Annotated in this window: 27 protein-coding genes (1 of these 27 only partly in view); 15 read left to right on the forward strand and 12 right to left on the reverse strand. The window is 45.2% G+C overall.

Annotation, left to right across the window (positions count from 1 at the left end; translation table 11 throughout):
* The 3 genes from B050_RS0105085 to nirB all read right to left on the reverse strand — a co-directional run.
* A protein-coding gene (locus B050_RS0105085) for a DUF4153 domain-containing protein (protein ID WP_018472809.1) crosses the window boundary here: on the reverse strand, window positions 1–1,285 show its 5' portion. Its footprint begins 611 nt before the window's first position; only the first 1,285 of its 1,896 coding nucleotides appear in the window; the start codon lies at window positions 1,283–1,285; the stop codon falls past the left edge of the window.
* A 422-nt stretch (window positions 1,286–1,707) separates the two neighbouring features.
* On the reverse strand, window positions 1,708–2,082 hold the full coding sequence (gene nirD / locus B050_RS0105090) for a nitrite reductase small subunit NirD (RefSeq protein WP_018472810.1): 375 nt from the start codon (window positions 2,080–2,082) through the stop codon (window positions 1,708–1,710).
* 83 nt (window positions 2,083–2,165) lie between these two features.
* On the reverse strand, window positions 2,166–4,658 hold the full coding sequence (gene nirB, locus B050_RS0105095; protein WP_026235649.1) for a nitrite reductase large subunit NirB: 2,493 nt from the start codon (window positions 4,656–4,658) through the stop codon (window positions 2,166–2,168).
* Window positions 4,659–4,818: 160 nt separating this feature from the next.
* Between nirB and cobA the strand changes: the two genes are divergently transcribed.
* The 7 genes from cobA (at window position 4,819) to B050_RS0105130 (ending at window position 14,327) form a co-directional block, all read left to right on the forward strand.
* Window positions 4,819–5,568, forward strand: coding sequence for a uroporphyrinogen-III C-methyltransferase (gene cobA, locus B050_RS0105100; RefSeq protein ID WP_018472812.1), 750 nt, complete (start codon window positions 4,819–4,821; stop codon window positions 5,566–5,568).
* 81 nt (window positions 5,569–5,649) lie between these two features.
* Entirely contained in the window at window positions 5,650–6,240 is a 591-nt protein-coding gene (locus tag B050_RS0105105) for a DUF4202 domain-containing protein (RefSeq protein ID WP_018472813.1), read from the forward strand.
* Window positions 6,241–6,672: 432 nt separating this feature from the next.
* On the forward strand, window positions 6,673–10,263 hold the full coding sequence (locus tag B050_RS0105110) for a DUF1592 domain-containing protein (protein WP_018472814.1): 3,591 nt from the start codon (window positions 6,673–6,675) through the stop codon (window positions 10,261–10,263).
* 102 nt (window positions 10,264–10,365) lie between these two features.
* Window positions 10,366–11,718: a DUF1552 domain-containing protein gene (locus tag B050_RS0105115; protein WP_018472815.1), complete on the forward strand. Its 1,353-nt coding sequence runs from the start codon at window positions 10,366–10,368 to the stop codon at window positions 11,716–11,718.
* 305 nt (window positions 11,719–12,023) lie between these two features.
* A complete protein-coding gene (locus B050_RS0105120) occupies window positions 12,024–12,692 on the forward strand; it encodes a GIN domain-containing protein (RefSeq protein ID WP_018472816.1) in 669 nt (222 codons plus the stop codon).
* A gap of 259 nt (window positions 12,693–12,951) precedes the next feature.
* Entirely contained in the window at window positions 12,952–13,611 is a 660-nt protein-coding gene (locus B050_RS0105125; RefSeq protein WP_026235651.1) for an ROK family protein, read from the forward strand.
* Window positions 13,612–13,670: 59 nt separating this feature from the next.
* Window positions 13,671–14,327, forward strand: coding sequence for a DUF2306 domain-containing protein (locus B050_RS0105130; protein WP_018472818.1), 657 nt, complete (start codon window positions 13,671–13,673; stop codon window positions 14,325–14,327).
* 32 nt (window positions 14,328–14,359) lie between these two features.
* Here B050_RS0105130 and B050_RS0105135 read toward each other — a convergent pair whose 3' ends face one another.
* The 4 genes from B050_RS0105135 to B050_RS0105150 all read right to left on the reverse strand — a co-directional run bounded on the left by B050_RS0105135 (window position 14,360) and on the right by B050_RS0105150 (window position 21,180).
* Complete coding sequence (locus B050_RS0105135) at window positions 14,360–14,770, reverse strand: DUF7009 family protein (RefSeq protein ID WP_018472819.1); 411 nt, start codon at window positions 14,768–14,770, stop codon at window positions 14,360–14,362.
* A gap of 1 nt (window position 14,771) precedes the next feature.
* The gene (locus tag B050_RS0105140) at window positions 14,772–16,199 is read right to left on the reverse strand and encodes a rubredoxin (RefSeq protein WP_018472820.1); all 1,428 of its coding nucleotides are present in this window, start codon (window positions 16,197–16,199) and stop codon (window positions 14,772–14,774) included.
* A gap of 87 nt (window positions 16,200–16,286) precedes the next feature.
* Complete coding sequence (locus tag B050_RS0105145; RefSeq protein WP_018472821.1) at window positions 16,287–19,808, reverse strand: nitrate reductase; 3,522 nt, start codon at window positions 19,806–19,808, stop codon at window positions 16,287–16,289.
* A 16-nt stretch (window positions 19,809–19,824) separates the two neighbouring features.
* Entirely contained in the window at window positions 19,825–21,180 is a 1,356-nt protein-coding gene (locus B050_RS0105150; RefSeq protein ID WP_026235652.1) for an MFS transporter, read from the reverse strand.
* 826 nt (window positions 21,181–22,006) lie between these two features.
* On the opposite strand from B050_RS0105150, the gene B050_RS0105155 reads away from it, so the two are divergent.
* Window positions 22,007–22,693, forward strand: a complete 687-nt coding sequence (locus B050_RS0105155; RefSeq protein ID WP_018472824.1) for a DUF2461 domain-containing protein — start codon at window positions 22,007–22,009, stop codon at window positions 22,691–22,693.
* On the opposite strand, the gene B050_RS0105160 is transcribed toward B050_RS0105155, so the two are convergent.
* From B050_RS0105160 to B050_RS0105180, 5 genes are all read right to left on the reverse strand, one after another.
* Window positions 22,690–23,514 (reverse strand): Cof-type HAD-IIB family hydrolase, encoded by an 825-nt coding sequence (locus B050_RS0105160; RefSeq protein WP_018472825.1) that lies wholly within the window; start codon window positions 23,512–23,514, stop codon window positions 22,690–22,692. The genes B050_RS0105155 and B050_RS0105160 overlap by 4 nt on opposite strands.
* Window positions 23,515–23,524: 10 nt before the next feature.
* Complete coding sequence (locus tag B050_RS0105165; protein ID WP_018472826.1) at window positions 23,525–23,794, reverse strand: hypothetical protein; 270 nt, start codon at window positions 23,792–23,794, stop codon at window positions 23,525–23,527.
* A 25-nt stretch (window positions 23,795–23,819) separates the two neighbouring features.
* The gene (locus tag B050_RS0105170) at window positions 23,820–24,242 is read right to left on the reverse strand and encodes a hypothetical protein (RefSeq protein ID WP_018472827.1); all 423 of its coding nucleotides are present in this window, start codon (window positions 24,240–24,242) and stop codon (window positions 23,820–23,822) included.
* A gap of 87 nt (window positions 24,243–24,329) precedes the next feature.
* Window positions 24,330–25,352, reverse strand: coding sequence for a PorP/SprF family type IX secretion system membrane protein (locus B050_RS0105175; RefSeq protein WP_018472828.1), 1,023 nt, complete (start codon window positions 25,350–25,352; stop codon window positions 24,330–24,332).
* Window positions 25,349–30,289 (reverse strand): T9SS C-terminal target domain-containing protein, encoded by a 4,941-nt coding sequence (locus B050_RS0105180; RefSeq protein WP_018472829.1) that lies wholly within the window; start codon window positions 30,287–30,289, stop codon window positions 25,349–25,351. The genes B050_RS0105175 and B050_RS0105180 overlap by 4 nt, the downstream gene beginning before the upstream one ends.
* Before the next feature lie 240 nt (window positions 30,290–30,529).
* On the opposite strand from B050_RS0105180, the gene B050_RS0105185 reads away from it, so the two are divergent.
* The 7 genes from B050_RS0105185 (at window position 30,530) to B050_RS0105220 (ending at window position 44,523) form a co-directional block, all read left to right on the forward strand.
* Window positions 30,530–32,701 (forward strand): FUSC family membrane protein, encoded by a 2,172-nt coding sequence (locus B050_RS0105185; protein WP_018472830.1) that lies wholly within the window; start codon window positions 30,530–30,532, stop codon window positions 32,699–32,701.
* A gap of 72 nt (window positions 32,702–32,773) precedes the next feature.
* Complete coding sequence (locus B050_RS0105190; protein ID WP_018472831.1) at window positions 32,774–33,850, forward strand: Gfo/Idh/MocA family protein; 1,077 nt, start codon at window positions 32,774–32,776, stop codon at window positions 33,848–33,850.
* A gap of 317 nt (window positions 33,851–34,167) precedes the next feature.
* Window positions 34,168–35,181, forward strand: a complete 1,014-nt coding sequence (locus tag B050_RS22830; RefSeq protein ID WP_169336244.1) for a FecR family protein — start codon at window positions 34,168–34,170, stop codon at window positions 35,179–35,181.
* Window positions 35,182–35,432: 251 nt separating this feature from the next.
* Window positions 35,433–39,146, forward strand: a complete 3,714-nt coding sequence (locus B050_RS0105200) for a SusC/RagA family TonB-linked outer membrane protein (RefSeq protein ID WP_018472833.1) — start codon at window positions 35,433–35,435, stop codon at window positions 39,144–39,146.
* Between the two features lie 27 nt (window positions 39,147–39,173).
* On the forward strand, window positions 39,174–40,844 hold the full coding sequence (locus tag B050_RS0105205) for a SusD/RagB family nutrient-binding outer membrane lipoprotein (RefSeq protein WP_085931184.1): 1,671 nt from the start codon (window positions 39,174–39,176) through the stop codon (window positions 40,842–40,844).
* 298 nt (window positions 40,845–41,142) lie between these two features.
* Window positions 41,143–41,721, forward strand: coding sequence for an RNA polymerase sigma-70 factor (locus B050_RS22060; RefSeq protein WP_018472835.1), 579 nt, complete (start codon window positions 41,143–41,145; stop codon window positions 41,719–41,721).
* Window positions 41,722–42,105: 384 nt separating this feature from the next.
* Complete coding sequence (locus B050_RS0105220; protein WP_026235654.1) at window positions 42,106–44,523, forward strand: outer membrane beta-barrel family protein; 2,418 nt, start codon at window positions 42,106–42,108, stop codon at window positions 44,521–44,523.
* The last annotated feature ends 625 nt before the right edge of the window (window positions 44,524–45,148 follow it).

Consider the following 45,148-nt stretch of genomic DNA (forward strand, 5'->3'; position numbering starts at 1 on the left):
CAGGTTTATTTTCGGTGGTGATTATTTCAGGGCTTTTTTTAGTGTCCACAGCTACTAATTCAGGTAGTTGAGTCTTATCCCAGATCGTTTCTTTGATTACTTTATCTCCAAGTAGTAAGTGGGTTGCTCTCAGTTGGGATTTTAAGCGCCTAAATTGACTGCGCTCACTCACGGCATAGATTCCCCATGGCCCAAAGGAGGTGATCAGCAACATGAAGGCAAGTGATATGGGGATGAATTTTATATTTTTGAAACCTAATACAAAATAAAAACTAACAAAGGTCAGCCAGGCGCCCAGGAGTACGATAAGGTACCTGTTGATGGTGATGCCGTAATCATTTATTCGTATGCCTATGGCAAAATAAAGCACCAGAATCAAGGGGATCAATAGCCCATAATAAACCATTGAGGATATTTCTATCCAGCGTTGCCCATTTGATTTGCGATTGGGATAGAGCAATAAAAAAGTGAAAATACCCAATATGGATATGCAAATGACCAGATAGGTGACGATGCCTTTTGGCCAGTCCCAGGACATGGTGACCTTGATCGTATAGCTATAGAGTATGAGTAAATAAACAGTCAGGAGTGGTAATAGAATATACTGACTGAAGATTTTCAGCCCTTTAGGATAGAATATTTCATTATCCATTGCTTCTAGATCCCTTGGAGTTTTGCTCAGGAATATCCACGTATTCACTAGACCAATGGACCAGATGAAGATTTGCACATAGGTGCTTGAATCGAACTTATACTCGAATAATGAAGTGATGGCTGCCAGGGCCAGGGAGCTGCCAATGGCAATTACCATTGAAAAGAGCAGTGAGGCCAGAATGTTTAAGAAGAGAACCTTATTATAATTCCAAAATGCCAGGGTATGTGAATCTCTCAAATAGGGTAAAAAGGAGACCACAAGGTGTACACAGACGCTGAAAACTGCAAATCGGTAATAGGGAGTGAAGGGATTATGGCTGGAGGTGCCATCAGGGAGAGAAATATAAATCAGCATCAAAACTACCAGACCCACCACTTGGGCTATGGTTCTATAAGGTCCCTTAATACCTTTTTTTTCGATAAGAATTTTAATGGAAAAAAACGCAGATATCCCCAATACTGCCACAAGCATGAGGTTCATTAATGGAAAGGGATTATCCACTGTATCCCAAAACTCATTCAAATAGGTGGCCACTGTTGCCGCTATACATGCGGAAATTATCACCAAAGGAAATCGCTTAAGTGAATAGGTGGCGCTTTGGGTTAAATAGTCAATGGACGGGAGTTTCATACAGCAATCCTCAAGTTAAGAGAATTGCAATTTAAAACAAATATATTGAAGTGATGGGGGATTGTCGATTTTAACAATATAATACCAATATCAGAGGGATTACTGGTGAAAATTCAGGTATAGCTTAGTCGCTTAATGCCTACTAAACCGGCCCTAAAGAGTGCTGTGGAGCGCTATAGTTAGCTTAAAAATGGATAAAGCCAGAGCTTATGCTATGAGATAAAAGAGGCAGAACCCCTCAGCCAACGAGTCATCCTATTAATAGGATGACCACTTTGGAGCTGGCGGAAATTAATTATGATCCATAAAAAAGGCAGGATTGACATAAAATCCTGCCTTAGTAAATGAAAAATAGGTCTTCTACTAATTATGCTGTCTGAATGATGAATCAGGGGTTCATTAAGTGGCGTTTTTCGGGAGATTTATTCAAAACCTACGTAAACAAAACCCTCTTCAATCTTAATGGGGTAGGTGGCGATATCGCAGGTATCTCCATTGATGTTTTTTCCGGTTTTGAGGGAAAAAGTCTTTTTATGAAAAGGGCAAGCCACCTTAGGCTCTCCCTCAGAAGAGCCGATCATTCCCCTGGAAAGTATCATTTGCATTTTATGCGGGCAGAGGTTTTGGCAGGCATACCATTCGTTGCGTCGAGAAAAGTTGAATATCGCAATCTGAAGATCATTATACTTGATGCAGGCACCGCCATTTTCTGGAATGGCGCTCACCTCCGCGGCTTTATACCAAGTGCTAACTTTCGATGTGTCCGCAGTTTTATATTTTTCGAGTTCTGAGATCATACTAAATAAATGTTATGAGATTGATGCTAAGAAATTTTCTTGAAGGTATTTGCCTATTTTCAGGAAGACCGCTAGTCAGCGGCTTACCAGGCAGCGGGGATCTTTTGACCTCTCATATCTGTCCATTTGAGGCTAGGGTCTTCCACATCTGCATTGACAAAGTGCTTAAATTTTGCGCGTAGAGCAGGATTGTTTACCACGTCTTTCCACTCGCAAGAATAGGTGTCTATCATAAACTGCATTTCCCTTTCGAGTTCTTCACCTATCCCCAAGGAGTCATTGACCACCACATCTCTGACATAGTCCAGTCCCCCTTCCAATTTATTGAGCCAGGTGGCGGTTCGGGTCAGTGGTTCTGCGGTACGGATATAGAACATCAGGAATCTATCGATGAACTTAAGGCAAGTTTCGGTATCCACATCATTGATGAGCAGCAGGGCATGTTGCGGTTTTGAGCCACCATTGCCACAGATATAGAGGTTCCAGCCTTTCTCGGTGGCGATGATACCAAAATCCTTACTTTGGGCCTCGGCACATTCGCGGATACAGCCTGATACGGCCCCTTTGAGCTTATGAGGGGAGCGTAGTCCCCGGTATCGCTCTTCCACTTGGATGGCAAAAGACACCGAATCCTGGACGCCGTATCGGCACCAGGTGCTTCCCACGCAGCTTTTGACGGTTCTCAGTGATTTGCCGTAGGCATGCCCGCTTTCAAAGCCCGCATTTATGAGTTCTTCCCATATATCCGGCAGCAAGTCCACTCTAGCGCCAAACATATCGATGCGTTGGCCACCTGTGATTTTGGTGTAGAGCTTATATTTTTTGGCAACTTCGCCAATGACGATGAGTTTCTCGGGAGTGATTTCTCCACCAGGAATCCGAGGTACCACGCTATAAGTACCGCCACGCTGGATATTGGCAAGAAATCGGTCATTGGTATCCTGGATGGTGTCCTGCTCCGTGATCAGCTCATTCCAGGTGCTGGATAGGATAGAGGCCACCGCTGGCTTGCAAGTTTCGCAGCCATCTCCCTGGCCCACCTCATCGAGAAGGGAGTCGAAGGTCTTTATTTTTTTGATCTTTACGATATCGAGTAGCTCTTGTCGGCTGTATTCGAAGTGCTCACATAATACGTTTTTGACCGCTCTGCCCATCGCTTTCAACTGGTACTTCAGTAGGTCATTGACCATAGGCATACAGCCACCACAGCCAGTTCCGGCCTTTGTACAGGCCTTGATCTCGTCCACCTTGCTGACCCCGTCTTCGGTTATGATTTTGCAGATATCACCTTTGGTGACATTCTCACAGGAACAGATCTGAGCCTCATCAGGGAGGTTTTCCACTCCAGCTCCAGCAGCTTCTTTGCCTCCCCGGGCACCAAGGATCAGGTCCTCAGGCTCTGGAGGAAGCGGCATTTTGTTTTGGGTCATCTGCAGGAGCATATTATAAGCAGATGCTTCACCGACGAGTATCCCACCCACCAGGCGTTTGCCGTCAGTGGATATATTTATTCTTTTATAGATTCCAGAGTTTTTGTTTTCATAAACGATGGGAATGGTCGGCTCGATCTGCCCGAAAGGGTCTCCGAAGCTCGCCACATCCACTCCAATTAGCTTAAGCTTGGTGGACATGTCAAAACCCATAAATGGCTTTACCTCATCATTGACGATCTGATTTACCACTTGGGAGGCCATCTCATAGCCTGGGGCTACCAGTCCATATACCATTTCCTTGTAGGAGGCGGCTTCGCCAATGGCATATATATCAGGGTCCTCTGTTTGAAGGAACTCATTGACGATGACTCCCCCTCGGGCGGCGGTGGCCAGGCCACATTCGGCTGCCAGCTCATCCCGTGGCTTGATGCCCGCAGATATGATGAGCATATCTGTTTCCAGCTTGCTGCCATCAGTAAATTCCAGACCAGTTAGCTTACCGTTTCCAGTTATTTTTTGGGTGTTCTTTGATAGAAGTATGTTAATTCCTAAAGCTTCAAGTTTTCCCTGGAGGATAGAGGATCCCGCCTCGTCAAGCTGCCGGGGCATTAGGCGAGGAGCAAATTCCACGACATGGGCGGCCAGGTTCATGTCCAGCACAGCTTTGGCGGCTTCAAGGCCAAGTAGTCCACCGCCAATTACGGCCGCAGATTTAGCCTTTTTGCTATAATCTAAGATGGCATCCAAGTCCTCAAGGGTCCGGTAAACGAAGACCCCTTTCTTATCCACCCCATTGATTGGCGGTACAAATGCCCCCGAGCCAGTGGCGATGATTAGCTTGTCATACGTATAGTCCACCCCAGTATGGGTGATGACTTGCTTGTCTTCCCTATTGATCTGCACGATGAGCTCGTTGGTGTGGAGGTCGATATTATTCTCCTCATACCAGGAGCGTGGAGCCATCATCAGGTCCTTTGCTGTTGATCCGGAAAAATAGGCACTTAAATGGACCCTGTCATAGGCCGGCCATGGTTCCTCTCCAAAAACCGTTATGTCTATATGTTCTTCGGTAGTTTTGGCTCTTAATTTTTCGCAAAATTTATAACCTACCATTCCGTTTCCGATTACTATTATCTTTGTCATAATTGAGTCGTTTGGAGTTGATCTAAGTAATTCGTCTGAGTTAGTGACCTATTTACATCGGCTAAATTAGATATTATTTTTAATAATACGTAAAAATACGTATAAAAATACTTAAATTTGTTTTGTGTTTTAAGTACTGATACGTTAAAAAACTACTGATATGAAACGATTGACCTTAGTAGGAGCAGGACCGGGAGACCCGGAATTAATCACCATTAAGGGCATGAAGGCCCTCCAGACTGCTGATGTAGTCTTATATGATGCACTAGCAAATCCTGCTTTATTAGAATATGTTCCCGAGTCGGCCATCAGGGTTTTTGTGGGTAAGCGAGCAGGGCTTCACCACCGACAGCAGCGGGAGATTAATAAGATGATCGTGAAGTACGCAGAGACCTGCGGACATGTGGTGCGCCTAAAGGGCGGCGATCCATATGTATTTGGCAGAGGTCATGAGGAGTTGGAGTACGCAGCCAGGTATGGGGTAGAGACCAGCTACGTACCCGGGATAAGTAGTGCCATGGCGGTGCCTGGCCTGACGGGAGTGCCTCTCACCAAAAGAGGAGTCAATGAGAGCTTCTGGGTGGTAACGGGTACCCTAAAGGATCATAGCATCGCCAGTGACCTTCATCATGCAGCTCAGTCTTCAGCGACGGTGATGATACTTATGGGCATGAAGAAACTTCCGGAGATCATCGCCCTATTTGCAAAATATAGAGGAGTGGCGGAGCCCATTGGGATTATTCAGGAGGGCAGTACGGAGCGGCAGCGGACGCTGTTTGGCGACCTAGGTAATATAGGGGAGCGGCAGCAAAAGGAAAACCTTGCGGCGCCAGCGATTATCGTTATCGGTCAGGTGGTCCATGAGCGGGAGCGTGTGTTGAACTTATTAAAAGAGGTGGAGCGGGCTTAAATCTTCTGCCAATCGCCAGGGATTTTTTTTACTCTCATCAAAAGCCCTTAAATTGCCAGCCTAAACTCAGCGCTGATAATCATGGAAAGCAAATTTAAACAGACAATGGAGGCCTTCGACAAGGTCAATTCTCAGGACCCTTTTATGGAATTGGTGAATGGCGAGGAGATGCCCAAGGAATTGCTGTATAGCCAAAGGATGACAGAGATGTTATTGGAATTCTATCCTACAGCCTCCGAGACCCTGCAGTTGGCGGCTCGCTGTCAGCATATCAGGCGCTGGGCTATCCCTAGAGATGATTACCCTATGGATAGGAAGGGCTATCTGGAATGGCGCACCGCATTGAAGAAATTTCACGGCAAGCTGGCAGCGGAGATCATGGCTGAAAATGGCTATGGTGAAGAAGCGATCAGTAAAGTGGACGATTTGCTTAATAAGAGAAGGCTCAAAACAGACCCGGAGGTGCAGGCGCTGGAAGATGTGGTTTGTTTAGTGTTTTTGAAATATTACTTCGATCCATTTATTGCGAAGCATAAAGAAGAGGAAACTAAGCTGATCGATATCGTCCAAAAAACATGGAGAAAGATGTCACCAAAAGGTCATGATGCAGCCTTGGCTATGTCACATTCCACTGCTGCCCTGGCGATAGTCCAGAAGGCACTGCAAGACTAAGGCGAAGCGTGGACTATGAGTACTCTTCGCTTTAGGGAAATAGCGAAGAACTGAATTGTATTTTTCAGCTTTTTTACTTTCGTTTGTCATTGTGGGGTGAATGGTAAGTATTTGTAGTGTAAATGTTTATTTTTTAGGGAGATATGTTCTTTTGCCCCTACAATAAGTATTTTTTTTGCTAGTTTCTCATCAAAATTATCCACTTATATAAGGTTGATTGATTTCCTCATCATAATATCCTATACTGTATTATGGATTTGATGATGAGGGAATTCGTATTTATACAAACCTTCATTCGAAAGCCTTAAGCGTAAAAAATGAAAGAGAATTATCAGTAAGCTGATGTCCTGGATTTTAGCTTGAAGGGGATACTGCCGAGAAGCAAGGCTGAAAGAGACAATAACTCAAATAACAATACAATCAAGTAAATTAATGAAGAGGATTAGAAAGGCGATCCAAGAAGGATTGACTATGTCAGGAGGGCTAATAATAAGCCTAATATTGGTGGGCATTGCTGTTTTTCCATTTGGAGAAATGCATTGGACCTTGGCATTTTTTGGGAAATTTCACCCATTATTTGTCCATCTCCCCATTGGGATTTTTATCGCTTTGGTGGTATTGGAAGTGGTGGATTATATATTCCCGGAATCTAACCTCAGTCCAGCCTGTAGTATCTTACTCTGGTTGACGGTATTGACCGCCATACCCACGGTGATCGTGGGGGCATTGCTAGCCGCCAGTGGTGGCTATGGCAGTGAGGTGATGGTATGGCACAAATGGCTGGGGGTATCCACGGCTGTCCTGGCCACCTGGATGCTAGTATTCAGAAGCAAATTGCAGAAAAGTGGTAAGCCTTCTCCAGCGTATCTATCCATGCTGATGGTGACTGTTGTGGCTCTTAGTGCCACCGGCCATTATGGAGGATCCCTTACTCATGGCTCCAAGTACCTCACCGAAGACCTTCCTGATGAAGTACGGGAGTTCCTGGGAGATGATCCCTATGGAATGGAAGGGCTGACTGCCATGGGCAGTTCCGAAATAGAAGAGACCTTAACTCAATATAGTTTTCAGAAAGATATCAATCCGATCACGGCCAGTTATTGTGAAAACTGCCATGGGTCGGAGGAGCAAAAAGGCGGACTTCGCCTGGATGGGATAAACCCTGATATGGTGCAGGGCCATGATGCCGAGACCTGGAGAGCGATGCTCGATATGGTTAATTCTGGCGAAATGCCTCCTAAGGAAGAAAAGCAGCTTTCGGATGAAGAAAGAAGAGTCCTTGTCGATTGGATTACCGCCTCCATCCAGCAGGCGGTAGCGCTGAGAAAAGCGGATCAGGAACCTGTAATCCGAAGATTAACCAAGGATCAATATACCAATTCACTGGTAAGCCTTTTGGGCGTTCATGCGAATTTTGGAGGGGTGCTGCCAGATGATTCTAAGTCCGAGATGGGCTTTAGTAATAATGGCCAAGTATTACAGATCTCTCCACTTCACGTAGATTATTATAAGCAGATCGCTCGTAATGCTATCGATAAGGCCATTGCGCCAGCAGAAAAACCAAAACCAACTCGCTATAAAATCACCTTTGGTAAGGGGATCGGTAAAGGAAAGACTGCTGCCATGATCGGTGGATACCAAAGTGCACCCATTCCCTCTGATGATTTTGTGGTGGAGGTGATGGATGAAAACGGCAAGCCTATGCATGGAGCAGAGATTGACGAGATCAAAAGAAATATAGGTGTGGGGATGAGAGGATCGCATGCCGACCGATACCAGGTGGTGGAAGATGGCATCATGCTTTATTCTGCACTTCCTCATAAGGAGGTAACGCCAAAATCATGGCAGGGACCTTCTCCCAACTTGAAGTTGCTCTTCAGAAAAGTATTCCCTGAAGAAGGAGATTTTGAGTTCCGTATCAAGGCCTCCAAAGGCTACCAATGGTACAGCCAGAAAGAAGGATTTATCAGCCTAAGGTCCGATCAGCCAGCCCAGTCTAAGGCCTCGCCGATCGTTTTAGGAAAGGATAATGCTAAGAATATAAAGAACCTGAAGAAAGAAGGGGCCTGGCTGAAGTCGAAAGAACTTACCGAGTATGCTTCTGCTGAATATACCTTTGAGGCGCCGATAGAGGGCTATTACCAAATCGACTATGTCCATCCTTATATCGGAGAGGAAGGCATGCCTTCTATCGAGATGAAAGTTGATGGATTTAAGCTTCAGGAGCGTTTCCACTTTGATGAGAAATACAAGGAAAAGCCTGAGATGACGAGTCCACTGACGCTGGCTTACCTGAAGAAAGGCAAGCATAAGCTGATGATCGGTGGTACCTTCTTTACCGGATTTAGCAAGGTGATCGTCACTCCATTCCCCGAAGATCATCCGATCGCGGTACAATTGAAAAGTGAGGCTGAGAAAAGCCGTGCCAAATACGATAAGGATAAGCCGGTAATGCGGGCCTTTGCAGGTACCCGAACAGATGATGGGATGGATTACCAGACCTTTGACTCCTTCAGAAATGTGACCAATGAAAAGTCGAAATGGGAGGATTATATCTTTAAAGGTAGATTGGAAGACTTACCCATTCCAGTAATCGATACGGTGGAGACTGAGATCCTGGCCAATATCATGATCCTAGGATTGTGGAATGATTATCTGGTTAAGGATAATGAAGATTCAGGTCCGCCTCTGCTTATTCATGAGCTGGAATTTGAGGCGCCATATTATCCAGTATGGCCTCCAGTGAGCCATACCGAAATATTCTTTGAGTCTAAAAATAAAAGTGATAAAGAGAAATATACTGCTGAGATCCTCGAGGACTTTATGACCAAAGCCTTCAGAAGACCAGTGAGCAAGGATGAAATGAAGCCATATATGGACTTCTGGAAAGGAATCCGTGGTGATTTCCCTCGCTATGAGGATGAGGTCAAAGAAGTGTTGATTGCAGTGCTATGCTCTCCAAACTTCCTCTATCTGGCAGAGCCTGCTAAGGAAGAGTCTAAGGAGGAGAAGGAATATTACCTGGCTTCAAGATTATCTTATTTCCTATGGAACTCTGCGCCTGATGAGGAGCTGTACGAATTGGCTGATGATGGCGATCTACACAAAGATAAATACCTGAAAAAGCAGGTGGATCGAATGGTGGAAGATCCGAGGATAAAGAATATGGTGGAGCGCTTCTCCAACGAATGGCTGCGAGTGGATCGTCATGAGGCGATGAGCACCAATGTCAACCTATATCCAGGCTTCACGCGATTTGTGAAACGTGATATGACTGAGGAGACGTATGAGTTTATTCACTATATCCTCGATCAGGACATTAGCATTATGAATTTTATAGAATCTGATTTTGCGATGCTCAATCAGAACCTGGCCGAATTCTACGGCATAGAAGGGGTGAAAGGAAGCCAATTCAGACCTGTAGCAGTGACCCAGGACATGAGACGTGGTGGGCTGCTCTCACAAGGAGCCTTCCTTAATGGACATTCGGACGGAACTCAGGCGCATGCGATCAAGCGAGCGGTGTGGGTGAGATCAAAAATCCTAGGGGATACGCCTCCGCCACCACCGCCAAATGTGCCGGAACTGGATCCGGAAACACCCGGATTCGAAAAGCTTACGCTTAAAGAGCAGCTCTTTGTCCACAGAGACAAAGCCGCTTGTATGGATTGTCACCGTAAAATTGACCCTTATGGAATCGCCTTCGAAAACTATAATGCAGTAGGACTTTTCCAGACAGTAGCCAATAACGGTAATCCTATCGACGCTAAAGCCGAGCTCCCGAATGGGGAAACGGTGGATGGAATAGAGGAAATCAAATCCTATATCATCGATATGAAAGCCGATGTGTTCACCAGATCACTCGTTACTTATCTTTATTCTTATGCTTTGGGTAGAGATGTGACCTTCGTAGATGAAAAGGAAATAGACAAAATCGTAAGAGAGGTTCGCAAAGATGATTACAAATTCAGAACCGTATTAGAGCAAATCGTACTGAGCCCTTCTTTCAAAGGAGAGTTTTAAAATTAAGTAATAAGAGGCATCCCATTGGATATCAATGGATAACGTAGGGGTGCTTCCATAAAATTTTGTTATATTTAGATACAATAACCTAAAATTATAGCCATGGGAAAGAAATCTTGGGAACTTGACAGAAGAACATTTATGAAGGGGCTTGGAGTCGCCTGCATGCTTCCATATATGGAGGCCATGGGTGCGCCAATCCAAAAAGTTGGTGCCATGAGCGAAGCTCCAAAGCGCTTATGTTTCGTTTACTTTCCTAATGGGGTTGGGCTACCGCCCGAAACCAATCCTGATCATAAAAACTGGAACTGGTTTCCACTAGGAGAAGGAAAGGACTATAAGTTTACCAATACGCTTTCTTCCCTGGAGCGGCACCGTAAGGAGATTACGATCATGGGCGGCCTGAGCCATCCCAAAAGCCGAAATCTACTTGGGCACTTAGCAGGTGACACCTGGCTTACAGGTGGCGACCTTCGCGGTAGCCAGTACAATAATAATATCTCCGTGGATCAGGTGGCTGCTCAGCATCTGGCAAAGCATACCCGATTCCCTTATTTGGCACTTTCCACCGATGGTGGTATTGGCTATAAGTCTAGAGTGTCCACGCTTTCCTTTGATCCCAATGGAAGACCAATTCCTTCCGAGCACCGTCACCGTGAGATCTTCGAGCGGTACTTTGCACTAGGTGGTGGAGAGACTTCTCAGCTGAGAAGAAAATCCCTGCAACAGGAGCAGAAGATCGTTGATTTGGTGCTGGAAGACAGTAAAAGATTGCAAAAACGCCTGGGCAAAAATGATAAGCTCAAGCTGGATGAATATATGACCTCGCTAAACTCCGTGGAGGAGCAAATCAAGCGAAATGAAAAATGGCTTAATGTACCTATGAAGTCATTCAATTCCGATTATCTGAATCTCAATCCCAATGCCACCGTGGATCCGGAAAGCTATATACGCTCTTCTTTTGATTTGATGGTGCTGGGCATGCAGACCGATATCACGCGAGTAATGACCTATATGATGGCTCGTGAAGATGGTATGGGCTTTGGTGAAAACTTCCCTAAATTGGCTCTAGGGCTCAATAAAGGACACCACTCCATTAGCCATGATAAAACTAAAAATCACTGGCAGGAATGGGGTAGCTATGATCAGTGGCTTGCCAAGCAATATTCTTATTTCTTGGACAAAATGAAAACTACAGAGGATGAGTATGGCCCACTTCTCGACAATACCCTGGTGCTTTATGGCTCTGCATGTAGCAGTACCCATGATGCAGTCAACTATCCTTTGGTATTGGCAGGTGGCAAAAATATGGGCGTGAATCATGGTACTTATACCAAATTCGATGACCATTCTCCTATGTCAAACCTCTTCGTAAGCATGCTAAACACGATGGGTATTCCTGTGGAGTCTTTCTCTGATAGTACAGGTAAATTGCAAACAGATATCTTTAGTTAAGTCAGGTTTTAGAAATCTACTTATACATTTTATAGGGCATTCAGACGCTGGTATTCCATTGTCTGAATGCTTTTTTTTGTGCCCTAAATAATGGAATCATCCCTGTATTTGTTGATCTAATGCGCCCTTCAGGGCGATTATGCAGCAAATTACTTTTTGGTCTGTCTTTAGTCTTTATTTTTTATAAGGGGAACTAAGGGTGTTTTTCCACTTGAGTGTCCTAATGAATACAGGTTCCCAGCTACCTATTAGGGTATGGCCCAGGGGCCAAAGTGGATTGATATTCAACAGAAAATTGTATTAAGATGAGAAATTACTTTATTTATTCAGCCGTTTTGATAATCAGCTTATTTACGGCCTGTACAGATGATGGCCTTTGTATCCGCGGTGATGGGGAGCTAAGGGAATATGAACTTGATGTAGCTGACTTTGATGAGATTGTGCTCACTGGGCCCGTGGACCTCACCATTATCCAGGGCGAGACCTCTTCGGTCAAGGTGCTCGCAGAAAGCCAGTTGATGGAGGTGATGGAGTATGAGGTGCGTGGAGGGGAATTGTCCATTGGGTTTAAGGGGAAGTTTCGTTGCCTAAATACCAATAAAGGGGTGCGGGTCATCGCCACCGTGGCTGAGTTGGAGAAGGTGAGTATCGATGGTGACAGCCATATAGACAATGAAGGTGCGCTCCACTTAGATGATTTTACGATAGATTGCGACGGAGTTGGGGATGTGCGATTGACCGGCACGGTTCGTAGGCAATACTTATTGGTGAATGGAAAAATCGACGTAGACAATTTTGAGTTATTATCTTCGGAAACCTTCATCGAGGTAAATGGAAAAGGGGATTTTGACTTGTCATGTGCGGACCAACTTACCATAGAGGTCAATGGAAAGGCTGAGGTGAATTATATTGGTTCGCCTCAGATCAGCAAGGATGTAAATGGTTTATTGAATTTGAATAAGGTGCATAATTAAGCGGTGGGAAAATGAAATTGCCCATTCTAAAAACATTAATTCTTGCTAATCCAATAAATATAGATATATAATGAAATTGGACGGAGGAATAGTGAACCTCTTTTTCGGCCAAGGCTGGAGGAGAGGTTTTATTATTTAGGCATCAGCAGATTGGTTTTAATCTGGTTTTTGGCGGAGCTGCTGGAAACAAATTAAAGAATTGGTCTTCAAATCTACATTAAGCCGTGGATTTTTCATTGGACTTATTATCTTTGGTTATATGAAAATTCTTGTAATAGATATAGGAGGTTCAAACATCAAGATTTTGGCCTCAGGTGCTGAGGAAAGGATCAAAATACCTTCTGGTAGTGACTTTTCTCCTGAAGAAATGATACCCTTAGTAAAGAAGGAAGCCTCCAAATGGGAGTATGACCATGTTAGCATAGGCTTTCCAGGTATCGTCAAAAACAATAAAATTCTCACCGAACCCGTGAATCTGGGGGAAGGCTGGCAGACTTATGATTTCAATGCAGCCTTTGGCTGCCCGGTGAAGATTATCAATGACGCTGCGATGCAGGCTCTAGGCAGCTATGAAGGCAAGAAGCTGCTTTTTATGGGGCTGGGTACGGGTTTAGGTACCGCAATGGTCGTCAATGATAGCATTATCCCAATGGAATCTGCGCATCTTCCTTACCGCAAAGCCACTTTTGAGGCTTATGTGGGTAAGGCTTATTTCTTTAATCACGGCGCTAAGAAATGGGAAAAGCACGTACACAAGGCTGTCGAGTATTTTTTCAGAGCTTTCCAACCCGATGAAATTGTGCTTGGTGGAGGAAACTCCAAGGAGCTAGAGGTCATCCCCGACGGTTGCAGGCTAGGTTCCAATAAAAATGCTTTTGCGGGCGGATTTCGACTCTGGGAAGAGGAATTTAAGGTATAAGTAAAGAGTAGGGCAATAGGGCAGGAAGTTTAGTTAGTGTTCCAATTAATTTGAAGTAAATGGAAACGATCAGTCTAACCAAAATTTTAATTTTCTTCCATGCTGGTTTCGGCGCCCTTGCGCTATTTTCAGGAGGTATAGCCTTGTTTGCAAAGAAAGGGCAAAAGCTCCATCGGGGGACTGGTAGGATTTTCTTTTATGCCATGCTTACTTCGGCGCTCACTGCCCTATTGATCGCCGTACTTCCGGGACATCAAAATGCTTTCTTGTTTTCAATTGGCGTATTTAGCCTTTACTTTTTGATTAGTGGCTTTAGAAGTGTGAAGTATAGAATCCAAGGAAGTAATCTTCTGGGAGATTATATACTAGCAATTATGGTGATGATTACCGGGCTGTCGATGATCCTCATACCCCTGCTATTTTATGGGGTGTTCAATATTGTACTAGGGGTATTTGGAATAGTCAGCTTAATTTTTGGCTTTAGGGATCTGAAAATGCTGCAAAAACCAGGAGAGCTACAGGCGAACTGGATGAAATTACACTTAGGAAAAATGACTGGTGGCTATATCGCTGCGGTATCCGCTTTTTTGGTAGTCAATCAGGTTTTGCCATGGCTGTGGAATTGGATTGTGCCCAGCCTATTGGGTAGCGTATATATCAGCTACTGGATGGTGCAGGTAAATGCTAAAAATAAACGTGCACTTCCTCCCGTTTAAGGGATGAGTAATGCAGCTTGTCTAATAATCTATTATTCTGTGTCCTTTTCTTTAGCATAGTCATCCAATGATTTTGGATTGGGAAAACTATCACTTTCATCCTCATCGGGACGTTTATGGAGACATTGGAAGTCCTTTTCGATGAGTACCAGGTTTTCCCCTTCGGTATCTTCATATTGGACCGATCGGATGCTCACATCCTCCTCCGACATCGCCCATTTTTCACCTTGCTTGCTGGGAATCGTCACCTCCAGATTTCCATCATAAAAAGCTGCATGCACCTCTTGTATTTCCTCATCAGGAATAAGGCTGTATCGGAAGGCGGAGGTATTGCTTGGTCCGATTTTGAGGTCTTCATATACGGCCTTTCCTTGCCCGATATCATTGACCTCAGTTTGGGAAAGCCGTAGGCGGATCGAATTATTATTTATTCTTAGTTTCATATTAAGTGATCAGTTTAAAAGCCGATTTTGGACTTTCACATACCGGACATGCATAGCTGTCTGGCAGTTTCAAAAAAGAAGTTCCTGCTGAGATCTCTGACTCAGCATCACCATACTGCTCATCGTAGATGGTCAGGCAGTTGGCACATTGGTACTTCCGGTGGGTCCTTGGCAGTTTTTCCTTTTCTGTTTCACTGCTTTCCTGAGGTTTCTGAGCTTCCAATTGATCGTAATACTTATAGCTCAACTCGATTAGTAGTGGTGGAATCGTGTCCAAGGGTACCCGCTTTGCATAATAAAAATACTCAGAAAAATTGGGGTTGAAATCTTTTGAGTAAAGAATATTGAAATATTCTGGTTCTTCAGGTTTTTCCTTGGCGGCTTTTTCAATGGCGACGGAGGTAAAAAGAGCCATATGCTTTGTCTTGATGGAGAAGCTAAGTCCATAGGTGCTGATGTCTTGCTTGTCCAGGGCCCGCACAAGGTAGTTTTTGATGTCCAATGCCTCCTCATCCAGTACTGGAAGGTGCCAATTTAGTTCCAAGGAGCTGTGACGAATATTGATGCCATATTTTCCCAATAGCTTTTCCCAGCTCAGTCGGTCTTTTTCGGCGATGCCACGGACGATGATAGACTTCCAGGGAGTAAGAGAGATTTTGCCAATGTTCGTCTCGATACATAATTCGCAAAGTGCCCTTAGAAAATTGATAGCGAATTTATTATTCCTCCAGTATAGCCCTAGCCAATATTTCCCTCCAACGATCCTATTCATTCCCTCGTAATAGGGCGAATTGCTTTCTGGGAAATCTAATTCCTGCTCCTGCATGACCGTGTTTGGAGCGGTGATGCTCTTTGCTTTTTCATAGATCTCCTCGTATTTCAGGCCACTTTGAATAGGGTTTATCTCCTCGATCACCTTAGAGATTCTTGCCAGGTCATATCCGTAGATCAGGTCTGGAGCGCACCAAGGCTTGGTGTCTATCTCCGAAAACCGCAGGTATAGGTACCAATAGTTGTCCTGTGAGGATGCTACAAAATTAATATTTCCGGTAAATACAGGAACCAGACTTTGGACGGGATCGGTAATATTGATCTTAAGCTTTGGTAAATAATCAAAGGTATCAAGAATATAATGATAGGTATGTGAGGCCAGCCAGTGGGTGGTTGGCATAACGTCTAATGCCGTATAAGAGGTGACGATATTGTGGTATTCCTCCCCGTCGGTATCGTAAGCGGTGTTGATCGCCTTGAAAGTTTCGTCCAGGGTTTCGAGGTTTTTGTCCTTTACAGGGAATAGAATATCCTGCCTGGAGCCGAGGTGAATATAGTTAGTGCCAAGCCTGTTGGCGGTATTGATGGTCTTGAGGAAATCTCCGGGGGATATGATTCCTCCTTTTATAAATACTCGTACAAGGTCAGCTTTTTGCATTTTTGTCAGCGTTAGACACTATAAAGTTATCCATTTACCCTGAAAGAAATACAGGAATAGTAAAGGGATTTTTGATCAATTGAGTTTTTAGACTTTTACTAGGGCGGGCATGGTGGTGTCCAGGATGTTTTTTACCTCAGGCTTGCAGCTTCCGCAGCCTAGGCCAGCGCCGGTTTGTTGGCAGAGTTGTCGGAAATCCTGACATCCGCCTTCGATGGCCTTGGTGATATTACCATGACCGACATTGCCGCAGGAGCAGACCATTTCTCCAAGCATTGGCTCCTGATTGGATTGGCCTCGTAGCAGTTCCTGTCGTTTCTTAGAGAGCTCTGTTCGCTCTTCGATCAGGCTTTTGAATTCGGCAAACTCCGACTTGTCGCCCATCAATATTGCGCCGACAAGGCGATCCTGATGAACTATGCATTTTTTGTAATAGGTCTGAGCGGTGTCGATAAGCAGTATTTCCTCATATCCTTCGCCATTGGCAGGGATTTCCGGAATACCAATGGAGCAGAGATCAAGTTCTGCAAATTTCAATATATTCATGGGCACGGAGCCTTTGTATAAGCTCAGCAGGTCGCCGGTGATATAGCGAGCAGCGATGTCCGCCTGCATTTCTGCTGCAGCGGTGATGCCGTTTAGCTTGCCTTGATGCTCGGCTATTTCTCCCATCGCATAGATGGCAGGGTCGCTGGTCTGGAGGTAGTCATTTACCTTTATTCCGCGACCACATACCAAGCCTGCAGATTTTGCCAGCTCCATATTTGGTCGCGTTCCGATCGCTAGAACCACCGCATTGCAGGTGATTTCCTGGCCGCCTTTGAGGCTTATTTTGACTGTTTTGTCTGCTTCACGGCTGTCCAGATGAGCGATTTGGTTATTCATAAATAACTTTACGCCCATTTCTTCGATTTTCTCTCTTAGCAGGGAGCTCGCCATTGGATCCAGCTGCCGCTCCATCAGTCGGGAACCTAGCTGTACGATGGTCACACCAACGTTTATTTCTCGCAAGGCTGCCGCTAATTCTAAGCCTAACAGTCCTCCGCCTGCGATCAATACTTCCCCTTGGTAGTTTAAGTATTCCTTCAGCTTGTCCGCATCTAAGCGGCTGCGCATGGTGAAGGTTCCAGGAAGATGCATGGGCATATCCGGCGGAATAAAAGCCCTGCTTCCAGTCGCCAGAATAAGCGTGTCATAGTGATGCACCCTGCCTTTTTCGTCCGTCACCGTCTTATTGGACCGGTCTATGGACTCTATGCCGTTTTGGATGAAGAGATGAATATTCAATTTGTTCATCTCCTCCTCAGACTTGAATTTCAATAGATCCTCCCAGACTTTATGCCTATTGACATAGTCAGGAAGGAGCACACGGTTATAGAAAGGGTGTTTTTCTTTGGAGAATACATGTATTTCATCCTCCTCGTTTAGCTCCCTATAGGTGTTTATAAATCGGTAGGCCGCTGCACCAGCGCCCACAATAATTATTTTCTGTTTTGGTTTACGGTATTTTTCTACCTGCACCGCGGAGAATTTGAAGTCAGGTTGTTTAGAGACTGGGTCGATGCCGTTTCCTGTGAGGTTATTGGCTCGTGATAGGTCATTCTGAAGAATTTTGCCCCAGTGCATGGGGAGGAAAACCACCCCGGCATTGATATTGGTGGTGATCTGGGCATGCACACGGACCTCGCCGCGCTTGCCAGTGATCAGTACGGTGTCGCCCTCCTTAATATTTCTACGCTGGGCATCCTCGGGATGAATTTCAAGGAATGGGCTGGCGATATGTTTATTTAGTTTAGAGACCTTTCCTGTGCGTGTCATGGTATGCCACTGGTCTCTGATCCTTCCGGTGGTGAGGATTAGTGGGAAGTCGGTATCCGTAAGTTCGGTTTTGTTTTTTGGGCCGGAGGCCAAAATCTGAGCTCTTCCATTAGGAGTGTGAAACTTATGATCGGTAAATAAGCGTGGCGTTCCTTCAGGATTCAGGCCTGTAAAAGGCCATTGAACGGTGCCCACCTGCTTGAGATGAGCATAGGTCAGTGCCGAAATGTCAATATTAGTGCCTTTGGTCAGCTGGCAATATTCCTGATATACCTCTGCCATGGAGGCATGATCAAATCCCCCAAAGCCCATTTTTTTGGCGAAGCGGATGAGGATCTCGGCATCAGGTAGAGCCTCTCCCGGTGCCGGGGTGAATTTTGGTAGGTAGCTGATTCGCCGCTCCGAATTGGTCATGGTGCCTTCCTTCTCCCCCCAGCCTGCAGCTGGCAGGACTAGATCGGCGTAGGGGATAGCTGCGGCCTTGGTGGAGATGTCCTGGACCACCACAAATTTCGCTTTCTTCAAGGCATTTTCTACTCTGCGCGCGTCAGGCATGCTGACTAGTGGGTTGGTACAGATGATCCATACCGCCTTGATACTTCCCTCTTCCAGGCCTTCAAAGATCTGCGTGGCTGTTTTTCCAGCTTGCTCAGGGAGTTTGTCCACGCCCCAGAAGTCAGCGACTTCCTGGCGGTGTTCAGGATTATTGAGGCTTCGGTGAGAAGCGAGCAGGGTGGCCATTCCACCTACCTCACGGCCTCCCATGGCATTTGGCTGGCCGGTAAGGCTGAAAGGCCCCGCGCCAGGTTTTCCAATCTGGCCAGTGATTAGGTTAAGGTCGATTAAGGCTAAGTTCTTGTTTACCCCTTCGGTACTTTGGTTTAGCCCCATGGCCCACATGGTGATGAATCCTTTGGCATCGCCGATATAGCTGGCAGCCAAAAGGATATCTGTGGTGGACACTCCGCAAATGGCGGCGGATTCTTCCAAGCTGGTTTCCATTACCAGATCCCGATAGGCTTCGAAGCCATCTGAGTGGTTTTTGATAAAATCTACATCGATATCCCCTTGCTCAATAAGACCTCTTCCTATGGCCAGGTACAGGGCTTCATCGGTGCCCGGGTTGATCTGCAGGTGGAGATCCGCAAGGGAGCAGCTTTGAGTCACCCGTGGATCCACCACGATGATCTTGGTGTTGGGGTTTTCTTCTTTATGCTTTTCTACTCTTCGCCATAATATGGGGTGGCACCAAGCGGGATTGGCACCAGCCACCATAAAACAGTCTGCTAATTCGATGTCATCATAGGCGATAGGAACAGAGTCCTCGCCCAAGGTCTTGATATATCCCATCACCGCCGAGCTCATGCACAGCCGCGAGTTGGTGTCTATATTATTGGTTTGCAGGTAGCCTTTAGAGAGTTTGTTTACCAGATAATACTCCTCGGTGAGGCATTGGCCGGAAACGTAAAAAGCCACGGCATCAGGGCCGTGCTTTTTGATGATGGATTGGAATACCGCCGCAGCACGCTGCATAGCCGTATCCCAATCCACTCTCTCTAATGGATGTGATTTTCCCCACCTCATCTGCGGATGAGTAAGTCTGTCAGATTGGTCTCTCACCACATAGTGGAGATTCATGCCTTTGGAGCATAGCATGCCCTTGTTTACAGGATGCTCAGGATCTCCTTCTACAGATACCTGCCCTTTTTTGTCCTTATGGACGATGATGCCGCAGCCTACACCGCAATAGGAACAGGTACTTTTGAAGCTTTCTGGTTTGACCGTTGACATAGACTTGGGATTTTTATTAGTTCTTTGCGTATTCTGGTTGTAATTCTTTGCTTGAAAGGGAAGCCTCAAGCTCTGTTTTAGCTATTTTTTCATCTGCTGCGGAGAATCTCACCAATAAGGCCGAGGCGCTAATGGCAGTCACTGCCAAGCCTAATACAGTAAGGGCTTCACCATAAGAAACACCCTCCATCTTGAATAAGAATCCAGCCATCACTGCTCCTGCATTTCCTCCTGCTCCCACGATCCCAGAGATGGTGCCGATCGCTTTCTTATTGATGAATGGCACGACGCTGAAAGTAGCTCCTTCTGCCATCTGAACGAACAGGCTGAACAGAATCATGGTACCTATCGCCAATGGAAGGGCCGTCATCTGGGCAAATAATACCAAGGCCAGACCTTCTATCAGCAATACCGCTCCTAAGAATCCTACCCGGCCTTTTAAGCCCCATTTAATACCTGCCTTGTCTCCAAACATTCCGCCTAGGGATCGAGCAAACAGGTTCATTAAGCCAAATAAGCCTGCAATTAGCCCTGCTGTCTTAAGGTCCAATTGGAAGAAATCATGGTAATAGATGGCTGCCACGTTATTGATCGTCAGCTCAATGCCAAAGCATGCTCCATAAATCAGGAATAATGCCCATACTCGATGGTCGGAGATGGCTGCCTTAAAAGCGCCCTGGCTATCTGCCTTTTTCTTCTTTTTATAATCCAAATCTGCCTTGCTCAGGTCAGCAATATTGCCCTCAGGAAAATCCGTGGTCCATTTATAGTAAGCTATACCGCAAAGGATCATAGCTATTCCCGGAATTACCATCGCATATCTCCACGACGCGGAATCCAGGAATCCAAGAGAAACGAATAAGGCAAAAATCATTGGCATGACCATCTGTGTCACCCCTCCACCCAGGTTGCCCCAGCCTGCAGAAGTGGCATTTGCCGTGCCCACTATATTCGGTGCAAACATCACGGAGGTATGGTACTGTGTGATCACAAAGGACGCTCCTATCACGCCTATCGCAAGTCTGAAAAGTAAAAAGGTCTCATAACTATTGCTGAGCCCAATAAACATCACTGGTAGGGAGCCCAAAATGAGCAAATAGGTATAGGTGATCCGTGGACCAATCTTATCCACCAGCCAGCCAATCATAAGTCTGGCAATTACCGTGATGGATACTGATGCTATAATGATATTGCCAATCTGAGACTTGGTCAAGTCCAGCTCGTCACGCACCACCGCCATCAATGGGGCTATGCCAAACCAGCCAAAAAAACATAAAAAGAAGGCAAACCAGGACAGATGGAATGCCCTCATCTGTGGTGATTTGAAATCCAATAAATTAATGGACGTTGCTTTGCTTGGTGTTTGTTTCATGATAATTCCATTTTAAAGGTTGGACATTTGCTTGTGGTTATGTGAAGGGCTGGTCTCCAATGAAAAAAGCAAAGGAGCTGGATCTAATCCAGAACCCCCTTACCTTAGTTATTAATCAGTCAACCAGTCTATAATCATACTTTTGATGTTTTTTACGTAAAAATACGTTCGTTTTTAACCCTGTTATTTCAGTATAGAAGCTTAATCTCATATAAGCCCCTTGTTTATGCATGCTAAGGTAAGTAAAAAATATTAATTAAGTAAAATTACGTATAAATAATACGTAAAATATTTTAGTGTTACGTAGTTTTTGTATTTCCTGATCTTCCTATTGCAAGCGCATAGATCCATGACAAATCGGTTTAGTCAATGGGTTTTGGCTTTAAATGACTGATTGTTATTTAGATAAAAGGCCTTTTGATTTTCTGAGAGAACAAAAAAGAATACTGAGAAGACTTAAGAAGGCCTTCTAACCGCTGCTTTAGCTCTTTTAATTTCCTTAGTTTGGATTGATACATTGATCCCCGCTTTTTTGCTGCTGTTGAGGCTTCGGGTACGATAGTGGATAAGTTGTAGATGGTTAAATTGATGAGGGCAAGAATTAATTTGGATGAAAAAGGAGGGTCTAAGTGTAAGAGGGGAGGGAATCAAAAATTATAAGCAAATAGGGAAATCATTTATTAGTGCATTTAGTTATGGTAGGCATAGATACTTTTGGTTCCTATTAGTTTCTTTGGGAAGGAACTTGGTCTGGAATATGCTTACAAAGGATATAACCGAAAATAATAGGACATAAAAACGTTTAAAAGCTCAAATAATACTACCTATGAATAAGGACACAATCGAATTTTTGCAGCAATTATCTGAAAACAATTCCAAGGAATGGATGGTAGAAAACCGCGCTTGGTATGAGCAAACAAGGAATGGGTTTTTGCTGATGGTAGGTGATTTATTGGATGAATTGCTAATGATAAATCCTGGACTTCAGGGTTTGAGGCCAAAGGATTGTACTTATCGCCAGAACCGTGATGTACGATTTAGTGCCAATAAAAACCCTTATAAAATCAATATGGGGGCTTATTTTTCCCCGCAGGGAAAGAAATCACCCTTTCCCGGGTACTACCTGCACGTGGAGCCAGGAGCTTGTTTTTTGGCTGGAGGGCTGAGGATGCCGGATGCTGAGACGCTGAAAAAAATCCGCCAGGAGATAGATTATTCTGGAGAAGAGCTGCAGGCTATACTTCATGAGCCTGAATTCCGAAAGGCTTTTGGGCCGCTGTCCGGGCCGCAGTTGAAGACTTCCCCAAAGGGCTATGAGAAGGATCACCAGTATATTGACCTGCTGCGGTTCAAGGGGTTTTTGGTGCGACATCCATTGACTGATGAGCAGGTATTGTCTGATCAGCTTATTCCTACTTGTATGGAGTATTTCCAGAAAATGAATGGATTCATTGGTTTCCTAAACCGAGCGGTGCAGGACCACGAAAGCGGTGAGGGCCTGCTGGGGGCTTAATCTCCCAGCAGATGTTTTTCGATCATCATGGCCACACCATCTTCCTTATTAGTGGCAGTGATTTCGTCCGCCACGGCTTTTACCTCCTCGCGGGCATTGCTTACGGCTACGCCATACCCTACCTCTTTTAGCAATTCTATGTCATTATAGTTGTCGCCAAAAGCGATAACTTCCGATAAGCTGATATCATACTTTAGGGCTAGCAACTGCTTTAGGGCGCTGGCTTTGGAGATTGATTTGGGAGCGATTTCCAGATAGGTGTCCTTGGACCGGTACAGGTGCAGGTCTTCATTTTTGGTCTGCTTTAGTTGCTGGTACAGGCGATCCATCTGATCTGCCGGACCCATGCACATGACCTTATGTGCTCCTGCTTTGCGGGAATGCCAGTCCTCATGGACAGCGCCCCAAGCTTTTATCACGGGCTGCACTTTGGTACTGGTGATTTCTTTTTGTGTCCAGGCATCGTCCTGGGGAGCATACCATTCGTCTTCAAAATAGAGGCTGGTATGTATATCTGATCCGGCCGTAAGGCTGGTAATATGATCACAGGTTTCCAAAGGGATCTTGACCGTGTCGAGTAGCTCCAGGCCATTGTCTCCATAGTGAATGACAAAACCTCCATTATAGCAGATCATTGGATTATCGAGTCGGTTCATGGTGGCTTGTAAATGCCGCATGGCGCTAGGCATGCGGGAGGAGGCCAAAATGATCGGGAAGTCTGCTGGTAATTGTTTTATGGCTGATAGGGTCCGGGGGGATATTTCACGGTTTTTGTCCAGAAATGTCCCATCAATATCAGTACAAAGTGCTCTATACTTCATGCGTATTTTTTTAATAATCATAGTGACTCAGGTCACTATTGAGTAGGATCATCGGGATGATGACGAATAAGATAAGGGAAGCGACCCCCATAATCGCATAGATGATTAAGGCCGCTTTGGCGTAAGTTTTCTTATGGATATTCGTAGTACTACCCGAAGCCCAGATGATCAGGGAGATGATCCCTACCATGGGAATTGCCGAAATTAGAAGAGTGACAATCCATTCTCCCAAGGTCATGGGCTGCTGATGAGGAGGGAAATAGGGGACTTGATTTTCCATAAGGATGCTAGCGTTTGGGGTTATGCTAATTGTCTATAAGCTCATTGACTTTGAATAAATATTGACTTTGGTAAATTGCCTGGTTTGGATTAGACTCTTGAGTTTTGATGATAAAGACCTCTATTTGGTCATAGTCTTCATTCTCTGAGGTCTTGATATAGGTTTGGGCGCACTGACGTGCAATATTAGCTTCGTTCTTATATAAATCCTCAATCTGCCCATCAAAAAGCCGGATTTCTATCTTACTATAGCTGCTGTCCTTATCGGTATGTGAGGAATGGTTGATGCTGATGCGCTGAAACTCGCCAACGGCTTTGACCTCCTCCATGCCCTTAAACAAGCTTGAGGAAGCTACCCATTCCATTATCCGCTCAGGATCGCAACTGCAGCCGGAAAGGCTGAGATTGATAATAATCAATACGATACTAAGCAAGGTCCACCTTTTCATGTTTTATCGCTTTTAGTCAAAAGTAAAGGATAAATCACTAAGATTCCAATGGATACCGATATTTGCCAATGATATTGGAGATGTATTTTACATCATATAGTGAAAGCATTTGTTGATTCGGGACTTTTGTCCTCTGCTTTTAGGATCACCCCAGAGAAACATATACCGGATGGAAACCTCATGGGCACCCTTGGCTTGCTGCCCGATGGGCGAAAGCATGAAATCATAACTGTAGCCAATTACCAATCCTGTATCCAACTTCACCCCAAGCAGAAAAATGATAGATTCCTGGTTAGACACCTCCGGCTGACTCGGGAATCCCCGGTATCCTAGCCCTCCGATAAAACTGCCATAAAGCATTTGCATCCCTAAATCCAGCTGCTGGTAGGCCCCCTGCGTTTTATAATTGGCCTGCAAAGTCAGCTGATTATCATAGTCCGTACCCCACCAATTATTGGTTCCTAAAGGGAAAGAGTATCCCCCGTGGAGAGACCATTTTACAGGCAGAAGACTTTCCCCATTTCCGGGAAAGAAACTTAGGTTGGGCTGGTTGATATGATGCGCTGATAATCCGATAAAGAATGATTCGCCACTCATTAGGGTCCCAAAGGATAAGTCGAGATAGGTATAAGGCGAGAAATCCGGGATATTATCCTGTGTATCTGGATTTATCGTTTGAGAAAAAAGATCAATTTGATCCCCAAATACAAGCCGGTCCAGTCGGGCACTTCTTCTCACCACGGCCGATTGGCCGCCAAATCGTATCGAAAAATCAGTGCTTACCTCAAGCTTATAGCTATAAAAAAGAGATACTTCACTGGTATTAATATTCTGATTGCTTTCCTGAAAGGAATTGGCCGAAATGCCGAAGCCGCTGTTCATGTCAATGCTATAATGATCAAAATAAGCACTGTAAGCCGTAAAGTCATTGGAAAGTCCAGGCCACTGCTTTCGGTAATTGGCCCCGGCACGGCTGAGTTCCGTCGCCCCTGTCATGGCCGGATTGAGGTAGAGTGGGGCAGCATAAAATTGGCTGAACTGAAAGTCCTGTCCTCTTAAAGGGCTATATAGGCTTAATCCGATTAATATGAAAAGTAGTTTTTCTCTCATCGCAGTAGAATAAATACATCAGAAAGCGTCTTTTGGCGGCCATCCAGTGTGGTGTAATTAAGCTTATAAACATAATTTCCCGTAAGGGCAGGACTTGCATTGCTCATCCCGTCCCATCCTGGAGAACTTATATCATTGGTGTAAAACACCGTTTCTCCCCATTTATTCAAGACCCAAAACTCCAGCTTCTCCACCAAAATAAATTTCGGGAAGTAGAAGTCATTTAATCCATCGCCATTAGGACTGAAGGCATTTGGCATGGCTAAGTAATGGTCCGTCACCAGAACCTGCGTCTGTCGGGAGGTTTGGCAGCCATACCGATCAGTAAGATTCAATTGCACCTGGTAAGTGCCCGGACTTTGGTAGGCATGGGTCGCATTGGCTTCCGTGCTGGAGCTTCCATCCCCAAAATCCCAGAAATAAGCCACGATATCCCCGGAAGAAAGACTGGTAAACTGAATATCAAAATTCACCATATGTGAGTTGTACTCCACCAGCTGATCAGAAGTCACCTCCAGGTCAATGATAGTTTGGGGATTACTGATGGTGAAAGACGAGGATAATGAGCAACCTTGACTGTCTGTAACTACGGCGGTATAAAGCCCTGAATCTGTCGTCTGGATGGACAATCCATCAGGAGATAGCTCACCACCAGACCAGCTAACCGAATAGGGTGGCAAGCCTCCAGAAAGGAATAACTCTATTTTTTCGGTCACTACAGTAGGCATGCAGCTGACCTCAATTGTTCTCACCGAAGTCACTTGAATGGCCTCCGGTCGTTTGACTTCCATTTGAGCTAAAACCTGACAGCCGGAAGCATCGGTAACTTCTGCCGCGTATTGACCGGCAGGAAGGTCTTGGAGGGACTGCCCGGTAGCCCCATTAGACCAGCTGATAGTATAGGGAGGTCTGCCTCCGGAGATCCCAAGGTTGATGGCGCCACTTTGAGGGTTATTGCAGTCCAGGGCATCGCTCACCTGAGGCTCTAAGCTGAGTAGGGCTGGCTCCACTATGGAGAACTCTTCCCGAAGGGTACATCCTCCGGCTTCCTCAATGGTGACGGAGTAGATACCTGCAGCAAGATTATTGAGCGACTCCACTTCCGGTCCATGATCCCATCGGATGGTATATCCCTGTCCTCCCTGAAGAAGGTTCAGTTGTATGCTTCCATTTTGCTCCCCAAAGCAGGAAATCTGCGTTATTTCAGGATTAATTTCAAAGGCCGGGGCATTTTCAATGATTATTTCTTCATACTTAATACAACCAATCGCATCGGTGACGCTAAGGCCATAGGTGCCTGCGGACAGGTCGGTGAACTCCGTCAGGGAGGAACCAAAATCCCAGGCTATCACGTAAGGGCCCACGCCCCCCGTAATCTCCAGCTGTAAGCTTCCATCGTTCGCATTATAGCAGGACAGATCCGTTTTTTGATAGCCAATAACCAATTCCTCCTCCGGTTCGGTAAGGACGATAGATTCCAGGCTTATAAAACAATTATTGCCCTTCGACACCTGTACCTCATAGCTGCCTGCGGGGAGGTTGGTGGGGTTTTGGGCGGTGCTAGGGTAGGGGCTGCCCTCCAGAAACCACTGAAATACAAATGGGATATTGGGATTGCCGCCTGTTGCATCAAGGGTAATCGCTCCCGTGCTTTCTCCTTTACACACCAGGCCCACTGTGCCGGCGAGGCTGAGCTCAATGGGTGGAGGAGCGGCCAGCTGGTAAGTCGCAGAAAAGCTGCAGCCATATTCATCTGTTATGGACAAGGTGTAATCTCCAGGACCTATATTATCCAAATTCAAGGAGCTAGACTGGAAATTGTCCGGCCCCTCCCATAGCACAGTATAATTGCCACTTCCCCCGGAGGGGCTAATGGTAATCTGGCCATCCAGGCCACCATCACAGGAGATGGCGAAGCCGGCATAATCGGATAGGTCGGCGGTCACCGTGATTTCGGGATTTATGATGAGTGTATGACTTGCGGTAGGTACTGGGCATTCCCCCAAGCTAGGGTTTTCACTATAGATCGTGTATATAACTTCTATGGGGCTTTGGCTTGTGTTTATTAAGGTTTGGCTGGGAATAGAGCTGGTGTTTCCTGCGCTTATGAGGCCTGTGACATCACCATTGCTTGTAGCTTCCCAGGTGAAGGATCCGCCAGCGACAGAGCTGGAGAAGCGCACCTCTTCTGAGCTATTGCCTGAGCAGATGGTTTGAGATGGGAGGTCCACGCTGAGTATAGCCGAAGGACGGACAGTCACAGAAACAGTAAATGGTGGCAATATACAATTTTGATAAATAGGCCTTATCTCATATATCGCCTGACTGAGGCTGTTTCCGGGGTTAAGGAGGTTCTGAGTAAAAGAGGATTGCGCAATATTGCTGCTCGTGGCTCCTTCGAGATTTCCTGAGGATAGGAGCTCCCAAGTATAAGAGTACTCAGCAGAATGTCCCTGCGGAACAATATCTATGAGATCCCCATTACATATAGTCATATCGACATCCTCAAAGGTGATACCCGGCAATACCGTAATGGTGTAAATGGCAGGCTGGAGGTCACAGACCAGCAAATTGCTATCCGTGATGATGGCGGTATAGGTCACCTCGATGGGGGCATTGGTGAGGTTTATAAGGGTTTGAGTGGGGATGGTTGTTGTCCCTGTACCTGCAGCACCTGTCACCTCCCCAGCGGAGGAGCTCCAGGAGAGAGTGACCTCAGCGTCCGAGCTGATAGTGATGAGCTCAGAAGTTTCTCCGGAGCAGATCGTTTGATTTTCACCCGAAAATATAATTTGTGGTGCGGGCTTCACAATGACGCTTACCGTGTCCTGAGAGGAGCAGCCGGTATTCAGGTCGGTAACGAATAAGGTGTAAAGCGTGGTGCTAAGAGGTCTTACCGTGGGGCTGCTGGTGGTGGCGTCGCTGATAGGAGAGCTGGTGCTGCTGGTCCAGCGGATTTGATAGTCTCCCTCATCGGGTAAGCTGGCTTGCAATACTGACTCATCCCCAAGGCAAACTGTGCTTACTTCTCCTGCGTCTATCACTGGAGGTGGGTAATAGAAAAAGCGTATGGTTTCCGTGGTGATGCCACAGGTGGAACTGACTTCCAGGCTGATGACTTTTTCTCCAGGACTATCAAAATTTATTTCCCCTGGATCCAAGCTGGTGGAGCTGGCGATATCTGCCCCTTCAAAGGTCCATAGATAGCTGGCCTCCATCGGCGAGCAGCTTTGAACGTTGGCGGTGGGGATGAGGGTGGTGGGCTCACAGATGTTACTTATAGGATTGATGACGACACTTGGTTCTGCATAGACTTCGAGCTGCTCTTCGGTGGTAAATATACCACAGGAGGTACGCAGCTGAAGGTTGATCGTGTATATCCCCGGATTGGTGAAAAGCATGAAGGGATTTTCACTGTTTTGATTACTGCCATCGGTAAATTCCCAGTTGCTGGAATTGCCGCAGAAATTCCCTTGATAAGCCACCGACCAAGTATATACGGGGTCCTCGCCGCAGCTCGTATCCACGATGGAAGTATTGGTGAGGGCTATGGGCAAGGGACCACAACCCGCTGCTTGACTCAGTTCGAAGTCCGGCTGAGGGATTTCAGTGACACAGATAGTTTTGACTTCTTCATTAATGCCACATCGGTTTCCAGTAATGAGCCGTATCGTGTAGGTTCCGGGTTCTGAGAAAACAGGTACAATTACATCGGAGCCGTTCAGCCATGTATTTGGGTTGTCTGGGGTAAAAGGGTTTCCGAGGTCACCAGTTTGCAGTTCCCAGCCTGTTTCCGGGGTGATTTCCCAGGTGAATTTACCCAGATCTGTACATTGGCCATTATTACTGACTTCTCCACCAAAGATCGTGGTGTTTACGATATTGACCGGGCTCTCCACGCATACAGGGTCTTCGGGAGCAGTAAATTCTGGATCGGGAATTTCGGATACATAAATAGGCGAGACCACTGCTGAGGAGGCGGAGCATGGGTTGACAGCGGTAATACTTACTGAATAGGAGTTGGGGAAGCTGCCACTATTAATCCCACAGGAAGACTCTATAAAGGTATGCGTAACCTCTAATGGGGGAGGGTGATTATACGTTTCTTCTGGCGATCCGTCGGAATAGCTCACCACATACATGGTTCCCTCAGGGTTGTTTTCGGTACCAGTGATGGGGAATGAAAGGGTTTGGCCTCCGCACACGTTGGTATTTCCAGGGTTGGCCAGCCCCACGGCCGGATTTGAGCCCACAAACACCCCGAATTCCTTCGTGGCCGGGCAGCCATTAGGCCCAGTGACGGTATAGACTAGGTTATATACTCCCATCGCGTAGGAGTGATTAAGCTCTTCCCAGTCAGTTCCTGTAAATGAGGGACTGCCATCTCCCCAGTCCAGCGTATAGGAGGTATTGCTGTCTTTGGTTGTGGAATTATTGATAAATGTGAATTCTGAGTCCTCTGATTCACAAGTGATGATGTATTCCAGATCATCAAAGGTGGTACCGTTTTGTTCGCTAGTGAGGATTAATGATGGTGCTTGAGTAAGGGTGATTTCCTGTGTGTAAGTATCTGAGTTACCTTCCATGTCGGTCGCTGTGAGGCTTACCACAAAGGTCTCCTGGTCCACTCCTGCGCTGCCAATAAAGGTATGACTGGGATTTGGCTCTGTGGAACTATTGGCAGAATTGGAGTTCGGATCTCCAAAATTCCATAGGTAGGTTAGGTCATCACCCACCGAGGTATTCGTGAAGAGAATGGGCGCTTGGGCACATGCCACCGTTTGATCATAATCGAAGGAGGCACTTGCTGCAAACTCACTTTCGGAACCGGAGAGGAAGACGAAATGGAGTGTGTTATTTGGATTGAGAGCATAGCCAATGAGGACAGTACCAGCCATCATCAGGAAAATAAAAAATGCTATGCGAAATTTACTCATAAGGAGGTGATATGGCTGAGTATTTGGTTATTATTACGATGATTAATATAGGCTTTTATAATGAAATGAGGAATTAATCCTTGCAAAATTTATTGTGTGAATAGCATAAAATATTATTTGAATGGAATCGAATGAGTGGCGTAAAATGATAGTTGGGGATGGAAATAAGTAATATTTGCTTAAAAAAGTAAAGCGAATGAGAGCAGCATTTCTTAAATTGAACAGCCACTAAGTATAGCTATGCCATTTTTAAAATTAAGTTCAATCAAGAGTTTTCTATTAGGTCAATATTTTGCTGATGGACTAAAGATGACCTTGGGAGTATTGTCTCCAGCGGTGATTTTTAGTTTGCTGGGTGATGTGCGAATAGGGGTGAGTATGTCTTTAGGGGCTTTCTTGGTGAGTATTGCTGACAGCACGGGGCCCATCGCCCACCGTCGTACAGGAATGCTTTCGGCCTGCTTCTTCGTGTTTTTTAGCGCCTTGGTAACTGGCCTGACCAATGTCTCCCCGTATTTTCTGGCGATTCAGATTCCAATATTTTGCTTTGTATTTGCGATGTTTTCGGTGTACGGAGCTAGAGCCGCTTCGGTGGGAGCGGGAGCGCTGCTAGCAATGGCCATATCCATGGATCCCTTGAAAACCCAGGCAGCTTTTTGGCTGTATGCGCTGCTGGTGCTCATGGGTGGATTATGGTACACGGTGCTGAGTCTGACGCTTATGGAGATTCGCCCGTATCGTGTCGCCCAGCAGGCTTTAGGAGAGTGTGTCTTGAAGTTAGCAGACTTTATTTCTCAAAAAGCAGACTTCTACAAGGAGGGAATAAATGTGGAAGATAATTTCCGCCGGCTAGCTAGCACCCAGATTCTAGTTCATGAGCATCAGGATACCGTCCGCGAAATGCTCTACAAAACTCGTATTAAAGTCGGGGAATCCATAAAATCTGGACAGCTATTATTGGTGATCTTCGTGGATACCGTGGATATCTTTGAGCAGGTGATGTCCACGCATTATGATTATGGACAGCTAAAGGAGCGCTTTGGAAAGTATCCTTTACTTAAGGAGTTTGGCTGGGCGATTCAGGACCTTGCTGACAAACTTAGAAGGCTGGGATATGCGCTGATCAACAACGAAAAACCCGGGAAATTTCCTCCCTCTGAGGATCAGATGGATAAATTGAAGGGTGGCATTGAGGAATTGGAAAGGCAGGGGATTAAATGCCTGATGCTTAGAAAAATCTTTGCCAATATCAGCGCTATCAGTAGTAGGGTGGAGAATATCTATAATTATTTCTATGAGGAGAAGCTGACTTTTATCTCAGAAACCAGAGAAAATAGCCTCACCAAATTTGTTAGCAGGCAGGAGTTTTCATGGAAAATTATGCAGGATAATTTAAGCTTGGACTCCAGCGTATTTCGCCATGGAATTAGACTTGCCGTGACCTGCCTGCTGGGATTTTTTGTGTCCATGCAGATGTCTTTGGGTTCTCATAGTTATTGGGTGATCTTGACCATATTGGTCATCCTCAGGCCCGGTTATAGCCTTACCAAAAAAAGAAATACCCAACGGATGCTAGGGACTGTGGCAGGTGGAGTGACGGGGGTGTTGATCTTGTATTTCGTGCCGGATTTTACGATACGGTTTATTTTTTTGATACTATTTATGATTCTTGCCTATTCGTTTTTACGGACTAGGTATTTTCTGGCGGTGCTGTTCATGACGCCATTTATATTTATTGTCTATGCGCTACTGTATCCTGAGTCCGATTTCATGATTGTCCAGGAGCGAATCCTGGATACTTTCGTGGGTTCAGGATTAGCGTATCTGGCCAGTATATATTTCTTGCCCAGCTGGGAATATGGAGGATTCCGTCAGCGCGAAATCGCCGCTGTTCAGGGCAGTTTAGCCTATTTTTCGCAGTTGGTGAGCCGGTTTGACACGGAGCCTTTTGATGAGCTTGCTTATAGACTGGCTCGCAAAAGGATGTACCTGAAATCCGCCAATCTGGCCGCTTCTTTTCAGCGGATGCTGGACGAGCCGGCAAAGCAACAGAAAAATAAGGAAGCCCTACATCAGTTTGTGGTGCTAAATCATATCCTGAATTCATATTTCTCCACCCTCTCGGCAAGTTTGTCCCGGGAGGATGTGGTGCTCTCTGCCCATGAGCAAATAGTCGCCATTAAGCGATCCAGAAATTACCTGCTGCGTGCCCTTGAGCACTTGGGAGATGATAGCGGAGAAGCATTTGATTTTTCTATATTAGAAAATGAAGCTACCTTATTGAAGTCTGCTCAGGATGCAGAGGTAAATCTCCTTACGGAGCAATTGCAATTGATCCAAAAAACCTGCTCTGATATCGAAAAACTATGTAGAAAGCTGGGAGTACAAAATGGACAGATGGCCAATAATTAACGATAAACCCAAATAATGATGAAAATGCATTGCTTTTTTTCTCCGAGTACCCACAGTTTATTATGCTGTCTTATGATTTATTTTGGGGCAACTTCCATTCTTCAAGCACAAGAAAAGAAAAGTTTCGCGGTGGTGGGGCTTTCCCATGGACATAGCCCTTGGTTTTTTGAATGGGGAAAGACCGCAGATATGTCTTTGGCAGCTGTATATGAGCCTAATTTGGACCTGGTGGAGCACTTTCAGCAACGCTATGAGCTACTAGATTCTGTATTCTACACTGATCTTCAGGAAATGTTGGAGCAGACTAAGCCAGATGGAATTCTAGTGTTTGGAGCGGTTAAGCACCACCTGGAGGCCGTAGAAGCTGCCGCTCCATTGGGGATACATGTGATGGTGGAGAAGCCCCTGGCGGCGAATTTGGCGGATGCACAGAAAATGGCCGCATTGGCAGAAAAACACCATATCCAGCTCCTAGTGAATTATGAGACCTCCTGGTATGCCAGCACCTCTGCGGCCCTTCGGCGATTTGAGGAAGAGGAAGGAATGGGCCAGATCAGAAAGATGGTTTTTCATCATGGTCACGAGGGCCCAATGGAGATTGGGGTAGGGAAGGAATTTTTAGACTGGCTCACCGATCCCGTTCTCAATGGAGGCGGTGCCCTGATGGATTTTGGCTGCTATGGGGCGAATATCATGACAAGTTTGATGCATGGAGAGCGCCCCCAATCCGTGACGGCTATTACGAGAACCTATAAGCCGGAAGTCTATCCAAAAGTAGAAGACGAGGCCACCATCATAGTAGATTACCCTGCGGCTCAAGGTATAATCCAGGCTTCATGGAACTGGCCATATGGTCGCAAAGACATGGAAATCTATGCTCAATATGGTTATATGATTACCGAAGACGCCATTCATTATAGACTGCGCCAACATAAGGCGCCTGAACAGGAAGCTATAGCAGAGGAGGTCCGGGAAGGATTGATTCCTAATCCTTTTGAATATTTCCGCTTGGTAATAAGTAATGAATATACCCAGGAATCCTTTAGCCCCTATACCTTGGAGAATAACCTTATGGTGATGGAGATCCTTGAGGCAGCCAAACGATCTGCCAAATTGGGTCAGAAGGTGTACCTAGATAAGGAGCCTTAGGTTTTCCAGAATTTTTCCCTACTAAATAACTAATAGCTTATTGGAGAGGAAATGCAGTGTTTTTTTTGTTTTCCCTTCTTTAGTTTCGATTTATTGAAGGACCATTTTTATTAGCCCAAAAAATTTTTTTGAAAAATAATATGGGAGCAAAGGGGGGAGGCGAGAATAAATAGAGTCATAGATAAAGGAGGCTACTTATAGGCCAATGATTTTTCGCTTTTAAGAAGATAAGCGTACGTCCCACAGGAAGCATGGTACTGTTTGGCAAGCAGGTCTTACTGATTCTATTCGCTGGAAGTTTAAGCTTGATTTTGTATATGGGAAATAAAGAAGAGCTGCTTTTTAAGATCCTAGCCGGTGAGGCGAGCGAGGAGGAAATCCATGCCTGTGAGGAATGGCGTAAAGAAGCTGTGGAAAACGAACAGGAATTTCTACTTTTTGAGAGGTTATGGAAAAGCTCCACGGTTCAGCACAGGCCGGTGAAGGAAAAGGTTTGGCAGTCTATTTATTCAGAGATAAGTCCACTTCCTAGCAAGGCAAAGTTGGAAGTAAATGATTCTCGTCACGTATGGTGGAAGGCGATTGCTGCTGTATTTGTGGTGGTGATCATCGCGGGGGCCTTACTCCTAAAGCCCGGTCCAAGTGCAGTGCTTAAGACTCCCGAGGCAGAAGCCATAGTATGGGAGTCGAAAAGCACCAGTGCAGGCCAAAAACTAACCTTATCTCTTCCTGATGGCAGCTTGGTGAAATTAAATTCCCGCTCCCAGCTGCGGTACCAACGGGGATTTAAGTCGGGAAGCCGCGAAGTTTTTTTGGATGGCGAGGCTTTTTTTAATGTCAAGTCAGACACCCTACATCCATTTACGGTGAATGCAGGAGGCTTAAGGACAAGGGTTCTCGGCACCTCCTTCAATGTAAACAGTTTTAGCGGGGCTCAGCAGAGCTCAGTGGCAGTGGTGACTGGTTTGGTGGAGGTTCAGACCAACTATAATTCGGCACTTATTAAGTTACATCCTTCGGAAATGGCTGTGTTACAAGTTGATTCAAGCCTGGTCAAGACCTCCTATGACGCCGATATAGTTATAGGCTGGAAGGAGGGACGTTTGGGATTTGAGCGGGCGGATTTTGATGAGGTGATTAGAGAATTATCAGATTGGTATGGGGTTCATTTTGTTTTGGACGCTTACCGCATTAATAAGCAGCGATATACGGGTTCTTATGTAGATGAGCCTTTGGACAGGGTATTGGAAGGCATGGCTTTTACCTTTCAGTTTGATTATTCGATTAGGGCAGATACAGTGTTTTTGTCAGCAGTAAAGAAACCATTCTAATGGAATTAATAGTGAGTTTTTCTATTCGATTTGAAGATAGTGGCTAGGGAATGCACCAGGCAGTTAGGCGTGCAGTCTGGATTCATGAAGGATAAAAATTAGACTTTTTATAGTCTTAAAGCAGCTTATTTATTGGAGAATAAGCGAGGATTCCCCCTCAATTCTGAGGTCAAATTTTGGTCGAGGCGACATCAGAATTTAAGGGGGAGAGATTTAGTTACAGGTATTTAAAACCCAAAACAATCAAAATTATGAATAATAACGTTTTACGAAAAGGAATATTAAAAGGACCTTATGTAATAATTGCATTTTTATTGCAATTATCACTTATCGGGACTTTGCAAGCGGCAGAGGGTGATGCCCAGCGCAGCTTAGATGCGATATTTGTCTCCATGGCTTTTGAGGATGCTCAGGTTGGGGAGGTGTTCAAGGCTCTTGAAAAGCAGACAGATTTTAGTTTTTCCTATAAGAATGCTGATCTGCGTAAGGAGAAAGTAAAGGCACTAAACGGCCAGCATATCTCCATGGCCAAGGTGTTGATGGAGGTTTCCGGGGAGACAGGCTTGGCGTTTAAGCGTATCAATGATGTCATCCACGTACAAAAAGTCACCGACGGAAAGCCTGCTCTAATGGACCTGGTGGACAAAACAATCAAGGGGCGGGTGACTGACGATGCAGGAGAGCCTTTGCCCGGTGCCACAGTAAGTGTCAGCGGCACTGGCACTGGCACGGTCACCGATATCGATGGATATTATACCTTGGAAGTACCTGAAGGTGCCACCGTCACTTTTTCATTTACAGGCTTTGAGCCTGTGAGGGTGGCTGTAAATAACCAGTCTGAGATAAATGTGGAATTGTCTTCAGATGTGCTCTTGGAGCAGGTCGTGGTGACTGCCTTAGGGATCGAAAAGAATAAGCGAGATCTGGGCTATTCCGTATCCGAAGTGAAGGGAGATGCCTTGGCCAAAACCTTCGAGGTGAATCCTGTAAATGCCCTTCAAGGTCGAGTAGCTGGTGTACAGATTGATCAAGGTAGTGGTGGTGCTTTTGGAAGCTCTAAGATTTTGATTCGGGGCAATTCCACTCTTAGCAATAATAATCAGCCGATTTTTGTTATCGATGGGGTGATCATTGACAATGATATTTTTGGAGGAACGGGCAGAGACTTCGGAAATGCATTGAAAAATCTAAATATGGAAGACTTTGAGAGTGTTTCCGTTTTGAAAGGCTCCGCGGCAGCCGCACTTTATGGCTCCAGAGCCATCAATGGGGTGATCCTGATAACCTCCAAAAAAGGCAGTAAAAGATCAGGAATAGGCGTTTCTATCTCCCAAAATGCACAGATTTTTGATCCTTATTCTGGCCCTGAGCTTCAGAACGTTTTCGGTGGAGGCAGTGTGGGCGCATTCTTTACTGACCGTAGAGACCCTAATTACCAGTCTGATCAGGCTTGGAGAACCAAGGTTTTCCCTACCGACCCGGTGACAGGCCAACCTTATATTGATCATCAGATCAATAGAGAGCTGGAAAACTGGGGTCCAAGAATGGAAGGTCAGCAAGTATTGAATTATGATGGTACGCCGACGCAGTACTCCCCCCAACCAGACAATTTCCTATCAGCCTTCCGGACTGGCTGGGCCTCGAATACCAATGTGGCCTTGAATGGCGGTGGAGAAAGGTCCACTTTCAGGCTATCGTACACCCGAAGCGAAGGTGAAGGGGTCGTACATAATAATGATTATTTGAAGAATGGCTTTGATCTAAGGGCTACCCATGAGCTTACGGACTTTTTGGATGTGGATGCAAGTGTGACTTACACCACCTTTGATGGCAAAAACCCGCCTAGACTTGGCGGATTGGATGCTTTTGGATCCTATAATTTCGGTAAATTATATAGCTGGATGCTTCCTAGGAATTATGACACTGACTATTGGATGCAGGAAAGTCGGTACACCAGCGTATTAGGTGGTGCCCCCAACCCCGCAAATCCCCTGGAGCCAAATAAGGCGCCTGAGTCCCGGTTTTGGTTTAGCCTATTCAATAATAACTACCTTCAAAATGAACAAAATGTCCGTGGTCGGGTAGCCCTGACGGGCAAAGTGAATAGCTGGTTGAGCGCAAGGGTTGAGGGTAATTTTAATAATTATTATACCCGAAATGAAACCAAAGAACTCGGTCAAAATATAGGTTTTGGCGGAGGAGCCTATGGCTTAAGCCATTCAACGAAAACCTCCCGATTCCTCAAGGGAATGCTAATGATCAATAAGGTCATCAATAAAGACTATGATATTAGCGGATATTTAGGGGCGGAATCTCAGCGCACAGAGACGACCTATAACGAAAGTGAAACCCGTGGAGGTTTAAGTTATCCAGGGAATTATTTCCTCGCCAACTCCGTCCAGCCACAATATACTGCTGGCGGGATAAAGTACAGAAGAACTATCAATTCTACCTATTTCAGTGTGGATCAGTCCTATAAGGATCGCCTGTTTCTGTACCTTTCCTGGAGGGGAGATTGGTCTTCAGCGCTTACGTATTCGGATGGGACAGGAAATAACTTCTTCCATTATCCGGCGGCCTCAGCCTCATGGGTGCTTTCTGAGTCCTTTAAGATGCCTAGCTGGATTAGCTTTGTAAAATTAAGAGGTAATATCGCGGCGCTGGGTAAGGATACAAACCCGTTTACCCTCAACCCTGGGTTTTCATTTAATGGATTTACTAATATCAATGGCAGCCAATTGCCGACTTCCACCTTTAGTGATAGCCGAGTGCTGCAGCCTAATATTAAGCCAGAGCGTAAGATAGCGAAGGAGATAGGCATGGAGCTGACTTTGTTTAACGAAAAACTGGGGATAGATTTCACCTATTATCAGGATAATACGAAAAATCAAATTCTTCCAATTTCTTCCCCTATTGAATCAGGCGTGAGTGCTATTCTGGTGAATGCCGGAAATATCCAAAATAGAGGAATAGAAATCACCTTGGACTTCTCACCAATAAGCACCACGGATTTTCAGTGGAATTCTACATTGACCTTCTCCAGAAACAGAAACCTTATCAAAGAACTGTATGAGGGTAGGGAAGAGTATAATTTGGGCGCAAATATTGGAGAAATCAGCACCTGGGCCGTGGTGGGTAAATCCTATGGTACCTTAAGGTCCTCTATTCAGGCCACGAAGTTTCAGGCCAAGGATGAAAATGGCAACAATATAGACCATCCAAATAATGGCATGACTCAGCTGGCATGGAGGTCCGATGCCCGTGCAGCCTTCCCCGCAAGGAGTAACCAGATTCAGGACGTAGGAGATATCAATGCTGATTTTCGTTCAGGATGGAGCAATTCCTTCAACTATAAAAACTTCAGCCTAGGATTTCTGATTGATGCCAAGGTGGGCGGTGACTTTGTGATGCTTTCCTACCGATATGGTACGCATACGGGAGTATTACCCAATACCCTGGCGGGTAGAGATGCTGAGTATGGCGGAATATCATGGACGAGCGACTATGATGGACAGACCTATGACGACGGCATGATTCCCGAAGGTGTATTTGGCGAAGGCCAGAAAGTGACTCAGGCAGATGGCAGCCAGGCCGATGTAGGGGGGATGACCTTTCAGCAAGCCTATGATGCCGGACTAGTGGAGCCTACTCATACGCCTCAGTATTTCTATAGGTATGGATCTTCTTCCACCGGGGTTTCTGATTATTGGATATTCGAAAGTACCTGGGTGTCCATGAGAGAGATCTCTCTGGGATATAGCTTCCCTGCCTCCTTTACAGATAAGCTGGGTATTCAGCAAATGAGCCTTTCCATAATAGGAAGAGACCTGTTTTACTTGTATAACTCCCTGCCGTTTAACTTCAACCCGGCGTCCAATAATTCCAATAATACCGCCTTTTCGGGGGAGCAGGGTTTTCTACCTATGACGCGATCACTTGGAGCTACTTTACGCTTCCAATTTTAATTAGTGGGGAAATAAAAAAATATAAAGATGAAAAAGTTTCGATCAATACTATATATCATGTCCCTGGCCGCTACAGTTAGTTGCACACAGGATTTTGCTGAAATAAATACCGATCCGAGTATCGTGACTGATCCGGATATAAAATTCCTATTTACCTATTCTGAGGATAAGTTGATGACCTATCAAGGCTCGGAATGGGTGTGGGAGAATATGGAGCACCTCATGCGCTATACGCAGCATGTCTCGGCCAGCCCATACGAGCTTACCAATAATGTGAATTCCAGATACAATTCCTTTTACAGGAATATCATCCCAAACCTGATGGAGGTCAGAAGGCAAATGGAAGCCAAAGGAGATCCAGAAGTGTATCAGAATATGAAAGTGGTAACCTATGTTCTGGAAGTGATCCAGGCGATGAAGGCGACCGATATGAGTGGCTCCATGCCTTATACCGAAGCGGGTGAAGGTCGCTATGAGGTGAACTTCGCTCCCAAATACGATGAGCAACAGCTGTTGTTCTCGACCTGGCTCGAGCAGCTTGATCTGGCCATCGCCACACTTACTCTGAATATGGATAGGGAGCAGCTTTCCTATGGGACGGCGGATCTATACTACCAGTCTGACTGGGAAAACTGGATTAAACTGGCCAATACCCTTAAGCTTAGGATAGCGGTGAGGGTGGAAAACCAAACGCCTGACCTTACCCGTAAGATCTTTGGGGAGGTAATGGCGCATCCTGTGGGACCGATAGATAGCAATGAATCACAGATGATGTTTACCCATGACAATTACACTCCGTTTGGTAATGGAGGGGATATACTCTATAGAAGTACCCGTTTTGGTACCATGTCCATTGTCGATTTTCTGAAACAATCAAATGACCCTAGGCTGGGAATTTATTTTTCTCCAAATGACCTCGTGGGGGATTATCAGCAGAGCTTAGATGATAATGGTGTGACGCTCCCGGATTTTATAGATCCTAATGATCCGCTGATCGAGTATCAAGGTGGACCTGCAGATTGGACGGTGGCTCCGGATATTGCGATTTATTTCTCAAACCCTCTGGTTTCTGGCTCAGATCGGTTTTTCTTAATGTCTGTGGCCAATCAAAAGTTCTTCTCTCCAAAAATGAATAGTAGCTCCGGAGTGTGGAAGGATGCGGTGGTGTCACATGCGGAGTCTTGCTTCTATATTGCAGAGCTTATGGCCAAGGGGTATGGAACCGGCACCGCATCGGATATTGCGAAGTGGTATAATCAGGGGATTACGGCCTCCATTCAGACGATGAATGAAATAGCCGTTGCAGCCATGTCCACCACGGCTTTTGATGGTAATGGCCAGGCGGTGATCGAAGCCTATTTGGCGCAGCCTTCCATTCAGCTGACAGGCTCGGATGTACTTGAAAAGATTTATGTTCAGCAGTATTTGAACTTCTATAGACAGCCAAATGAGGGTTTTGTTTTTTGCAGACGAACAGGCTACCCTAAAAATAGCTCTACCTACTATGCGAGAGAGGAGTTCAATGAGGTAATTCCTCGAAGGTTTTGGTTGCCAGATCCAGGAGAGGTCAATAGAGATAATTGGATGCAGGCAATGGATCAGCAGGGATTTACCCCGCTTAGCCAGGATGTCATCGATCTGAATAGCCAAAGAATATGGTATGATAAGAATGCGCCGGCCTTTGGCCAAGGACAATAATTCTTCCTAGCAAATTTCACACGGGCTCAGCTCTCTCATTCGTAGAGTGCTGAGCCTTTTTTTATTATCCATGTTCCAAAGCCTTTCTCATTAGACGCACGATGATTGGGTGATCGTGACTTTTCTCTTTGCCTGGCAGGGGCTGGGCACTCACCTCAAAACAGAGACCTTCATCCATAGATTATGTAAGTTTTGTGTCCAAAATTATTAGAGGGATAAATGCTTAATTGTAGTTGATATATTTTGAATATATTCTAATTAATGATAATTTGTATAAGGTTTATTTGGTTTTTCGTCCATGAGAGAGGATCTTTTGTTCAAAATAAGTAATAATGACATAAAAGCATTTCAAATCCTATATGATAGGTATTTTGAACGCTTGTTTGTGTTTGCGAAGGCCTTTTTGAAAAGCAGTGAGTTGGCAGAAGAGGCCATCTCCGACGTGTTTGTGAAGGTCTGGGAAGCTCGCATTCGACTGACTGAAGTAGAGAATGTCGATGCCTATTTGTACAAGTCAGTTAAAAACCATTGTCTTACGATCTTGTCGCAAAAGGCACGCAAACCCAAAATGGTCAGCATTGATTCTATTAAGATCTTTCCAGGGACTGGTTTAGAATATTATCCTGAGACTAATATATTGGTTAAGGAATTGCATGAAAAGTTGGATTCTGCGGTGGCTAGCCTTCCCGTTCGATGTCGGTTGGCCTTTCGGCTGGTTAGGGAAGAAGGCTTATGTTATAAAGAAGCGGCTACCATTCTGTGCATTTCGCCCAAGGCTATAGAAAAACAGATGGTTCGCGCCCATAAGCATCTACGCCTCGCCCTAAGAAAATACTTGAATTTAGACCTGCCCCGTAAATTCAAGCGACGAGCGTAAGCATTTTTTTATTTCCCAGCCCATGGATTTATTGTAGGATATGGCCAGTGGCTTAATAAAAAGCCCGTTTTCATGCCTGGATGAAGAAACTTGAAAGGGAAGACCTATTTGGGGTCGGTATTCTCCTCCTATGGCTTGCCTATTTTTTTAACTACGGCCAGTTAAAAGAACGTTTACCCTTTTCGCTTTTACTATATTTGGCGAGTGAAATTTACTCTTTTAGGGTGTACAAGCCTGAGCTTTAAGTGTTTTTCGTGATTTACGATTCGCTCTTCATGACAGTGCAATTTTAATAAGAAGGAACCAGATTCATTAAGGCTCTTCATGAACCCTTTTGGGAAGCTTGTTTTTACTTTTCTAACCGGCTCAATGGCCAAAAAATACATGACTTTAAACAGAATTAAAAGTTTGATCTCCCTTCTTATATGGGCATTCCCTCTAGTGGTACATGCACAAAATGGAGAAATTAAGCTTTCAGGTAAGCTATTGGACCAGTCCTCTCAAGAGCCTGTTTCCTATGCCAATGTATTGCTAAAATCTCTGCCAGATACTGCTTTTGTGACCGGCGCCATCTCTGACGCCGAGGGCTATTTTACCTTACAAGGTCTTGAGCCTGGCGAATATAATTTAGAGATAGCCAATCTTGGTTATGATCACTCCTCTCAAAAGGTCTATATCGGGGGCAGCTCGGTATTCCTGCATTTGGGAGAAATCTATATATCCCCCTCACTTACTGATCTGGAGGCCGTGGAAGTATTGGGTCAGGAAGAAGGAGTGAATGCCAAGATGGATGTCAAATCATTTGATCTAGGCGATAATATTAGCCAAAGGGGAGGCTCCATCCTCGAAGCTATCCAAAATTTACCAGGAGTGTCCGTTCAGGAGGGAAAAGTGAATATCCGGGGCAATGACCGGGTAGCCATCTTGATGGATGGCAAACAAACAGCCTTGACGGGTTTTGGGGATCAAAACGGGTTAAATAACCTTCCTGCCTCCTCCGTGGAAAGAATAGAAATAATCAATAATCCCTCCTCCAGGTATGATGCGAATGGGAATGGAGGCATCATAAATATAATTTTGAAGGAAGAAAAACAGCAAGGCTTTAATGGAAGTGTTGGGATGGCTTTGGGAGCAGGGGCTATATGGGAGAAAAAGGCCAATCTTCCAGGGGTTCGCCCACAATATAGCATTACCCCAAAGATAAATCCTTCCCTGGCCTTAAACTACAGGAAGGAGAAGCTGAATTTTTTCTTCTCAGGAGATAATTTATATACGGAGAATCTGAATAAAAATGAGTTCGTAACAAGAACCTATGAGGATGGAGCCGTCATCAAACAGCAGCTAAAGAGAAATCGAGACACAAATTTCCTTACTCTACGAACGGGTATGGACTGGTCTATAGATGCTCGGAATACCCTGACCATTTCCGGCCTATATGGTAGTGAAAAGATTATCGATAATGGCGATCAAATATTTTATAATGAGGATTTTTCTGAAAGGTTACGGCTATGGCAGTTCTTGGAGGATGAATTGAAAACCACTGTAATGGGCTCAGTGTCTTGGGAGCATGAATATAAGGAACCTGGGCATAAGGTAGTGTCAGGAGTGAATTATACCTTTCACCGAGAGGATGAGCAGTATTTTTTTACAAACAGCCTGCCTGAATTTGTGGGAGAGGATGCATTTAAATTACTTTCAGATGAAAATGTAATAGATTTTAATTTGGATTATTCCAGGCCCCTGAAGATGGGACGCTTGGAGGCGGGGATGAAGCTGAGGAGACGATGGATACCGACTGATATGCAGTTTTTTCCGGGAGATAATTCTCCTATAGATTCCTTGGCAGGAGGTTGGGCCACTTATAAGGAGACCATTCCTGCGGTATATGGAAATTATATTTATGAATCAAAAAAATGGGAAGCTGAAATAGGCTTAAGGGTGGAGTATGCTAAGCTCAGATATGAAGTGAATCCAGACCATCCAACGTATAAAACTGACGGATATGACTATTTCCAGCCGTTTCCCAATACCCGATTATCGCATAAGTTAAACGCCCAAAATAAATTGACACTCTCGTTTAATAGGAGGGTGGACCGACCTAATGAGGTGGATATTCGGATCTTTCCAAAATACGATGATGCTGAAATTATCAAGGTTGGAAATCCGGAATTGAAGCCCCAGTTTAGCCGTCTTTTTGAATTTGGCTGGAAGAATACTTATAAATCAGGATCTTTTTATTTAGCGGCGTATCATCGAAAGACGAGTGGGACTATCACTAGGATATCTACGGTCTTTGGGGAAAGCAGATTGATCTATGCAATATTTCAAAACGCTGGAGACAGTTATAATACAGGAATGGAAGCTCTATTGGAAATGGATGTTTCTGATTGGTATGCTTTTGATATTAATATCAATGGCTACCAAAACCAGATCAATGCTTTTACAGTTCAAAACCTATACCCAGAGCCTCATGAGTATTATATGGAGCAACAAAAAATGTTTTCAGGGAATGCAAAGTGGAACTCGCAGATCAAATTTTCCAATACTTTTTCCGGCCAGTTGACTGCAATTTATTTGGCGCCGGATATCATCCCTCAAGGAGAGATCAAAGGTAGGTTTACAATGGATATGGGTCTGAAGAAACTGGTTCAAAAGGGAGCAGGGGAGGTTTACTTTAATGCTTCAGACCTGCTCAATACCATGGTAATAAAGAAGGACATTGAAGGAAATGGCTTCAGTTATATCAGCGATGATTATTATGAAACTCAAGTGCTAAGGCTTGGATATACCTATAAATTTTAAGCAGGCTCTTTGGGTGGGCAGGATATTTTGGTTGATTGTGTCTAAGCTAATGTCATTAAAGCCGATCTATTTGCTTGCTGCCATCAAGTCGCACAGCGAGCGGTTTTGCTATGACTTTTTAATGGCAATGATCCTATTAGTGTTAATTAATGGTGAGCGTAATGAGTGCAACTGGATAGAAACTGAAGGGTGGCAAAAATAGTCTTACAATGTGGCTCTCTTCCTTTTTCTTTTATTTAATAACAAAATCATTTCATTCTAATCATCCAACTTTTAGGTCTGAACCCTTATTAGGCTTCATTTTAGAGGAACATATAAGGGTAATAAGCCGGTGTTAAATGATGAAGGATAGTTGTATATTTCCAGTTATGTAGGTGGAGAATATCGGATTCGAACCGATGACCTCCCCGTCGGCTGACGGGGCGCAGTGTCTACCAAAAAAGAAGCCCTGCATTTCTGCAAGGCTTTTAAATCAAAATGGTGGAGAATATCGGATTCGAACCGATGACCTCCCCGTCGCCTGATGGGGCGCACTATCTACCAAAAAAGAAGCCCTGCATTTCTGCAAGGCTTTTAGTATAAAATGGTGGAGAATATCGGATTCGAACCGATGACCTCCCCGTCG

This window comes from Echinicola pacifica DSM 19836, from assembly GCF_000373245.1.
Lineage (GTDB): Bacteria > Bacteroidota > Bacteroidia > Cytophagales > Cyclobacteriaceae > Echinicola > Echinicola pacifica.

What these genes read in the sequence shown, in the direction of transcription:
- nirD (WP_018472810.1), bottom strand. Translation starts at nt 2,082, where the DNA reads ATGATCTCAGAACTCGAAAAATATAAAACTGCGGACACATCGAAAGTT.
- nirB (WP_026235649.1), bottom strand. Translation starts at nt 4,658, where the DNA reads ATGACAAAGATAATAGTAATCGGAAACGGAATGGTAGGTTATAAATTT.
- cobA (WP_018472812.1), top strand. Translation starts at nt 4,819, where the DNA reads ATGAAACGATTGACCTTAGTAGGAGCAGGACCGGGAGACCCGGAATTA.
- B050_RS0105105 (WP_018472813.1), top strand. Translation starts at nt 5,650, where the DNA reads ATGGAAAGCAAATTTAAACAGACAATGGAGGCCTTCGACAAGGTCAAT.
- B050_RS0105110 (WP_018472814.1), top strand. Translation starts at nt 6,673, where the DNA reads ATGAAGAGGATTAGAAAGGCGATCCAAGAAGGATTGACTATGTCAGGA.
- B050_RS0105115 (WP_018472815.1), top strand. Translation starts at nt 10,366, where the DNA reads ATGGGAAAGAAATCTTGGGAACTTGACAGAAGAACATTTATGAAGGGG.
- B050_RS0105120 (WP_018472816.1), top strand. Translation starts at nt 12,024, where the DNA reads ATGAGAAATTACTTTATTTATTCAGCCGTTTTGATAATCAGCTTATTT.
- B050_RS0105125 (WP_026235651.1), top strand. Translation starts at nt 12,952, where the DNA reads ATGAAAATTCTTGTAATAGATATAGGAGGTTCAAACATCAAGATTTTG.
- B050_RS0105130 (WP_018472818.1), top strand. Translation starts at nt 13,671, where the DNA reads ATGGAAACGATCAGTCTAACCAAAATTTTAATTTTCTTCCATGCTGGT.
- B050_RS0105135 (WP_018472819.1), bottom strand. Translation starts at nt 14,770, where the DNA reads ATGAAACTAAGAATAAATAATAATTCGATCCGCCTACGGCTTTCCCAA.
- B050_RS0105140 (WP_018472820.1), bottom strand. Translation starts at nt 16,199, where the DNA reads ATGCAAAAAGCTGACCTTGTACGAGTATTTATAAAAGGAGGAATCATA.
- B050_RS0105145 (WP_018472821.1), bottom strand. Translation starts at nt 19,808, where the DNA reads ATGTCAACGGTCAAACCAGAAAGCTTCAAAAGTACCTGTTCCTATTGC.
- B050_RS0105150 (WP_026235652.1), bottom strand. Translation starts at nt 21,180, where the DNA reads ATGAAACAAACACCAAGCAAAGCAACGTCCATTAATTTATTGGATTTC.
- B050_RS0105155 (WP_018472824.1), top strand. Translation starts at nt 22,007, where the DNA reads ATGAATAAGGACACAATCGAATTTTTGCAGCAATTATCTGAAAACAAT.
- B050_RS0105160 (WP_018472825.1), bottom strand. Translation starts at nt 23,514, where the DNA reads ATGAAGTATAGAGCACTTTGTACTGATATTGATGGGACATTTCTGGAC.
- B050_RS0105165 (WP_018472826.1), bottom strand. Translation starts at nt 23,794, where the DNA reads ATGGAAAATCAAGTCCCCTATTTCCCTCCTCATCAGCAGCCCATGACC.
- B050_RS0105170 (WP_018472827.1), bottom strand. Translation starts at nt 24,242, where the DNA reads ATGAAAAGGTGGACCTTGCTTAGTATCGTATTGATTATTATCAATCTC.
- B050_RS0105175 (WP_018472828.1), bottom strand. Translation starts at nt 25,352, where the DNA reads ATGAGAGAAAAACTACTTTTCATATTAATCGGATTAAGCCTATATAGC.
- B050_RS0105180 (WP_018472829.1), bottom strand. Translation starts at nt 30,289, where the DNA reads ATGAGTAAATTTCGCATAGCATTTTTTATTTTCCTGATGATGGCTGGT.
- B050_RS0105185 (WP_018472830.1), top strand. Translation starts at nt 30,530, where the DNA reads ATGCCATTTTTAAAATTAAGTTCAATCAAGAGTTTTCTATTAGGTCAA.
- B050_RS0105190 (WP_018472831.1), top strand. Translation starts at nt 32,774, where the DNA reads ATGATTTATTTTGGGGCAACTTCCATTCTTCAAGCACAAGAAAAGAAA.
- B050_RS22830 (WP_169336244.1), top strand. Translation starts at nt 34,168, where the DNA reads ATGGGAAATAAAGAAGAGCTGCTTTTTAAGATCCTAGCCGGTGAGGCG.
- B050_RS0105200 (WP_018472833.1), top strand. Translation starts at nt 35,433, where the DNA reads ATGAATAATAACGTTTTACGAAAAGGAATATTAAAAGGACCTTATGTA.
- B050_RS0105205 (WP_085931184.1), top strand. Translation starts at nt 39,174, where the DNA reads ATGAAAAAGTTTCGATCAATACTATATATCATGTCCCTGGCCGCTACA.
- B050_RS22060 (WP_018472835.1), top strand. Translation starts at nt 41,143, where the DNA reads ATGAGAGAGGATCTTTTGTTCAAAATAAGTAATAATGACATAAAAGCA.
- B050_RS0105220 (WP_026235654.1), top strand. Translation starts at nt 42,106, where the DNA reads ATGACTTTAAACAGAATTAAAAGTTTGATCTCCCTTCTTATATGGGCA.